Here is a 45,995-nt window from a genome sequence, read left to right on the forward strand (position 1 = left end):
AAGCAGCCCCGAAGAGCCACCGGCACATCTAGTTGCGACAACCGCCACCGAAGTGATGAGCTGCCACGAGTTTGTCTGACTGAAGTTCGAATATCTACTGACATTCGTTTCAATCCAAAGGAATCTCAACCGGCCGACAAACGTCGACCGACGAGGATAATTTGGCATTGACTTAGTGCACGCTGTTGAGTTCTCAAGGATCGGGCGCACCTGACCGCACGCCTCTCGGCGCTTGTTTCAGGGCAACTGTCCTAACTTATCCGGCTCGGTGTCTCGACGCAAGTCGGCGTCCGCGGTGAACCGCGGGCGACGGCGTCGGATCTTGCCTGGGCCGGATTCGCCATCCTACGCCTCCGATCGGCTCGCGACAAGTCACGACGTTCGGAAGGGGATGTGGTCTCCACGTGAGGCGGGAGGCTCTTCGGCTCTCCTGCGCCTTTGGGGCGACGAGTTGAAATGTACGCGGCGCCGGCGGTCCGGGCCAATCAGCGAGGCATCCCGGGCGTGTCGCGCGATACTGGCCCGGTGCCGACGTCGCTGCCCGAGCCCGACCTTCCGCTGCGCGACCGACTCGCGCGGCTGGAGCGCGACGTGCCGCTCACTGTGCTGCGGGCAGGGGGGGCGGGACTCGCGACTGGCGACGTGAGCGAGGACTCCCCCGAGCATCCGGCCATCGAATGGCTCGGTGCACCCGTGGGTGGCGGCCCTACTGGGCGCGGGTATGGGGCCTGCGACTGCTGATGCACGTCGGCGTCGACGCGGGATCCGGTGCCGCGGTCGCCAGCGCGCTCGGCGATGAGGCCTGGCGCGTGCGCGAGATGGCGCTCAAGGTCGTCGCTCGGCACGAGCTCGTCGTCGACGAGGCCGCCCTGGTGGAGCTGCTGGGCGACCCCGTGCTGCGCGTGCGCGCGCAGGCAGCTCGCGCGCTCGGCCTGCGCGCTCCGTGAGGCGCGATGCGCCGCTCGCGATCAGTGCGCGAGGCGCAGGCCCGCGAGGGTCTTCTTGCCGCGCCGTAGCACCGCCACTCCCCCGGCGAGCGAGCGCCCCTCGAGGGTCTCCTCGTCGGAGTCGACCTTCTCGTTGTTGACCGTGACCCCGCCCTGCGCGATCGCGCGGCGGGCATCGCTGAGGCTCGCGCACAGCCCCGTGGCGACGAGCGCGTGCGCGACGGTCTGCGCGGGGTCGACCTCCGCGTGCGGGAGCTCGTGGAGCACCGCGGCCAGAGTGGGTGCGTCGAGCGCGTGGAGGTCGCCGCCGCCGAACAGGGCGGACGTGGCATCCATCGCCGCAGCGACGGCATCGGCACCGTGGACGAGGCCCGTCACCTCGAGCGCGAGGCGGCGCTGCGCCTCCCGCCGGAACGGCTCGTTCTCGACCTTCTCGACGTACTCCTCGATCTCGGACCGCGAGAGGAACGTGAAGACCTTGAGCCGGTCGATCACGTCGGCGTCGTCGGTGTTGAGCCAGAACTGGTACATCGCGTACGGGCTCGTGAGCTCGGGGTCGAGCCACACCGCGTTGCCCTCGCTCTTGCCGAACTTGCGGCCATCGGCGTTCGTGACGAGCGGCGTCCCGATCGCGTGCACGGCCGTGCCCTCGGCGCGGCGCACGAGATCGACGCCGCTCGTGAGGTTGCCCCACTGGTCGCTGCCGCCGGTCTGCAGCACGCAGCCGTAGTCGAGATGCAGGCGCCGGAAGTCGAGGCCCTGCAGGATCTGGTAGCTGAACTCGGTGTAGCTGATGCCCTCATCGCTGTTGAGGCGCGCGCTCACGGCATCCTTCTTGAGCATCGTGCCGACGCGGTAGTGCTTGCCGATGTCGCGCAGGAACTCGATCGCGCTCATCGGCGCCGTCCAGTCGAGGTTGTTCACGAGGCGCGCCGCGTTGTCGCCCTCGAACGAGAGGAAGCGCGAGACCTGCGCCTGCAGGTAGCCCACCCACTCGGCGACGACGGCCTCGTCGTTGAGGGTGCGCTCGGCGGTGGGCTTCGGGTCGCCGATGAGACCGGTCGAACCGCCGACGAGCCCGAGCGGGCGGTGGCCGGCGAGCTGCAGGCGGCGCATGAGCAGCAGCTGCACGAGGTTGCCGAGGTGCAGGCTCGGCGCCGTGGGGTCGAAGCCGCAGTAGTACGTGATCGGCGGGCCGTCGAGCAGCGCGGTGAGCGCCGCCTCATCGGTCGAGACGTGGACGAGGCCGCGCCAGACGATCTCGTCCCACAGCGTCTCGAAGGAGTCGTCGTTGCGCGGCTCGGTCAGGGTCACGGATGCGGCGGGCACCGCGCCAGCGTATCAACGGGCGGGCGGAGCGGCTGTCGTCGCGCTTCGCCGGAGCGCCGCGGAGAGTCCACCCTGTGCGGTTGAGCGGACAGTGATCAACCCTGCGCGGTTGCTACTGATGGAATCAGCCCGGTAGACTTGATGGGTCTCATCATCGCGAGAGGAGAATCCCGTGTTCGTCATCATCGCCGACCAGATCGACAGCCGACACGACGACGACCGTGTCGCCGGAGCGCTCGCCGACATCGAGCGCGAGCACGGAGGGAGCCTCGCCCTTCCTCCCGAGCGCACGGCCGGCGACGAGCTGCAGCTCATGACCGCGAGCGCCGAGACCGCCCTCGAGATCGCCCTGCACCTGCTGCGCGACGAGCACTGGCGCGTCGGGATCGGGCTCGGCTCGGTGCGGACTCCCCTGCCCGACAGCGTTCGCGAGGCGCGCGGGCCCGCCTTCCTCGCCGCGCGCGCCGCCGTCGAGGCCGCCGACAAACGACCCACGCACTGCGCGGTGCGCGGGTCGTCGGGAGACGAGGACCGCGTCGCCGACCTGGGGGCGCTCGTCGACCTGCTCCTGACCCAGCGGGCACGATGGAGCGAGCAGGGCTGGGAGATGCACGACCTGCTCGAGGGCGGCGACACGCAGGCCGACGCCGCCGAGCGCATCGGCATCACGCCCCAGGCCGCGAGCAAGCGCGCTCGCGCCGCGGGGCTGAGGCTCGATGCGGAGGCGCGCGCCTCTCTCAGCCGCCTGCTCGCCGACGCCGATCGCACGCAGAGCGCGATCGGCCCGACCTCGGAGGACTCCGCCGCATGATCCTGGACCCCGTCGAGCTCTCGCTCGCGCTCGCCTGGTCGGGACTCGTCGGGATCGTCTGGCTCGCCGTCGTCCTCGCCGTTCTCGCGACGACGGAAGCGCAGCCGCGGCTCGTCATCGTCGGCGTCGGCGTCGTGCTCGTGGGCGGCCTCGCCGTCGCCTCGGGTGCGAGCGACGCCCTGCCGTCGTCCTCGACGCTGCTCGCCCAGCTCGGCATGGCGGCGCTCGGCGTCGCGGGCGGCGGGCCCGTCGCCACCCTCGTCCTCGCCGCGGCCTCCCGCGGCAGCGCGGCCCCGCAAGGCACGCACGGCGGCATCCTCGTCGGGGACGGCGTCGGGCGCGAGGTGCTGCGCGGCGGCACCACGATCGGCTTCCTCGAGCGCACGATCATCGTCGCGGCGGTGCTCATCGGCCGGTGGGAGCTCCTCGCCGCGCTCATCGCCATCAAGGGACTCGGGCGCTTCCGCGACCTCGATGCGGGCGCCGCGACCGAGCGCTTCATCATCGGCACGCTCGTGAGCCTGCTGTGGGCGGGCGCGTGCGCAGGCCTCATCGTCCTCGCCTGAGCTGCCGACGCGGCGGTGGCCGCTGCCGTCGGGGGCGGGTCAGGCCGGCGGTCGACGCCGACGGGCGACCGCGGGGCGGTAGAGCGAGACCGTCGCGTCGCCGGCGATCCAGAACCGCCAGGGGTGGGCAGCGGCATCCCCGCCCGGGCCCGCGACGCCCACGCGCGGGCCGCTCGCGATGCGCTCGGTCGGCAGTGCGGGCCGCGGTTCGAGCCGCAGCCCGTCGAGATCGGGGCGGTCGAGCGGGAGGAGCGGCGAGCCCGAGTCGGCGAGCACGACGCCGAGCGCACGGGCCAGTCGAGCGGGGCCCCGGGCGAGATCGCGGTGCGGGATGGCGCGGCGCTGGTGGTCCGCTCTCCGGCGGGCGAGCGCGAGCTCGGCGCCCTCGACGACCTCCCCCGCCCGGATGAGCAGGCCCGAGGCGACCCCGGGCTCGCCCGCGACGAGGTTGACGCACGTGTGCATGCCGTAGGTGAAGTAGGCGTAGACGTGACCGGCGCCGAGGAACATCGGGCGCGTGCGCGGGGTCTCGCCGCGGAAGGCGTGCGATCCGGGGTCGTCGGCGCCGCGGTACGCCTCGACCTCGGTCAGCCGCACCGTGACCCCGCGGCCGTGCAGGAGCGAGCCGAGCAGGCGCGGCGCGACCTCGAGCGGATCGCCCGCGAGCAGCGCGACCGCCGCGGGGTCGGGCGCGCTCTGGTCGGGCGCACGCGGATCGGACGGGCGCAGATCGGGCGCGGGCCGACCGCCGCCGCCGGAATCGCTCGTGGAGCTCACGTCGCTCAGAGCGCGGCGACCCGCTCGTCGAGGTGGGCGCGCTGCGCCGCGACAGCGACCGCGGCCGTGCCGCCCGCGCCGGAGCGCGAGCCGATCGAGCCCTCGACCGTGAGAACGGCGCGCACCTCGCCCGTCAGCCGCGGGTCGATCGCGGCGTAGTCGGCGTCGCTCGGCTCGTGGAGCTCGAGGCCCGCGCGCTCGCAGTGCGCGACGAGCGCGCCCGAGATCTCGTGCGCCTCACGGAACGGCACGCCCTGCCGCACGAGCCAGTCGGCGACGTCGGTCGCGAGCGAGAAGCCCTGCGGAGCGAGCTCGGCCATGCGCGCGGTGTCGAACCGCAGGGTCGCGACCATGCCCGTGAATGCGGGCAGGAGCACCTCGAGCGTCTCGACGGCGTCGAAGACGGGCTCCTTGTCCTCCTGCAGGTCGCGGTTGTACGCGAGCGGAAGGCCCTTGAGCGTCGTCAGCAGGCCGGTCAGGTCGCCGATGAGGCGGCCGGCCTTGCCGCGCGCGAGCTCGGCGATGTCGGGGTTCTTCTTCTGCGGCATGATCGACGACCCCGTCGAGTAGCCGTCGTGCAGGGTCACGAAGGCGACCTCGCGCGTGTTCCAGAAGATGATCTCCTCGGCCAGGCGCGAGAGGTCGATGCCGATCTGCGCGGCGATGTACGCGAACTCCGCGACGAGGTCGCGGCTCGCGGTCGCGTCGATAGAGTTCTCGGTCGGGCCCGAGAACCCGAGCTCGGCGGCGACGATCCCCGGGTCGAGGCCGAGGCTCGAGCCCGCGAGCGCACCGGAGCCGTACGGCGAGCGGTCGGCGCGCGCCCACCAGTCGCGCAGGCGCTCGAGGTCGCGCACGAGGGGCCACGCGTGGGCGAGAAGGTGATGCGCGAGCAGCACGGGCTGTGCGTGCTGCAGGTGCGTGCGTCCGGGCATGACGGCGTCCGGATGCGCGTCGGCCTGCTGCGCGAGCGCCTCGACGAGGCGGCGCACCTCCGTCGCGATCGCGCGGCCGTGGTCGCGCAGGTACATGCGGATGAGCGTGGCGATCTGGTCGTTGCGACTGCGGCCCGCGCGCAGCTTGCCGCCGAGCTCGGTGCCGACCTCGGCCAGGAGGGCGGTCTCGAGGGCGCCGTGCACGTCCTCGTCCTCGGGGCGGGGCTGCAGGTCGCCCGCCCGCCAGCGGGACTCGAGCGCGTCGAGCGCGTCGCGCATCCGGCGCAGCTCGTCGGCGTCGAGATAGCCCGCCGCCGCGAGGGCGCTCGCGTGGGCGCGGCTGCCGGCGAGGTCGTAGGGGGCGAGCTGCCAGTCGAAGTGCGTCGAGCGGCTCAGTCGGACGAGCTCGGGGCTCGGGCCGTCGGCGAAGCGGCCGCCCCAGAGCGAGCCCTCGTTCGTCGCGCCGCTCATCGGGCGCCCTCCGTCGAGGCCGCGGTCAGGCCGGCGCCGCGGGACTGCCTCAGCAGCCACACCAGAAGGGCCTTCTGCGCGTGCAGGCGGTTCTCCGCCTCGTCCCAGATGACCGACTGCGGGCCGTCGAGCACGTCGGCGGTGACCTCGTACCCGCGGTAGGCCGGCAGGCAGTGGAGGAAGAGGGCGTCGTCGGCCGCGAGGGCCATGAGCCGGGCATCCACCCGGTAGGCGTCGAAAAGGGCGACGCGCGCCTCCTTCTCGTCCTCCTTGCCCATCGACACCCACGTGTCGGTCACGACGACGTCGGCGCCCGCGGCGGCCGCGTCGGCGTCGGTCGTGACGAGGACGGAGCCGCCCGTCTCGGCGGCGCGGCGCTCGGCGTCGGCGACGATGCGCGACTCGGGCGACGCCTCGGCCGGTGCCGCGATGCGCACATGCATGCCCGCGGTCGCGCACGCGAGCAGGTACGAGTGGGCCATGTTGCTCGCGCCGTCGCCGAGGAAGGCGACCGTCAGGCCGGCGAGCGCGCCGCGGTGCTCGCGGATCGTCTGCAGGTCGGCGAGCAGCTGGCACGGGTGGAAGTCGTCGCTCAGCGCGTTGACGACGGGGACGCTCGCGTTCGCGGCCATCTCCTCGAGCCCGGCGTGCGCGAAGGTGCGCCAGACGATCGCGGCGACCATGCGCTCGAGCACGCGGGCGGTGTCGGCGATCGACTCCTTCGCGCCGAGCTGGCTCTCGCCCGACTGGATCACGAGCGGCTGCCCGCCGAGGTCGGCGATGCCGACGGTGAAGCTCACGCGCGTGCGCGTCGAGGTCTTGTCGAAGTAGACCGCGACCGTCTCGGGGCCCGCGAGGGGTCGTTCGACGTAGCGGTCGGCCTTGAGGCGGTCGGCGAGGTCGAGGATCTCGGCCTGCTCGGCGGGGCTCAGGTCGTCGTCGCGCAGGAAGTGGCGGACGGCGGCCGAATCGGGCGGCGTAGCGGTCGATGATGCGGCGGCGTGCGTCATGCGGCGGCCTCCAGGCTGGCGGCGAAGATGGTCAGGAAGCGCTCGATCTCGGCGTCGCCGATGATGAGCGGCGGGGCGAGGCGGATGCTCGACCCATTGGCGGCGTTGACGATGAGCCCGCGATCCATCGCGGCGGCGACGACCGCGCCCGCGACCGGGCGGTCGAGCCCGACGCCGATCAGCAGGCCGCGACCGCGCACCTCCGCGACGAGGGGCGACCCGAGAGAGAGGATGCCCGCCCGCAGCTGCTCGCCGCGGCGAGCCGCGTTGCTCACGAGGTCGGCGCGCTCGATCTCGTCGAGCACGGCGCTCGCGACGCCCGTCGCGAGGGGATTCCCGCCGAAGGTCGAGCCGTGCTGGCCGAGCGAGAAGAGCTCGCTCGCGGCGCCGATCGTGACGAGCGCCCCGATCGGGATGCCGCCGCCGATGCCCTTCGCGAGCGCGATCGCGTCGGGCACGACGCCCTCGTGCTGAAAGGCGAACCAGTCGCCCGTGCGGCCGGCGCCCGTCTGGATCTCGTCGACGATGAGCAGCGTGCCGTGGCGCGCCGTGAGCTCGCGCGCCGCGGTGAGGAACCCGTCGGGCAGAGGCACGACGCCCGCCTCGCCCTTGATGGGCTCGAGCACGAGGGCGGCGACGTCGTCGCCGAGCGCCGCCTCGAGCGCGTCGAGATCGGTCGGCAGGTGCTCGACCCCCGGGAGCATGGGCTCGAAGGGCGCGCGCAGCGCGGGCTTGCCCGTGAGCGCGAGCGAGCCCATCGTGCGGCCGTGGAAGGCCTGCTCGAAGGCGAGGATGCGCGGCCGGCCGGTGCGGCGGGCGAGCTTGACGGCGGCCTCGATCGCCTCCGCGCCCGAGTTCGCCGGGTAGACGCGCCCCGACTCCCCCGCGCCCGTGAGGCGCACGAGCCGCTCGGCGAAGCCGACGGCCTGCTCGGTCGTGAAGTAGTTGCTCACGTGCACGAGTCGCGCGGCCTGCTCGCTCACCGCCGCGACGAGCGCGGGGTGCGCGTGGCCGAGCGCGTTGACGGCGATGCCGGCGAGGAAGTCGAGGTACTCGCGCCCGTCGACATCCCACACCGTCGCGCCCGCGCCATGGCTCAGGACGGCCATGGGGGCCGGGGCGGAGCGCATCGCGACGTGCGCGAATCGCGCGCGCACGGCATCCGTCTGCGGGCCCGCGGCGAAGCCCGCGGGGAGGGCGGTCGGGGCGGGCGTCGCGCTCACGGGGCGACCACCTCGGTGCCGATGCCCGAGCGCGTGAAGATCTCGAGCAGGATCGAGTGCGGCACGCGGCCGTCGATGATCGCGGCCTTCGGGACTCCCGCGTCGACCGCGTCGAGGCACGCCGACATCTTCGGGATCATGCCCGACTCGAGCCTCGGCAGCAGCGCGCGCAGCTCGTCGGTGTCGATCGACGACACGAGCGAGTCGCGGTCGGGCCAGTCGCGGTAGAGGCCCGCGACGTCGGTCAGGATCACGAGCTTCTGGGCACCGAGGGCCGCGGCGAGCGCCGCCGCCGCCGAGTCGGCGTTGACGTTGAGCGACTGCCCGGGCGCGTCGATGTCGGGGGCGATCGACGAGACCACGGGGATGCGCCCCGCGTCGATCAGCTGCAGCACCGCCGCGGGGTCGACCCCCACGACATCGCCCACGAGCCCGAGGTCGACCTCGACCCCGTCGACCACGGTGCCGCGCCGCTGGCCGCGGAAGAGACCCGCATCCTCGCCGGAGACGGCGGCCGCGAGCGGGCCGTGCTGGTTGATGAGGCTCACGAGCGAGCGGCTGATCTGGCCGGTCAGGACCATGCGGACGACGTCCATCGCCTCGGGGCTCGTCACGCGGTACCCGCCGCGGAACTCGCTCTCGATGCCGAAGCGTTCGAGCATCGCCGAGATCTGGGGGCCGCCGCCGTGCACGACGACGGGGCGGAGGCCGACGGTGCGGAGGTAGACCATGTCCTCCGCGAAGGCGCGCTGCAGCTCGTCGCTCACCATCGCGTTGCCGCCGAACTTCACGACGACGATCGCGTCGCGGAAGGTCTGCAGCCACGGCAGCGACTCGATGAGCGTCTCGGCCTTCGCGGCGGCGCGCGCGTGCTCGCTCGCGACCTCGTCGGGGGTTCTCAGTTCGCTCATGCCGGCCCTGTCAGCTCGAGTAGGCGCTGTTCTCGTGCACGTAGTCGTGCGTGAGGTCGTTCGTGTAGATCGTCGCGGCGGCGTCGCCCGCGGCGAGCTCGATCTCGACGACGACGGTGCGAGGCGTCAGATCGACCTCGTCGCTCGGGCGGTCGGGCGCGCCGGCGTGGCAGACGCGCACGCCGTTCATGCTCACGTCGACCGCGTACGGGTCGAAGGCGGCGCTCGTCGTGCCGATCGCCGCGAGCACGCGGCCCCAGTTGGGGTCGTTGCCGAAGACGGCGGCCTTGAAGAGGTTGTTGCGCGCGACCGAGCGGCCGACCTCGACGGCGTCGTCCTCGCTCGCGGCGCCGCGGACGTGGATCTGGATGTCGTGGCTCGCGCCCTCGGCGTCGGCCTGCAGCTGCAGGACGAGCGACATGCAGGCATCGACGAGCAGGAGCGTGAAGGCGTCGGTGTCGGGCGTGACGCCGGATGCTCCGCTCGCCATGAGCGTCACCTGGTCGTTGGTCGACATGCAGCCGTCGGAGTCGAGGCGGTCGAAGCTCAGCCGCGTGACGGCCCGCAGCGCCCGATCGAGCTCGGCCGCGGGCAGGTCGGCGTCGGTGGTCAGGACGACGAGCATCGTCGCGAGACCCGGGGCGAGCATCCCCGCCCCCTTCGCCATGCCGCCGATCGAGTAGCCGGGGCCCTCGATGACGACCGTCTTCGGAACCGAGTCGGTCGTCATGATGGCGCGTGCGGCATCCGCCCCGCCGTCGGCGGAGAGCGCGCCCGCGGCGGCCGCGACGCCCGCGAGGAGCTTCGACCGATCGAGCTGCTGGCCGATGAGCCCCGTCGAGCACACGAGAACATCGCCCGCGCCCACCTGCAGCGCCTCGGCGACGGTCTCGGCGGTCGCGTGCGTCGTCTGGAAGCCCTCCGCGCCGGTGAAGCAGTTCGCGCCGCCCGAGTTGAGCACGATCGCGCTCACCTCGCCGTCGGCGATGACCTGCTGCGACCACAGGATGGGGTTGGCCTTCGCGCGATTGCTCGTGAAGACGGCGGCGGCGGCGCGGCGCGGGCCGCGATTGACGACGAGCGCGAGATCGGCGTCCCCGCTCGACTTCAGCCCGCAGGCGACGCCCGCGGCCTCGAAGCCGGCGGGGGCGGTGACGGTCACGGGGCGAGCCCGTCGAGCGGGAGGCCGAGCGTCTCGTCGAGGCCGAGCGCGATGTTGAGCGACTGGATGGCCGCGCCCGCGGTGCCCTTCACGAGGTTGTCGATCGCGACGACGACGACCACGCGGCCGGCGTCGACGTCGACCGCGACGCCCATGAGCGTGGTGTTGGCGCCGAGCGCGTCGGCGGTCTTCGGGAACCGGCCCTCGGGCAGCACGTGGACGAAGTGCTCGGTCGCGTAGGCGTCGACCCACGCGTCGCGCACGGCCGCGGCGCTCGTGCCGGGCACGAGGCGGGCGGTGACGGTCGCGAGGATGCCGCGGCTCATCGGCACGAGCACGGGCGTGAAGGAGATCGTCGGCGTCTCGGCGCCCGCGACTCCGAGGTTCTGGAGGATCTCGGGGATGTGCCGGTGGACTCCCCCGACGGCGTACGGCGAGGCCGAGCCCATCAGCTCGCTCGCGAGGAGCTCGGTCTTGAGCGACCGGCCCGCTCCGCTCGGACCGACGGCGAGCGCGGCCGTCAGGTCGCCCGCCTCGATGACGCCGGCGCGGATGCCCGGGGCGAGCCCCAGCGTGACCGCGGTCACGTTGCAGCCGGGCACGGCGATGCGGCGCGCGCCTGCGAGGGCGTCGCGCTGGCGGCCGCTGCCGGCGTGGACGAGCTCGGGGAGGCCGTACGCCCAGGAGCCGTGCCACTCGCCGCCGTAGTAGCGGTTCCATTCGGCCTCGTTCGTGAGCCGGTGGTCGGCACCGAGATCGAGCACGAGGACGTCGCCGGGCAGCTCGGCCGCGATCGCGCCGGAGGCGCCGTGCGGCAGGGCGAGGACGACGATGTCGTGGCCGCGGAGCGCCTCGGGGGTCGTCTCGGCGAAACTCAGGTGGGCGAGCGATCGCAGGTGCGGGTGCACGTCGATGAGTCGCTGACCGGCGTTGGAGTGCGCGGTCGCGGTGCGCACCTCGAGCTCGGGGTGCGCGGAGAGGAGTCGCAGGGCCTCGCCGCCGGCGTACCCGCTCGCGCCGGCGACCGTAACGGAATACGGCATTGCTCTAGCTTAGGAGCCCGCCGGGCGCGCCGCTGACCGCGCGCGCCGCTCGGCGGTGCCGCCGCGTCGCCGCCCGCCGCGCATCCTCACCCGCGGAGCGTCGCCCCGAACAGCTCGGCCGCGCGCGCGATCCCGGCGCTCTTCGCCTCGGTCGCCTCGGCGGCCGTGAGCGTGCGGTCGGGCGCCCGGAAGCGGAGCGCGAGCGTGAGCGACTTCGTGCCGGGCTCGAGACCCGCGCCGCGGTAGTCGTCGACGAGCTCGGCGTGCTCGAGCAGGTCGCCCGCGCCCTCGACGACGGCGTCGCGCACGGCGCCCGCGGGCACCTCGACGGGGACGACGAGCGAGAGGTCCTGCGTCGCGGCCGGGAAGGTCGCGAGCGACGTCGCAGCGACCTCGCCCGAGCCGAGCGCGATGAGGCGATCGAGGTCGAGCTCGAGCACGCCGACGCGGCGCGGCAGATCGCGGTCGAGCGCTACCTGCGGCAGCAGTTCGCCCGCGTACCCGACGGTCTCGTCGCCGACGAGCAGCGCGGCGGTGCGACCCGGGTGCAGCGCGGGGTGCGACCCGGACTCGACGCGGAGAGTCGCGCCCGCGACGCTCGCGATGAGGCGAGCGGCGTCGAGCGCGTCGGCGATGCCCGACTCCTCGGCCGACTGCCCGATGCCGCGGGCGCGCCGGTCGCCGACGAAGAGCGCGGCGATGCTCCAGGGCTGGTGCGGGATGCTCTGCTCGAGCTCGGCGACGGCCTGGTCGCTCGGCCGCGCCGTGCCGAAGGGCACCGCGTCGACCCCGTACGTGCGCCCCGCCTCGGGGCGGAACACGTGCCCGAGCTCGAAGACGGCGACGTCGGTGAGGCCGCGCGAGAGGTTGCGGTGGGCGATCGCGGCGAGGCCGGGGACGAGGCTCACGCGGAGCATGCCCTGCTCGGCGTCGAGCGCGTTCGCGACGCGCACCTGCGCGACGTCGTCGCCGCCCATGAGCCGGTTGTCGGCGCTGCGGACGAACGGGTAGGCGAGCACCTCGGTGAGGCCCGCGGCGGCGAGCGCGCGGCCGACGCCGCGGCGCACCTGCTGCGAGCGCGTGAGGCCGCGCCCGGGAGGCGCGACCGGCAGCTCGGAGGGGATGCGGTCGTAGCCGACGATGCGCGCGACCTCCTCGGCGAGCGAGGGGGCGTCGACGAGGTCGGGGCGCCAGCTCGGCGGCTCGACGAGCCAGCCGTCGCCCTCGGGCTTGAGCTTGCAGCCGACGGCGCCGAGCGAGTCGGTGACCTCGTCGAGCGAGTAGTCGACGCCGATGAGCCGGTCGACGAAGCCCTCGGCGAGCGCGATCGACTCGGGGCGCTTGGCCTCGATCCACGCCGAGCCGAGCTCGTCGATCGTGCCGCCCGCGTGCTCGACGAGGAGGTCGGCGACGCGCTGGGCGGCGGGCTCGGCGACGAGCGGGTCGACGCCGCGGGCGAAGCGCTTCGACGCCTCGCTCGGGAGCTTGTGCCGGCGGGCCGAGCGCGCGATCGACACGGGGTCGAAGTTCGCGGCCTCGATGAGCACGTCGGTCGTCGAGTCGCTCACCTCGGTGCTCGCGCCGCCCATGACGCCCGCGATGCCGATCGGGCCCGACTCGTCGGTGATGAGCAGGTCCTCCGCATCGAGCGCGCGGGTCTGGTCGTCGAGCGTGACGAGCGACTCGCCCGGCAGCGCGCGGCGCACCGTGATGCCCCCTGAGAGCTTCGCCAGATCGTAGGCGTGGATCGGCTGGCCGAGCTCGAGCATCACGTAGTTGGTGATGTCGACGGCGATCGAGATCGAGCGGATGCCCGCGAGCTGAAGGCGCGAGACCATCCACCGCGGCGTCGGCCGGGTCGCGTCGACACCGCGCACGACGCGCGTGACGAACACGTCGCACCCGCGACGCCCGCGGACGGGAGCCTGATCGTCGACGACGACGGAGTAGCCGAGCCCCTCCCCCACCTCGAGCGCCTTCGCGGGGTCGCGGAAGGACGCACCGGTCGAGTGGGAGTACTCGCGGGCGATGCCGCGGATGGAGAGCGTGTACCCGCGATCGGGAGTGACGTTGACCTCGACGGCCACGTCATCCAGGCCCAGGAGGGCGATCGCATCGGTGCCGGGCTCGGCGGCGATGTCGAGCTCGGCGAGGCGGAGGATGCCGTCGTGCTCGTCGCCGAGTCCGAGCTCGCGCGCCGAGGCGATCATGCCGTCGGAGACGTGCCCGTACGTCTTGCGCGCCGAGATCGGGAAGGGGCCCGGGAGGACGGCCCCGGGCAGCGACACGACGACGAGGTCGCCGATCATGAAGTTGCGCGCGCCGCACACGATGCCGCGAACCTCGGGCTCGCCGTCGGCCGTCGTGCCCGTGCGCACCTGGCACCAGCGGATGGTCTTGCCGTTCGACTGCGGCTCCTCGACGAAGTCGAGCACCTCGCCGACGACGATCGGGCCCGTGAGAGCGCCGCCGTGGACGCCCTCCTCCTCGAGGCCGACCCTGACAAGCGCGGCGTGGACGTGATCGGCATCCGTCGCGGAGTCGCCCGACGCGGGGACGTCGACCCACTCGCGGAGCCAGCTGAGAGGGACGCGCATCAGACCACCATTCCGAACTGCTGCGAGAAGCGCACATCGCCCTCGACCATGTCGCGCATGTCGCTCACTCCGTTGCGGAACATGAGCGTGCGCTCGATCCCCATGCCGAACGCGAAGCCCTGGTAGACGTCGGGGTCGATGCCCGCGGCGCGGAGCACGTTCGGGTTGACCATGCCGCAGCCGCCCCACTCGATCCAGCGCGCACCGCCCGTGAAGGTCGGGTGCCACACGTCGAGCTCGGCGCTCGGCTCGGTGAAGGGGAAGTAGCTGGGACGCAGGCGGATGCGGGCGCCCTCGCCGAACATCGACCGGGCGATGTGCTCGAGCGTGCCGCGCAGGTGGGCCATCGTGAGGCCCTTGTCGATCGCGATGCCCTCCATCTGGTGGAAGACGGGCGTGTGCGTCGCATCGAGCTCGTCGGTGCGGAACACGCGACCGGGCGCGACGACGTAGACGGGCAGCTCGCGCTCGAGCAGCGAGCGGATCTGCACGGGGCTCGTGTGCGTGCGCAGGACGAGGTGGCGCTCGACGGGGTCGATGAAGAAGGTGTCCTGCATCGCGCGCGCCGGGTGATCGGGGTCGAAGTTGAGGGCGTCGAAGTTGAACCACTCGTTCTCGAGCTCGGGGCCCTCCGCGACCTCCCACCCCATGGCGAGGAAGATGTCGCTCATCTGCTCCATCATCGTCGTGAGCGGGTGACGGGCGCCCTGGGCCCGGCGGGCGGGGATGCCCGTCACATCGATCGTCTCGGCGTCGAGTCTGGCCTGCTCCTCCGCGACGGCGAGCTCGCCCTCGCGTGCGGCGACGGCCTGCTGCACGCGGCCCCGCGCCTGACCGACGAGCTTGCCGAGGGCGGCCTTCTGGTCGTTCGGCACGTCGCGCAGGGTCGCGTTGAGCTGCGCGAGCGTCGAGGCCTCGCCCGCGTGGGCGGAGCGCGCGGCCTTGAGGGCGGCGGTGTCGGGTGCGGCGGCGATCGCGGCGAGAGCCGCCTCGACCGCCGACTCGACCGCCGACTCGGAGATCTGGGGGGTGTCAGGCACGAGACGAGAGTCTAGCCGCGGGGCGCGACGACCCCGTGCCCCTTAAGCGCCCCCGGCGCCCGCCGTGCGGATGACCGTGGTGTCGGCGCTCTCGCCGATCGCGGCACGCGCCGCTCGTCGCGGACCGCGCCCGCCCGGCGTGCGGGAAGCGAGGCGGCGGGCGAACCACGACAGCGTGAGATTCACGATGAGGAACGCGAGCAGGGTGATCACGAAGAATGAGAAGCCGTACTGCGAGAACCCGTAGAACTCGGCGAGGGTGCGCTGGCGCCGGACGAGCTCCTCGAGGCCGACGATGTAGCCGAGCGAGCTGTCCTTGAGCAGGACGACGAGCTGGGCGACGATGATCGGCGTCATCGCGCGAAACGCCTGCGGGAACTCGATGAGCAGCCGTGCCTTGAGCGGGGAGAGCCCGAGCGCGAGGCCCGCCTCGCGCTGCCCCTTCGGCAGCGCCACGATGCCGGAGCGGAGCGCCTCGCCGATGATCGCGCCGTTGTACAGCGCGAGACCCATCACGACCGCCCAGTACTGGCTCGTCGCGAAGAGGATGAGGATGAAGAACATCATCAGCAGCACGGGCATGCCGCGGAAGAACTCGAGGACGACCGTGACGGGGACGCGCACGATCTTCAGGGAGGACAGCCGGAGCACCGCGAACACGCTGCCGACGAGCACGGCGAGCACGCTCGCGAGCACGGCGACCTGCAGCGTCACGAGGAGCGCGTTGCCGAGGGCCGCCCAGACCAGAGGGTCCTGGAAGATGTCCCACCGCTCGGCGTCGAACAGGCCTTCGCCCGCGAGGGTCGCGATGACCCACGCCAGCGCGCCCGCGAGGAGGAGTCCGGTCGCGATCGAGGCGATGAGGGACCGGCGGCGGGCCTTCGGGCCCGGGACGTCGTAGAGGACGGAGGTCATCGCATCACCGCGACCTTCTTCTCGAGCCGGTCGGCGATCCGGCCGAGCGGGATCGTCACGAGCAGGTAGCACGCCGCGACCGCGAGGAAGATCGCGATCGTCTCATCGGCGTAGGAGTTGGCCAGGCGGCGGCTCGAGGCGAAGAGCTCGAACACGAGGAACCCGCCGGCGACGGAGGTGTTCTTGGTCAGGGCGATCGTGACGTTGATGAGCGGCGGCACGACGGAGCGCAGCGCCTGCGGGATGATCACGAAGCGCGCGGTCTGACTGAACGTGAGGCCGACCGACCGGGCCGCCTCGGCCTGACCGACCGGTACCGAGTTGACGCCCGAGCGGATCGCCTCGGCGTAGAACGGGGCGGTGTAGAGCGTCAGCGCGATGACGGCGCTGATCTGGAAGTCGACGACGACGCCGAGGCGCGGGACGACGAAGACGAGCAGGAAGAACACGAGCGTGAGCGGCGTGTTGCGCAGGAGCTCGGTGAAGCCCGTCGCGACCCACCGCAGGCTCGGCACGGGCGAGATGCGCATGGCCGCGAGCACGACGCCGAGCGGCAGCGCGAGCAGCACCGTGAGCGCGAGCATGCGCAGCGTCGCGAGGAAGCCCTCGAGCAGCACGTCGCCGCTCTCGATGAGGAACTGCACGCGGTCCTCCAGTCGTCAGGTGAACGGGATGGTGCGGGGCGGCCCTGCGGCCGCCCCGCACTCCGGGTGGTGCGGCGAGCGCCTAGTAGCGGTCGACCGACGGCGGCTCGGGGACCTCGAGCACGGTGCCCGCGGTCTCCTCGTAGAGGCGCGCCCACGTGCCGTCCTCGAAGGCCTCCTCGAGCACGTCGTTGATGAACGTGCGGAAGGCGTCGTCGCCCTTGGGCAGGCCGATGCCGTAGGGCTCCTCGGTGAAGGTCTCGCCGAGCAGCTCGAACTCGCCCGGGTTCTGGTCGACGAAGCCCGAGAGGATCACGTTGTCCGTCGTGACCGCGACGACCTGGCCGTTGCGGAGCGGGTCGAGGCAGTCGCTGTAGGCGCCGGCGGCGAGCAGCTCGGCGCCGTACTCCTCGGAGATCGTCGCGGCGGGCGTCGAGCCCTCCGCGGAGCAGACCGGGAGTCCCTCGAGGTCCTCGGGGCCGGTGATGCCCTCGGGGTTCCCCGCGGCGACGATGATGTCCTGGCCGGCGACGAAGTACGGGCCGGCGAAGTCGATGCGCTCCTTGCGGGCGTCATTGATCGTGTACGTCGCGACGACGATGTCGACCTGGTCGGACTCGAGGAACGACTCGCGGACGGCCGACTGGGCCTCGGTCCACTCGATGTCCTCGAACGCGATGCCGAGCTCGGCGGCGACGAGCGCGGCGATCGCGACGTCGAACCCGACCGGCACGCCGTCGGGGCCCTGGAGGCCGAAGAGCGGCTGGTCGAACTTGGTGCCGACGCGGATGGTGCCCGCCTCGGCGAGCTCGGCCATCGTCGTGCCCTCCTCGAACTCCGGGTTCTCGGCGATCTCGAGGCTGTACGGGCCGTTGCCGGTCGCGGTCTCGCCGCCCTCGTCGGGCTCGTCCACGCCGCCGGGGCCGGCGCTGCCGGCCGGGCCGCAGGCCGTGAGGCCCAGGAGGAGCGCGGCGCCCGCCGCGCTGAGGATGGTGCTCTTCCGTGTGATGCGCATGTGCTGTACCCCTTGGTGTCGGATCGAGTGGTGCGTTTCGGAATGGGCCTGTGGAACGTGAGCTCAGTGGCTGAGGATCTTGGAGAGGAAGTCCTTGGCGCGGTCGGTCTTCGGGCTGTCGAAGAACGACGCGGGAGGAGCATCCTCGAGGATGCGGCCGTCGGCCATGAAGAGGACGCGATCGGCCGCCTTGCGCGCGAAGCCCATCTCGTGCGTGACGACGATCATCGTCATGCCGTCCTTCGCGAGCTGGACCATGACGTCGAGGACCTCATTGATCATCTCGGGGTCGAGCGCGCTCGTGGGCTCGTCGAGGAGCATGAGCTTCGGGTCCATCGCGAGGGCGCGGGCGATCGCGACGCGCTGCTGCTGACCGCCGGAGAGCTGCGCGGGCATCTTCTGCGCCTGATTGGCGACGCCCACGCGGTCGAGGAGCTCCATCGCGCGCTTCTCGGCCTCGGCCTTCGAGGTGCCGCGCACGCGCATGGGGGCGAGCGTCACGTTCTCGAGGACGGTCTTGTGGGCGAAGAGGTTGAACGACTGGAAGACCATGCCGACGTCGGCGCGGAGCGCGGCGAGCTGGGTGCCCTCCTCCGGCAGCGGCGTGCCGTCGATGCGGATCTGACCGCTATCGATCGTCTCGAGCCGGTTGATCGCCCGGCAGAAGGTCGACTTGCCGGAGCCGGAGGGCCCGATGACGACGACGACCTCGCCCTTCTGGACGGTCGTGGAGATGTCCTTGAGGACGTGCACCTCGCCAAACGACTTGTTGATCTTCTCGATCGCGACCAGCGGTTCAGCCATCAGTGCCATCCCTTCGTCCTCGGTGCGTGACCAACAGCGGATTGCGGGAGCCTAGCCCGTTGCCGATGTCGTCGGGGTAACACATCCCGAGGACGACGACGGGTGAGCGCATCGACATTGGTGACACGGCTTCACGCTAAGACCCCGAGGTCCGACCGCCGCAGGCCTTGAGCGATTCTTGAGCGAACGGCCCGGTGTGCGCTCAGCGCCTCGACTCGCTGTAGTAGGCGACGGCCCCCGGATGCAGATCGACCGGATCGGTGAAGATGGCCTGCCGTCGGTCGAGGAGCGCCGCCGCCGGCACCTCGGCCGCGATCGCGGACCGCGACTCGAAGAGCACCGCGAGCACCGCGCGCACGAGCTCGTCCGGGGCCTCCTCCGCGACCATGAGATAGTTCGGCACCGTCATCGTCGCCGTCGCCTGCGTGCGGCCGTACGCGCCGATCGGGAACTCCGCGAGCCGGTACGCGCCGCCGTGCTCGGCGTTCACGCTCTCGACCGTCTCCGCCTCGATCGGGAGGAGTCGAGCGGGCGCCTCGGAGAAGAGCTCCGCGAGCCCCGGCGTCGGGACCCCTCCCACCCAGAAGAAGCCCTCGATCTCGCCGGCCCGGAATGCGGCGATCGAGTCGGTCAGCCCGAGCGCCTCGTCCGCGACGTCCATCGGAGCGAGTCCCTCGGCTTCGAGGACGCGCGTCGCGACGATGTTGACGCCCGAGCCGGGCGCTCCGAGCGACACAGCCCGCCCCGCGAGATCCGCGATCCGCCGGATGTCGGAGTCGGAGCGGACGACCACGTGCACGTACTCGTCGTAGAGGCGCGCGACCGCCTGCACGTCGAGCGGCGCGGGGAACGCCCCGACGCCCGCGACCGCATCCGCGGCGGCGTCGCTCTGCGCGAAGCCGAAGACGGCGCGCCCGTCGGCCACGCGCTGCAGGTTGTCGACCGAGCCGTTCGTCTCGTCGACCGTCACGACCGACCCGAGACGGCTCGAGAGCGCCTCGGCGAGCTCGCCGCCGAAGGCGTAGTAGACGCCTGTGACGCCGCCGCCCGCGAGGGAGAAGCGATCGGGCGCCGACGTGGGGGCGCATCCGCTCATCGCCGCGAGCGCGATGATCGCGGTCAGGGCCGCCGCGAGCGCCCGGCGAGACGCGCGTCTCACGACGCCTCCCCGCCGGTCAGCCGCAGATGGACCGCGAGCCCGCCGCCCTCGGGCGACTCCACGCGGAGCCGACCGCCGATCGAGTGCAGGAGGTCGGTCGCGATCGCGAGGCCGAGCCCCGAGCCCGGCGTGCTGCGGTTGCGCGGGCTGCGCCAGAATCGCTCCGCGAGGTGGGCGAGCTCGTCGTCCTCCACGCCGGGACCGTGGTCGCGCACGATGATCTCGCAGCCCTCGCCGGTGTCGCTCACGGAGACCTCGACGCGGGTCGACGCCGGGGAGAACTTGACGGCGTTGTCGATCACGGCGTCCAGCGCGCTCTCCAGGATCGTGCGGTCGGTGATCGCCAGGACGGGCTCCGCCGAGCAGGCGACGAGATCGACGCCCTCCCGCGCCGCCGCCTGCGTCCACGCGTCGACCCGTCCGCGGACGATCTCGACGACGTCGACCTCGCCGGCGGCCGCTCCGCGCTCGCCGCTGCGGGCCAGGTTGAGGAGCGTGTCGAGGATGCGCGTCATGCGCCGCCCCTCCTCACGCGTCTCCTCGACGTCGCGCTCCCACTCCTCATCGAGCCCGGTCGCGAGGTACTCGACGCGAACCAGGAGCGCGTTGAGGGGATTCCGGAGCTCGTGCGAGGCATTGAGCGCGAACTCCTGCTGACGCGACATCACCCGCTCGATCTCGCCCGCCATGCGGTTGAAGATCCGGATCATGCTGCGCAGCTCGGGCGGGCCGGTCTCGTCCGCGATGCGCGCCTCGACCTCTCCGCGCTCGATCGCCTCCATCGCGCGGTCGACGCGCCGGACGGGTCGGAGCACCCAGTTGGCGAGCCGGAAGACGACGAGGATGCCGATGGTGGTCGCCAGGATCGCGCCGCCGAGCAGGAGACCCCACTGCCGGAGGATCGTCTCGCGCGCGACGTCGCCGCTCGCGGTGATGACGACGGCTCCGATCGCCTCCCCCGTGTCGATCACGGGCTCGACCATGATCGTGTCGCTGAGCGCCCACGGCGGGGCGGGCTCCGGGACCTCGCCCCGGCGGCCGGCGAGCGCGAGCTGGATCTGCGCCGTCGTCGCCTCATCGAGCACGCCCTGATCATCGGCGCCGTCGACCCAGGGGGCGCCCGACCGGTCGATGACCTGAACGCGCGTGCCGTAGAGCTCGTAGTAGCGCTCCGCCTCGCTCGCGACGACGTCGGGGCTCCCCGAGCGCAGGGCCTGCCGCGCGCTCGTCACGAAGTAGGCGACGTCGCCCAGCAGCTGCGAGATCTGCTCCTGCTGCACGCTGCGGGCGGCGCTCCACGCGTAGGCGCCGCCGAGCACGAGCAGCACCCCGACGAGCGGGACGAGGAACACGACGATGAGACGCCTGCGCACCGCTACCGCCCCGCGAACCGGTAGCCGACGCCCCGGACGGTCTCGATCAGCTCGCCCCGCCCGGTCTTGCGCCGGATCGACCCGACGTGCACTTCGAGCGAGCGGCTGAACGCGTGCCAGTCGGTCTGCCAGACCTCGCGGATGATGCGCTCGCGCGGCACGACGACGCCGGGGTACCGGGCGAGGACGGCCACGATGTCGAACTCCGTCCGCGTCAGCTCGACCGGCGCACCGCCGACGAGAAGCTGCCGGCCCGAGAGGTCGATGCGCACGTCGAGGACGTCGATCACCTGCTCCGGAGCGGGCTCCGCCGCGAGCGCGCGCGAGCGACGCGTGACCGCCTCGATGCGCGCCACGAGCTCGAGCACGTTGTAGGGCTTCACGAGGAAGTCGTCCGCGCCGGCGCGGAGGCCGCGGATGCGCTCCTGGACATGGCTGCGGGCCGTCGCGATGATGATCGGCACGCCCGAGCGCTCGCGGATGCGGCGGCACAGCTCGATGCCGTCCACGTCGGGCAGGCCGAGATCCAGCAGGACGACCTCCGTGTCGGAGCTCAGCGCCTCGAGCGCCTGCGCGCCGTCGGCGGCGCTCACCGTGTCGTAGCCGGCCTTGCGCAGGAACGCGCGGAGGGCATCCATCAATCGATCGTCGTCCTCGACGATCAGCACCGTCACGGCCGAGCCCGGTCGGTCACTCGGCCGCCGTACGACGGTGCGCGTCGTGCGATCGCTGCGCGAAGGCGCTCTCGTACAGGCACACGGCCGCGGCCGTCGCGAGGTTCAGGGACTCGGCGGCGCCGTAGATCGGCACGATGACCGCGCGGTCGGCGAGCTCGAGCTGCTCCGCGGTCAGGCCGCGCGCCTCGTTGCCGAAGAGCCATGCCGTCGGACCGTCGAGCTCGCCCGCCGCACGGACGCCGAGCAGGTCCTCCCCCGACACGTCGGCGGCGAGCACGCGGACGCCGCTCGCCCGCAGCCGGTCGAGGGCCGAGTCGAGCGAGACGCCGACCACGACGGGGATGTGGAAGATCGAGCCGGTCGTGGCGCGGACGGCCTTCGGGTTGAAGGGGTCGACGCTCGTGCCCGTGAGGATCACGGCGTCGGCGCCCGCGGCATCGGCGACGCGGATGATCGTCCCCGCGTTGCCCGGATCCCGGACCTCCTCCAGCACCGCGACGAGGCGTGGCTCGCGCGCGATGACCTCGTCCAGCCCCGTCGGGAAGAGCGCGCACACCGCGACCATGCCCTGCGGAGTGACGGTGTCGGCGATGACGGCGAGCACGGGATCGCTCACCTGCTCGATGCGGATGCCGGCGGCGCGCGCCACGTCCAGGAGCGCACGATGGCGGTCATCGGCGGCGGGCGTCACGAAGATCTCGCGCACGAGCTCGGGCCGCCTGCGCACCGCCTCGTCGACGGCCTGCGGCCCTTCGACGAGGAACAGCCCGGTCTCGGCGCGCTGGGAGCGCTTCGCGAGCTTCGCTGCCGCCCGCACGCGCGGCGAGCGCGGGTTGTCGATCATGGCGTCATGATACGGATCGCCGGGAAACGATCCGCGGCCCCGCGCCGACGGGCGGCGGATGCCCGGCCTCGCGGCGCCGGGACGCCGCGGACGACGAAGGCGCGCCCCCCGAAGAGGGAGCGCGCCTTCGTGCGAGGAGTGCTGCGTTACGCGGCGGTCTTCGGCGCCGAGGTGTCGGCCGGGAGGGCCTCCTTGGCGACCTTGACGAGCGCGGTGAACGCGGCGGGCTCGTTCACGGCGAGCTCGGCGAGCATGCGACGGTCGACCTCGACACCCGCGAGGCCGAGGCCCTGGATGAGGCGGTTGTACGTCATGCCGTTCGCGCGGGCGGCCGCGTTGATGCGCTGGATCCAGAGGCGGCGGAACTCGCCCTTCTTGGCGCGACGATCGCGGTACGCGTAGACGAGGGAGTGGGTGACCTGCTCCTTGGCCTTGCGGTAGAGGCGCGACCGCTGACCGCGGTAGCCCTCGGCGCGCTCGAGGATGACGCGACGCTTCTTGTGGGCGTTGACGGCCCGCTTGACTCTTGCCATTTTCGGTGTCCTTCAGTCTTTCCGTGCCGGCTACTTCTTGCCGATGAGCTTCTTGATGACCTTGGCGTCGGCCGGAGCCAGCACCTGCTCCCGGTTGAGACGGCGAGTGACCTCGCTCGACTTCTTCTCCAGGTTGTGACGCATACCCGCGCCCTGCTTCATGACCTTGCCGGAGCCGGTCAGCTTGAAGCGCTTCTTCGCTCCCGAGTGGGTCTTCTGCTTAGGCATTCGTTTCTCTCTTTCGTGGGCTGGAACTACTCCGCCGCGGGGGCGGGCGTCGTGGGAGCCGCGGGCTTGCCCGACGGCTTCGGTGCGTTGGCCGGCGTCGGCTTGACCGCGGCGGGCTTCGCCGTGGTCGTCTTCGCCGTGCCGGTGCGGGTCGAGGGCTTCGCGGCCGGCTTGGTCGCGGGCTTCGCCGCCTTGGCGGGCTCGGCCTTCGCCGGCTCCGCCTTCGCGGGCTCGGCCGCAGCGGACTCCTCCGCGACGGGCTCGGCCGTCACGGGCTCCGCCTTCGGCGGTGCAGCCTTCTTCGGCGCGACCTTCGCGAGCTCGGCCTCGGCCTCGTCCCGCTCGGGGGTCGGCTTCTCGGCGACGGGCGTCGTGTCCGCCTGCTTCTCCGCGGCGGGGGCCGCCGCGGCATCCGTGCTCTTCGCCGAGGCCTCCGCGCTCTTGCGCTCGGCCTTCGACTGCGCGCGAGCGGCGTTCTGCTCGGCCTTCGCGTCGGCCTTGTTCTTGAGCGGGCCGATGATCATGACCATGTTGCGGCCATCGATCGTCGGCGTCGACTCGACGGTGCCGAAGTCGGCGACGTCCTCCGCGAAGCGCTGCAGCAGGCGCACGCCCTGCTCGGGGCGCGACTGCTCGCGGCCGCGGAACAGGATCATGGCCTTCACCTTGTCGCCGGCCTGCAGGAAGCTCTCGGCGCGCTTGCGCTTGGTCTCGTAGTCGTGCTTGTCGATCTTCAGGCGGAAGCGCACCTCCTTGAGGATGGTGTTCGCCTGATTGCGTCGGGCCTCCTTGGCCTTCTGCGCCGCCTCGTACTTGAACTTGCCGTAGTCCATGATCTTGACCACGGGCGGCTTCGAGTTCGGGGCGACCTCGACGAGGTCGAGGTCGGCCTCCTGCGCCAGGCGCAGAGCCACCTCGATCTTGACGACGCCGACCTGCTCGCCTCTGGGACCGACGAGTCGGACCTCGGGGACGCGGATGCGGTCGTTCGTTCTCGGTTCGCTGATGCGAGTCTCCTCTGTCGTGATGATGTCGAGAGAGAGCGACTCCGCACGGCGCAACGCCGTGCCCACCCACGGCCCTCGCACGGCACTGCTGCCGACGAGCGGGGTGATCTGACCCGGTAACCTAGTGATGCGGTCAAGCGCGGGTGGGAGGAGTCCTCCACTTTCGTACCGGGGATCTGGCCCCGGAGCCCGCATAACGATAGCAGTACTGCGCCGCTGCGAGAAGTCGCGGCCCCTCCTCCACCCGGAAGGCCTCATGACCGAGCCCCTGAACGACGCGCCCGACACGGGTCTGGACGCCTCTCGCGACATCGCCGACGTCCCCGCCGTCGAGATCATCAATACCGTCGCCGTCCACCTGCTGAGCGCCGCCGCGGTGAAGTGCGGGCTCTCCGAGCAGGGCGAGGACGAGATCGACCTCGCCGAGGCGCGCAAGCTCATCACCGCTCTCGCCGGTCTCATCACGGCCTCGGCGCCCGAGCTCGGCGACCACCACGCGCGCGTGCTGCGCGACGGACTCCGCTCGGTCCAGCTCGCGTTCCGCGAGGCCTCGGCCTTCCCCGACGCCCCCGGCCAGGGCCCGGGCGAGAAGTGGACCGGTCCGGTCTCGTAGGGCTCTATCCGCCGTCGACCGGCAGCATGACCGGCTGGACGGAGAGCGCGTCGACGCGCTCCGCCACGATCGGGTCGGATGCCCATCGAGCGCTCATCGCGCCGATGACCTCCCGCAGGCGGTCGGCCCCGACGCCCGGCGCGACGGCGAGACGCACGACGATCTCCGGCCCGCTCCCGCGCAGCTCCGGGTCGCCGCCCACGGGCGCCACCGCCACGATCTCGGTGTGCTCCTCGGCCGGACGCGCGATCGCCTCGACGACCTCGGGGTCGTCGATCGCGGGCACCCAGGCCGTGCCGCGCGCGATCGCCCAGACGGCGGGTCGCGGCAGCACGAGCTCGTCGCCGCGCGCGTCGATCACGACGCGATCGGTCTGCTCGCTCGCGGCGGCGAGGGCCACCCGCTGCGCGGTCGCGGGCACGGGACGGGCATCCGGTCGCCAGGTCGACATGGCCGCGACCGAGGAGAAGACGGGCAGGATCGGACGGCCGTCGGGGCCGGCGACGGTGATGATCGAGAGCTCCTGCGTCTTGTCGATGCGGACGCCGTGCTCGTTCTCGCCCTCCTCGCCGGCGACGGCGACGAGCGGGATGAGGAATCGGCAGTCGGCGATCGCGGCGACGAGGCCGCTCGCGCTCAGCTCGCCTGCGCGGAAGGCGCGCATCCCCTCGACGTAGGCGTCGGGCGCCGAGCCGTCGTCACCGGCGGCGGGGTTCGGGGTGAAGCCGCGGCCGGCCCAGGGCTGGCCGGCGGAGTCGGTCGCGGACATCGTGAGCGGCGACCGTCGACGTCAGTTGCCGGCGACGTCGAGGGCTTCGGGCAGCGTGAACGCCCCGGCGTAGAGCGCCTTGCCGACGATCGCGCCCTCGAGGCCGAGCGGCACGAGCTCGCGGAGCGCCGCGATGTCGTCGAGGCTCGAGACGCCGCCGGAGGCGATGACGGGGCGGTGGGTGCGCTCCATGACGTCGCGGAGCAGCTCGAGGTTGGGGCCGTTGAGCGTGCCGTCCTTCGTGACGTCGGTCACGACGTAGCGGGCGCAGCCGGCCTCCTCGAGGCGCTCGAGGACGTGCCAGAGGTCGCCGCCCTCCTCCGTCCAGCCGCGCGCCGCGAGGGTCGTGCCGCGGACGTCGAGGCCGACCGCGATGGCCTCGCCGTACTCGGCGATGACGTGGGCGGCCCACTCCGGGTTCTCGAGGGCGGCGGTTCCGAGGTTGATGCGCTTGGCGCCCGTCGCGAGCGCGGCCTCGAGACTCTTGTCGTCGCGGATGCCGCCCGAGAGCTCGATGTTGACGTGGCGCGGGACAGCCTTGACGACCTTCTGGATCATCTTGCGGTTGTTGCCGCGCCCGAAGGCAGCATCGAGGTCGACGAGGTGGATCCACTCGGCGCCGTCGTTCGCCCACTCGAGGGCGGCGTCGACGGGGTCGCCGTAGCTCGTCTCGGTCCCGGCCTCGCCCTGGGTGAGTCGGACGGCCTTGCCGCTCGCGACGTCCACCGCCGGGAGCAGCGTGAGGGCGGGGATTCGAGAGAACTCGCTCATAACAGTCTTCCTGTGGGTGCGTGTGCGGTGGTGGAGGGCATCAGGGTCGGCCCGGGCACAAGCACAGAATCGTACTCTCCTTCGCACGGACATCCGTGCTCAGAGAGTGCTCAGCCAGTTCCCGAGGAGTCGGAGACCGGCCTCCCCCGATTTCTCGGGGTGGAACTGCGTCGCGCTCAGCGGGCCGTTCTCGACCGCAGCGACGAAGCGCCCGCCGTGATCGGCCCACGTGATCGCGGGCGCCGGGATCTTCGGGTTCGTGATCTCGAGCGTCCAGTCGCGGGCGGCGTAGGAGTGCACGAAGTAGAAGCGCTCGTCGTGGAGGCTCTCGAACAGTCGCGAGTCGGCCGGGGCGTCGACGGTGTTCCAGCCCATGTGCGGGAGGACGGGGGCGTCGAGCTCGGAGACCGTGCCCGGCCACTGCCCGAGGCCCTCGCTCACGACGCCGCGCTCGTCTCCGCGCTCGAACAGCACCTGCATGCCGACGCAGATGCCGAGCACGGGTCGCCCACCGGCGAGCCGCCGGTCGATCATCTCGTCGCCCCGCACGGCGCGCAGCGCGCCCATGACCGCACCGAACGCGCCGACGCCGGGGACGAGCAGGCCGTCCGCGTCGCGGACGCGCCCGCGGTCGGCGGAGAGGGAGACGCGCGCGCCGGCGGCCTCGAGCGCCTTCGCGGCCGAGTGGATGTTGCCGGAGCCGTAGTCGAGGACGACGACGCTGGGACGCTCGCTCACGATCAGAGCGCGCCCTTGGTGGACGGCACGCCCTGCACGCGCGCATCGGGCGCCACGGCCTGTCGGAACGCGCGCGCGAACGCCTTGAACTCGGCCTCGGCGATGTGGTGCGGGTCGCGGCCGGCGAGCACGGTCAGGTGCACGGTGAGACCGGCGTGCATCGTGATCGCCTCGAAGACGTGGCGCACCATCGAGCCCGTGAAGTGGCCGCCGATGAGGTGGAGCTCGAAGCCGGCGGGCTCGCCGGAGTGCACGAGGTACGGGCGTCCGGAGACGTCGACGACCGCCTGCGCGAGGGCGTCGTCGAGCGGCACGAGGGCGTCACCGAAGCGCGCTATGCCGGTCTTGTCGCCGAGCGCTGTGCGGATCGCCTGGCCGAGGACGATGCCCGTGTCCTCCACCGTGTGGTGCACGTCGATCGCGGTGTCGCCGTGCGCCTCGACCGTCAGGTCGACGAGCGCGTGCTTCGCGAACGCCGTCAGCATGTGGTCGAAGAACGGCACGGTCGTCGAGATCGACGACTGGCCGCTCCCGTCGAGATCGATCGAGAGGCGGATGCTCGACTCGCTCGTCTCGCGACGGAGCTCGGCAGTGCGGGGGGAGGTCACCGCTCGATCCTACCGAGCACGTCGAGGAACTCGGTCGTCTCGGCCTCGGTGCCCGCGGTGACGCGGAGGTGGTGCGGGATCCCCAGATCGCGGATGAGGATGTCGTGCTCGAGGAGCCGCTCGAAGGTCGCGTGCGGATCGGTCACCCCGCCGAAGAGGACGAAGTTCGCCCAGCTCTCGTGCGGCGCGTAGCCGAGGCGCGCGAGCTCGGAGTCGAGGCGGTCGCGCTGCTCGCGGATCGCGCCGACGGTCGCGAGCATCGCCGGGGCGTGCTCGAGCGCCGCCACTGCCGCCGCCTGCGTGAGAGCGGAGAGGTGGTACGGCAGGCGCACGAGCCGCAGGGCGTCGATCACCGCAGGGTCGGCGACGAGGTACCCGAGCCGGCCCCCGGCGAAGGCGAAGGCCTTGCTCATCGTGCGCGACACGACGAGGCGCGGGCGCCCCTCGAGCAGGCTCAGGGCGGAGGGCTCCCCCTCCGGCATGAACTCGGCGTAGGCCTCGTCGACCAGGACGATCCCGCGGCTCGCCTCGTACACCGCGGCGATCGCCTCGAGATCGAGCGGAGTGCCCGTCGGGTTGTTCGGCGCGCACAGGAAGACGAGATCAGGGTCGGTGCGCTCGACGGCCGCGGCGGCCGTCTCAGGGCTCAGCCGGTAGTCGTCGTCGCGGGCGCCCTCGACCCACTGCGTGCCGGTGCCGGCCGCGATGATCGCGTGCATCGAGTACGTCGGGGGGAAGCCCAGGACGCGTCGCCCCGGGCCGCCGAACGCCTGCAGGATGTGCTGGATGACCTCGTTCGAGCCGTTCGCCGCCCAGATCTGCTCGGGCGCGACTCCGCCTCCGAGGTAGCCGGCGAGGTGCTCGCGGAGGAGAGTGAACTCGCGGTCGGGGTAGCGATTGATGCTGCGCATCTCGCGCTCGATCGCCGCCGTCACGTGCGCGATGACCTCCGGGGGCACCGGGTGGGTGTTCTCGTTGACGTTGAGAGCGATGCGGACGGGCTTCTGCGGGGCGCCGTACGGCGTCAGACCGCGCAGGTCGTCGCGGATGGGGAGGTCGGCGAGGGACGTCACTCCGTCAATGCTAGGCGCTCGCGGCGGCCCGCCTGTCGGGTGCCCGCTCAGTCGGCGTAGGCCGCGGGGAGCACGAGCGCCTGGCCCGGCTCGACCGAGCCGCCGGCGAGGTCGTTGACCGCGATGATGTCGGCGACGACGTCGGCGGGGTTCGCCTCGGGGGCCACGATCGCGGCGATCTGCCAGAGCGACTGGCCGGCCTCGACCGTGATGCTCGCGGGCGCGGAGGTCGCGGCGTTCGACGAGGTGGCGGTGGCCGCCGCCCCGCTGAGGGCCGCGGCGAAGATGCCGACGACGAGCGGGGCGGCGACGAGGCCCGTGAGGACCATGCGGCCGCGGCGCGTGATGCGGAGGCGCGTGCGGGGGGCTGCGGTCTCGGCGAGTGCGATGGCGGTCATGGAGTCCTCCTGGGTTCCTCGAGGTGAGGATGTCGACAGGCCCCCGGCGGCGGGGACCGCCGGGGATGCAGCGCCCCTCGGCCGGGAGGAGCTCTGCGAACCTGTGTTCCGAACATACATTCGATCGAACAGAGATTCAAGACTTCGAGGCCCTTTTCGCCCAGTTCGTGCGCGACACGTTCGAACGGGTGTTTGAATGCGCCGCCTCGGGCGGATAGAGTTTCGAAGACTCACCGATCACTCCACCAGTGACCACCGACATTCCTCCCCGACCGCTTCGGAACGGAGCCCCTCATGGCCGATGACCTCGCCGACGCGGCGTCCGCCCCCTCCACTCGCCGCCGGACCACGCTGAGCGACAAGCAGCGCGCGATCCTCGGGGTCATCCAGGCGTCCGTCGCTCAGCGCGGCTATCCGCCGTCGATGCGCGAGATCGGCGACGCCGTGGGGCTGTCGTCGATGTCGAGCGTGTCGCACCAGCTGGGGCAGCTCGAGCTCAGCGGCTACCTGCGCCGCGACCCGAACCGGCCGCGCGCCCTCGAGGTCCTCATCGATCTCGAGAGCACGGCATCCCCCTCATCGGACGCGCCCACGGGGCCGTCCGTCGGCGACGCGGCCATGGTGCCGCTCGTCGGCCGGATCGCCGCGGGAATCCCGATCACGGCCGACCAGCAGGTCGAGGAGGTCTTCCCCCTCCCCCGCCAGCTCGTCGGCAAGGGCGAGCTGTTCATGCTCAAGGTCGTCGGCGACTCGATGATCGACGCCGCCATCTGCGACGGCGACTGGGTCGTCGTGCGCCAGCAGAGCACGGCGGAGAACGGCGAGATCGTCGCCGCCATGCTCGACGACGAGGCGACCGTCAAGGTCTTCAAGCAGCGCGACGGCCACACGTGGCTGCTGCCGCGGAACTCGGCGTTCGAGCCGATCGTCGGCGACTACGCGACGATCCTCGGCAAGATCGTGGCGGTCCTGCGCTCGGTCTGAGCCTGCGCCGCAGCTCGCGCCGTGGCCGGACGAGCGACCGTCGCGGTCGCCGTCAGGCCTCGACGACGACGAACGGCTCGAACGGCCCCGTGAACTGCGGGTCGATGAGCGCGTGGACGCGCGTGCCGCGCTCGTCGTACTCGGTCGAGATCACGCGCCCGCGCTCGTGCAGCAGCGCCACGAGCTCGCCGCGCTCGAACGGGATCAGCAGCGCGAGCTCGACCTCGGGGTTCGGCAGCAGCTCGGCGATGCGCGCGCGCAGCTCGTCGATGCCCTCGCCCGTCTTCGCCGAGACGAACACGGCCGTGGGCTCGAGTCCGCGGAGCACGAGCCGTGCGTCGTCGTCGAGGAGGTCGGCCTTGTTGAACACGATGATCTCGGGCAGATGGCGGGCCTCGACCTCGCCGATGACGTTGCGGACCGTCGCGATCTGCGCCGCCGGGTCGGGGTGGGCGCCGTCGACGACGTGCACGATGACGTCCGACTCGGCGATCTCCTCGAGCGTCGAGCGGAACGCCTCCACGAGCTGGTGCGGCAGGTTCCGCACGAAGCCGACGGTGTCGGCGAGGGTGAACGGCCGACCGTCGGGGGTCGACGACTTGCGCACCGTCGCATCGAGGGTCGCGAACAGGGCGTTCTCGACCAGCACGCCCGCGCGCGTGATGCGGTTGAGCAGGCTCGACTTGCCCGCGTTCGTGTAGCCCGCGATCGCGACGCTCGGCACGGTGAACCGGTCTCGATTGGCGCGCTTGGCGGCGCGAGCCGGCGCGAAGCCCTTGATCTGCTTGCGCAGCTTCGCCATGCGGGTGTGGATGCGGCGGCGGTCGAGCTCCATCTTCGTCTCACCCGGACCGCGGCTGCCCATGCCCGCGCCGGCCGAGCCGACCTGGCCGCCGGCCTGGCGCGACATCGACTCGCCCCAGCCGCGCAGGCGCGGCAGGAGGTACTCGAGCTGCGCGAGCTCGACCTGCGCCTTGCCTTCGCGGCTCTTGGCGTGCTGGCTGAAGATGTCGAGGATGACGGCCGTGCGGTCGATGACCTTGACCTTCACGACGTCCTCGAGCGCGCGCCGCTGGCTCGGGGCGAGCTCGGTGTCGGCGATCACGGTGTCGGCGCCGAGCTCGGCGACGATGAGCGCGAGCTCGGCCGCCTTGCCCTTGCCGAGGTAGGTGCTCGGGTCGGGGTGCGGGCGGCGCTGCAGCAGACCGTCGAGCACGACAGCGCCCGCGGTCTCGGCGAGGGCCGCGAGCTCGCGCAGCGAGTTCTCGGCGTCGGCGATCGAGCCGCCCGAGTAGACGCCGATGAGGACGACGTTCTCGAGGCGCAGCTGCCGGTACTCGACCTCGGTGACGTCGTCGAGCTCGGTGGAGAGTCCGCGGACGCGGCGCAGCGCGGCGCGGTCCTCGCGGTCGAACTGGTCGCCGTCGCGATCGCTCAGGTACGAGTCGTCGTCCTGCAGGGCCGATGCGCGGCCGCCGTGGAGCGAGACCGATCGCGCGCGGAAATCGGCGTTCGCGAGGACGCGCGCCACGGCATCCCCCTCGGCGTCATCGCCGATCGGGAGCTCGCGGGGGTCGTCAGCGCCGGGGGCGGTGCTCTGGTCGCTCATCCGCTTCACCATACTCTCTTGCCATTCGGTAGATTCTGCCCATGTCCTCCGACCACTACTTCAGCGCGCAGCCGAGCAGTGACATGGTCGTCAAGACGCTCCCCGTGACTCTCGCGGGGCGGGCGCTCGAGGTGCAGACGGCCGGAGGAGTCTTCAGCCCGGGCGGCCTCGACGTCGGCACGCGCGTGCTGCTCGGGTCCGTTCCGCCGCCTCCGCCGGGCGGGAATCTGCTCGACCTCGGGTGCGGGTGGGGGCCGATCGCCCTGTCGCTCGCGCTCGAATCGCCGCGCGCGACGGTGTGGGCGGTCGACGTGAACGAGCGCGCGCTCGACCTCACGCGACGCAACGCCGAGAGCCTCGGCCTCACGAACATCAACGCCGTGCGGCCGGAGGATGTTCCCGCTGAGCTGACGTTCCGCACGATCTGGTCGAACCCGCCGATCCGGGTCGGCAAGAACGAGCTGCACGGCATGCTGAGCGCGTGGCTGCCGCGCATCGCCGACGCATCGGACGCGTGGCTCGTCGTCGCCCGCAACCTCGGCTCGGACTCGCTCCAGCGCTGGATCGAGGCCGAGCACGGCGACCTGCTGCGGGTCCAGCGCGCCGCGACGAGCAAGGGCTTCCGCGTCCTGCGCGTGCGGCGCAGGGGCGCAGCGACCGGGGCGATCCCGGTCATCGGCGAATCGGTGTCGCCGGTCGCCTGACCGGCGCGAACCGGTCTCAGACGCGCAGCTCGCCCTCGAAGACGAGCTCGGCCGGGCCGCTCAGCGCGACGTGCTCGCCGTCCTCGGCCGCGAATATCCGCACCCCCAGCACGCCGCCCGGGACCTCGACGCGCCACTCGTCGGGCGCGTGCGGCCCCGCCCAGTGCCGCACCGCGAGCGCGGCCGCGACGGCCCCCGTGCCGCACGAGAGCGTCTCGCCGCTCCCCCGCTCGTGCACGCGCATCCGGATGCGCCCGATGCCGTCGACGACGAGCGGATCGCGCGGGACGACGAACTCAACGTTGGCCCCCGCGGGCGGCGCGGGCTCGAGCTCGGGGGCGCGAGTCAGGTCGATCTCGGCGAGCTCGTCATCACTCGCGACCGCGACGACGATGTGCGGGTTGCCGACGTTGATGCCGAGACCCGGTCGCGCCACGGGCAGCTCGCGGGCGCGCACGAGCGGCTCGCCGCCGTCGAGTCGCCAGCGGCCGAGGTCGGCGGCGAAGCCGTCGGTGAGGCGCTGCACGTCGCGCACGCCGGCGCGCGTGCCGATCGCGATCGACTGACCGGACTCGAGCTCGGCGAGCCCCGTCTCGAGGAGGTACTTCACGAAGACCCGGATGCCGTTGCCGCACATCTCGCTGATGCTGCCGTCGCTGTTGACGTAGTCCATGAACCACTCGGCGTCCGGATCCTCCGCGAGAGCTGCGGCGCCGTCGGGCAGGTGGGCGGAGCGCACCGCGCGGATCACGCCGTCGGCGCCCACCCCGAAGCGTCGGTCGGCGATCGCGGCGAGCTGCTCGGAGCTCAGCCCGTGCTCGCCCTCCGGGTCGGCGTAGAGCACGAAGTCGTTGCCCGTGCCGTGCCCTTTGGTGAAACGGATGCTCGCGGCCATTCCCCGAGTCTACGGCGCGGTCAGGCGGCGTCCCCGGCCCCGCCGCCCGGCTCGAGGGCGGCGAGCACGCGATCCTCGGCCCGCTGCGCGAGCGCGGGATCGAGCGCGTCGAACCACTCGATCGTCCCGTCCCGGCGGAACCAGCTCATCTGACGCCGGGCGTACCGCCGGGTCAGCGCGGCGGTCTCGGCGATCGCTGCGGCCTCATCGCAGTCGCCCCGCAGCTGCGCGAGAGCCTGCGCGTACCCGATCGCGCGACTCGCGGTCGCGCCGCGCTCGAGCCCGCGGTCGCGCAGCCCCCGCACCTCGTCGAGCAGGCCGAGCCGCCACATGCGGGCGACTCGCTCGTCGAGCCGCGCGGTCAGGAGCGAGCGCTCGAGGGAGAGCCCGAGCTGCACGTGGGGCCGCCAGGGGGTGTCGCGGGCGGCGAGGCCGACGCTGAAGGGCTCACCGGTGAGCTCGATGACCTCGAGGGCCCGGATGATGCGCCGCGCGTTGTGCGGCCCGATCGCCTCCGCGGCGTCGGGGTCTCGGCGGGCGAGCTCGAGGTAGAGCTCGGTCGTGCCGCGCTCCGCGTGCGTCGTCTCCCACCTCGCGCGGATCTCCGGGTCGGTGCCGGGGAAGCGGAAGTCGGTGAGCACGGCGGCGAGGTAGAGCATGGAGCCGCCGACGAGGATGGGCACGGCTCCTCGCGCGAGGATCCCCTCGATCGCGCTCCGGGCATCCTGCTGATAGCGCGCGACGGAGGCCTCGTCGGTGACCTCGAGGACGTCGAGCAGGTGGTGCGGGATGCCGCGGCGCTCGACGGGGAGGAGCTTCGCGGTGCCGATGTCCATGCCGCGGTAGAGCTGCATCGCGTCGCCGTTGACGATCTCGGCGGGGCGGCCGCGCCCGGCGAGGCGCTCGGCGATCGCGAGACCCAGTTCGCTCTTGCCGGTGCCGGTCGCGCCGACGACCGCGATGATCACAGCAGCGGGCCGCGCTCTCCGTCGCCGGCATCGTAGATCGGGCTCGTCGCGACCCGGAGGGTCGGGAGGCCGAGCGCGACGCGCGGAGCGGAGCCGGCCGCGCCGTTCGCCCCGGCACCGGTGGAGGCTGCGCTCGGGACGCCGCAGCTCTCGGCCTGCTGGCGATCCCACGCGTCGCCGGCGCGCGTGCGCCGGACGCGCAGCGGCGCGGTCTCGTCGGCGATGAGGTGGAAGGGCGCCGCGTGCGTGATCGTCGCCGTGACGATGTCGCCCGGTCGGGGCCGCTCGCGCCCTGCGGGGACGGCCACGTGGACGAGCCGGCTGTCCTCCGCGCGACCGGAGAGCCGCTCGGTCGCGGAGTCCTTCCTGCCCTCGCCCGAGGCGACGAGCACGTGGACCTCGCGGCCGACCTGGCGCTGGTTCTCCTCGAGGCTGACGCGCTCCTGAAGGGCGACGAGGCGCTCGTAGCGCTCCTGCACGACGGCCTTCGGCACCTGGTCGGGCATGGTCGCGGCGGGAGTGCCCTCGCGGATGGAGTACTGGAAGGTGAACGCGCTCGCGAATCGCGCCTGCTCGACGACGCGGAGGGTGTCGGCGAAGTCCTCCTCCGTCTCGCCGGGGAAGCCGACGATGATGTCGGTGCTGATCGCGGCGTCCGGGATGCGCGCGCGCACCCGATCGAGGATGCCCAGGAACTTCTCGCTCCGGTACGAGCGCCGCATCGCTTTGAGCACGCGGTCGGAGCCGGACTGCAGCGGCATGTGGAGCTGCGGCATAACCGCCGGGGTCTCGGCCATCGCATCGATGACGTCGTCGGTGAAGGCGGCCGGGTGCGGGCTCGTGAAGCGGATGCGCTCGAGCCCCTCGATGCCGCCGGCTGCACGCAGGAGCTTGCCGAAGGCCAGGCGGTCGCCGAACTCGACGCCGTAGGAGTTCACGTTCTGGCCGAGGAGCGTGACCTCGATCGCGCCGTCGTCGACGAGCGCCTGGATCTCGGCGAGGATGTCGCCGGGGCGGCGGTCCTTCTCCTTGCCGCGGAGGGCGGGGACGATGCAGAAGGTGCACGTGTTGTTGCAGCCGACCGAGATGCTCACCCAGCCGCTGTGGCTCGACTCACGACGCGTCGGGAGCGTGGAGGGGAACACCTCGAGGGACTCGAGGATCTCGAGCTGCGCCTCGCCGTTGTGGCGGGCCCGCTCGAGCAGCGCCGGGAGCGAGCCCATGTTGTGGGTGCCGAAGACGACGTCGACGTAGGGCGCCTTCTCGAGGATGACGGCCTTGTCCTTCTGCGCGAGGCAGCCGCCGACGGCGATCTGGAGGTCGCCGCCGCGCTCGCGCTTGACGCTCGCGAGGTGGCCGAGGTTGCCGTAGAGCTTGTTGTCCGCGTTCTCGCGCACGGCGCACGTGTTGATCACGACGACGTCGGCCGGGGCGCCGGACTCCGCCCGCCGGTAGCCGGCCTCCTCGAGCGAGCCGCTCAGCCGCTCGGAGTCGTGGACGTTCATCTGGCAGCCGTACGTGCGCACCTCGTAGGTGCGGACGCGGCCGGACTGGGATGCCCGGGCTGTGCCGAGCTCGTCGACGGAGCCGAGTTCAGGACGCGGAAGGGTCGTGCTCATGGTGTCTCGAGTGTACGGCGGGGGCTCACTCGAACTCGACGCGACGGGGACCGTCTCCCGCGGCCGCTCGGCCGGAGCCGGACCCCCGCGAACCGAAGCCGCCGCTGCCCCCGTTGCGGGAGCCGAAGCCTCCGCTTCCCCCACGGGATCCGAAGCCTCCGCGCGACCCGAACCCGCTCGCGCGAGGAGCTCGCTCGAAACCCGCCTCGTCGAGCGCGGCCCGGACGGCGTCGCGCGCGGCGGAGCCGCCGTGGCCCTTGCGGGCGAGGTAGGAGAGAAGCCGTCGCTCGGCCGTCTCGCGGTCGAGGACGCCGATGCGGCGCATGCGATCATCGACGAGCGCCGTGATGAGCGCGCCCTCGTCATCGGGCTCCTGCTGAGCGAGCGCGGACTCGATCGCGCGGGGGTCGATGCGACGCCGTACGAGCTCGGCGCGCAGCGCCGTCGGGCCGAGCTTCTTGCGGTCGACGAGACGGTCGACGAGCGTCGCAGCGAGGGCCTCGTCGTCGATGAGTCCGACGCCCTCGAGGCGCTCGACCTCGGCCTGGACGACGATCGGGTCGATCTCGCGCCGCGTCAGCAGGTCGACGACCTCCGCGCGCGACATGCCGCGTCGGCCGAGCGCGTGGAGGCTGACGTTCTCCGCCCGCTTCTCATCGGCCTCCCGGACGCCGGGCAGGAACGCGACGTTGTCGGCGTCCTGCCCGGTCCCGGAGGTCGGGGCTGGCATGATCAGGCGCCCGCCGCCTTGCGCTGCGCGATCTTCTGCTGGATCGAGTCGACCGGCGCCGCCTCGACCGCGGCAGGAGCCGCACCGATGCCGAGCTTCGCGAGGATCTTCTTCTCGATCTCCTCCGCCACCGTCGGGTTCTCGAGGAGGTAGCGACGTGCGTTCTCCTTGCCCTGGCCGAGCTGGTCGCCGTCGTAGGTGTACCAGGCGCCCGACTTGCGGACGATCTCGTGCTCGACGCCGAAGTCGATCAGGCTGCCCTCGCGGGAGATGCCGATGCCGTAGAGGATATCGAACTCGGCCTGCTTGAAGGGCGGGGCCATCTTGTTCTTCACGACCTTGACGCGCGTGCGGTTTCCGACAGCCTCGGTGCCATCCTTCAGCGTCTCGATGCGGCGGATGTCGAGGCGGACCGAGGCGTAGAACTTGAGCGCCTTGCCGCCCGCCGTCGTCTCGGGGCTGCCGAAGAACACGCCGATCTTCTCGCGGAGCTGGTTGATGAAGATCATCGACGTCTGGGTCTGGCTGAGCCCACCGGTGAGCTTGCGCAGGGCCTGCGACATGAGGCGGGCCTGGAGGCCGACGTGGGAGTCGCCCATCTCGCCCTCGATCTCGGCCCGGGGCACGAGCGCCGCGACCGAGTCGATCACGACGAGGTCGATCGAGCCCGACCGCACGAGCATGTCGGCGATCTCGAGCGCCTGCTCGCCCGTGTCGGGCTGCGAGACCAGGAGTTGGTCGATGTCGACGCCGAGCTTCTTGGCGTAGTCGGGGTCGAGGGCGTGCTCCGCGTCGATGAAGGCCGCGATGCCGCCGGCGCGCTGCACATTGGCGATCGCGTGGAGAGTGAGCGTCGTCTTTCCCGAGGACTCGGGGCCGTAGATCTCGATGATGCGGCCCTTGGGGAGGCCGCCGATGCCGAGGGCGACGTCGAGGGCGATCGACCCGGTCGGGATGACCGCGACAGGAGCGCGCTCATCCGAGCCGAGGCGCATGACGCTGCCCTTGCCGAACTGTCGATCGATCTGGGCGAGAGCGGTCTCGAGGGCCTTCTCGCGGTCTGCGGGTGAGGGCATTGCGGTCTCCTTCGCGTAGTGAGCTGCTGCCTGTCGGCTGCCGCGCGACGACGAGCCGATGGAGCCGGGCTGATCGCTCTGCGACAAGGCGGTGACGACGATCGCCGACGAGGACGACGGTACGCACGACCCCCGACATCGGGGGCTTTCGTACGGGATCCGTGCACCACTCGTGTTCGAGAGCCGCTGTGGAGGAGTCTACGCGCGAACCGAACGGATGTTCGAATGAATGACGGGTCGGCGTGTCACGCCGAAGCGCGCACCCGTCGCCCCTCGGGCACGAGCGCGGGTACGAGCGCGGAGTCGCTCAGCGGCGAGGCTCGGGCCGTCCCGCGCCGTACCAGCGCTCGCGCGGGACATCCATCTCGGCGCACAGCGCGAACCAGATGTCGCGCGGCGCGACGCCCGCGGAGAGCGCCTGCTCGGCGGTGCGCTCGCCGAGCGGCGTGAGGACCAGATCGCGCACGAGCGTGCGCCCGTAGGCCTCGCCGAACTCGTCGACGACGGCGCGGGAGAACTCGCTGCGGGTCACCCGACCACCCTAGTCAGGGCCGTCGAGGCGCTGCGGACGCGGAACAGCCCCGCCGGCGAGCCGGCGGGGCTGAGGACCCGAGCAGGACGACTAGCGGACCGCGAGGTCGGCGTCGAACTCCGCGACGAGCTCGTCGGGGAGGGTGTCGGGAACGGTCGTGAGGCCTTCGATGACGGCGAGGCGGTCGCCCACCTCGCGCATGATGACCGAGATCGGGGTGTCGAGGGCGTCGGCGACCGAGGCGAGGATCTCGCTGCTGGCCTCCTTCTGCCCGCGCTCGACCTCGCTGAGGTAGCCGAGAGCGACGCTCGCGCGACTGGCGACCTGGCGGAGGGTGCGGCCCTTCTGCAGGCGGACATCGCGGAGGACCTCACCGATTTCCTGTCGGACGAGAACCATGGGTGCCTCCTTCTTCTGCCTGAACTCGCGGTCGGTGCGGGCACCGGGTGGATCACTGTATCCCACCGCCGAGTGCCTCGACTCTAACCGGCTGCGCCTGGATGACGCGTGTCAGTCTGCTGTCTGTAACACGACCGTCACCACAGCTATTCCCGCGAGTCGACGAAGTTGAGCCTCCCCGACTCAGCCCTGCGAGTGGGCAGCCAGACGCTCCCGCAGGAGGGCGAGCACCGCCGCGACGGAGGCCTCGCGGATCGTCGCGCGATCGCCCTCGAGCCGCAGCTCCCGCACCTCCGTGCCCGCGTCATCCGCGATCGCGACGAACACGAGCCCGACCGGGGCGTCCCCCTGGGCATCCGGCCCGGCGACCCCGGTCGTCGCGAGACCGACATCGGCCGGGACGCCCTCGACGGCGGCCGCGCGGCGCACGCCCTCGGCCATCGCCCCGGCGACGGCCGGATCGACCGGACCGCGCGCGGCAAGAAGGCCCGCGTCGACGCCGAGCAGGGACGACTTGAGCGGCGTCGCATAGGCGACGACGCCGCCGCGGACGACCGCGGAGGCTCCGGGGACGTCGACGAGGGCGGCCAGGACGCGGCCGCCCGTGAGCGACTCGGCGACCGCGACCGTGCGATGCGCGGCCGTCAGCCGACGCACGACCTCGGCAGCGGCATCCGCCCCGCCCGATCGCGGCGTCGGGATCACTCGGCCCGGCGGTTCTGCACGCGGGCCTGACGGAGGTAGTCAAGACCCGTGACGACCGTCAGGACCACGGCGGCCGTCATGAGGGCGCCGTTGAGCCAGTGCACCCACTCGCCGAGGAGGTTCCACAGCGGGAGGAGGGCGAACGAGATCGCGACCGACTGCACGACCGTCTTGAGCTTGCCGCCGCGCGAGGCGGGGATGACGCGGTCGCGGAGCATGAGGAAGCGGAAGAGCGTGATGCCCCACTCGCGCACGAGGATCACCGCCACGACCCACCAGGGAAGCTCGGCGAGGACGGCGAGCATGACCAGGGCGGCGCCCGTGAGCACCTTGTCGGCGATCGGATCGAGCAGCACGCCGAGATCGGTCACGAGATTGCGGCTGCGCGCGAGGTGCCCGTCGAGACTGTCGGTCGCGATCGCGACGATGAACAGGATCGCGGCAGCGACGCGGAAGGCGCCGTCGGTGCCGCCGTCGAGGAGGAGCAGGACGACGAAGAGCGGGGCGAGGAGGATGCGCACGACCGTGATGATGTTCGCCACGTTGCCGGTCGAGGCCGGCGTCTCACCCGCGCTCACGACGCGGCCGCGCATCGCGAACGAGCGGCTCGCGGCCGAAGCGGCGGCGTCGGGGCCGCCCGTCGTCTCGTCGTCCGAGGCGTCGGAGCGCGGCATGGTGTCCTCTCGTCGAGCCCGGCCGCGGCTCAGTCGCGACCGGTGAGCCCCCAGGCGTCCTCATCGGGTTCGCCCTCGACCTCAGGATACCCCCGGGTCATCTCGTCGACCGGATCGCTCCCGAGGGCGACGGATGCGCCCGCGGCCGCGCCGCTCGAGCCGCCGGCGGCCGAGGAGCCGCTCGGCGCGTCGTCGCCCCGCAGCCGCGCGAGGACCTCCGGCAGCTGCTCGGGGGTGACGAGGACGTCGCGCGCCTTAGACCCCTCCGAGGGGCCGACGATGTCGCGCGACTCCAGGAGGTCCATGAGCCGCCCCGCCTTCGCGAACCCGACGCGGAGCTTGCGCTGCAGCATCGAGGTCGAGCCGAACTGCGTGCCGACGATGAGCTCGGTCGCCGCGAGCAGCAGCTCGAGGTCATCGCCGATGTCGGCGTCGATCTGCTTCTTCTCGGCCTCGACGGCGACGTCGTTCCGGTACTCGGGGCGGGCCTGCTTCTTGACGTGGTCGACGACCGCGGCGATCTCTGGCTCGGTGACCCACGCGCCCTGGACGCGCACGGCCTTGCTCGCGCCCATCGGCAGGAAGAGGCCGTCGCCCTGGCCGATGAGCTTGTCGGCGCCGGGCTGGTCGAGGATGACGCGGCTGTCGGTCATGCTCGAGACCGCGAAGGCGAGACGGCTAGGGACGTTCGCCTTGATGAGGCCCGTCACGACGTCGACGCTCGGTCGCTGCGTCGCGAGGACGAGGTGGATGCCGCTCGCGCGGGCGAGCTGCGTGATGCGGACGATCGAGTCCTCGACGTCGCGCGGGGCGACCATCATGAGGTCGGCGAGCTCGTCGACGACGACGAGCAGGTAGGGGTACGGCTGCAGCTGGCGCTTGCTGCCCTCCGGCAGGACGATCTCGTCGGCGAGCACGGCGCGGTTGAAGTCGTCGATGTGGCGGAACCCGAACGACGCGAGGTCGTCGTACCGCATGTCCATCTCCTTCACGACCCACTGCAGCGCCTCGGCCGCCTTCTTCGGGCTCGTGATGATGGGCGTGATGAGGTGCGGGACGCCCTGGTACGCCGCGAGCTCGACGCGCTTCGGGTCGATGAGCACCATGCGCACCTCGGCGGGCTTGGCGCGCATGAGGAGGCTCGTGATCATCGAGTTGATGAAGCTCGACTTGCCGGAGCCGGTCGAGCCGGCGACGAGGAGGTGCGGCATCTTGGCGAGGTTCGCGACGACGTAGCCGCCCTCGACGTCCTTGCCGACGCCGATCGTCATCGGGTGCAGCGCCTTGCCGGCCGCGCTCGAGCGCAGCACGTCGCCGAGCGAGACGACCTCGCGGTCGACGTTCGGGATCTCGACGCCGATCGCGCTCTTGCCCGGGATCGGCGAGAGGATGTTGACCTCGTTGCTCGCGACCGCGTATGAGATGTTCCTCGTGAGCGCCGTGAAGCGCTCGACCTTCACTCCCGGGCCGAGCTCGATCTCGTAGCGCGTGACCGAGGGGCCGCGGCTGAAGCCCGTGACGCGCGCGTCGACCTGGAACTGCGTCAGCACCTCCGTGATCGCCGCGACGACCGCGTCGTTCGCCGCGCTGCGCGCCTTCGGCGGCGTGCCGGGGGCGAGAACGGATGCGGCGGGCAGCCGGTAGGGCGGGCTCGCCTTCGCGATCGGCGGGGGTGCGAACTCGCCCGCCTCGCCCTTCTCGCTCGCCGTCGTCGGGAGGCCCGGGAGGATCGCCGGCTCCGCATCCTCGCGGACGCCGGAGGGGTGCGCGGGCTGCTCGCCCGTGACGCGCTGGATCGCCTGCTCGGCCTGGTCGAAAACGGCCGCGAGGTCGCCCGTCGCCTTGGCCACGGCATCCGCCCCGATGACGTCGGTGGGCTGGTCGCGCTCGACGGGCGTGTCGAAGGCGGGGACCTCGGCGCGCGGGCGGCCCTTGCGCCACCACGGCATCGAGGAGGTGTCCTCCATGTCGAGACCGAGCTCGCTGAAGCTGCCGAACTCGGGGGCGATCGCGTCGTCGGCGGCTTTGGTCTTGCGATCGCGCGTGCGCTCGGGAAGCTCGGCGCCGAAGAGGTAGGCGTACAGCTCGCCGAGGCGCTCTCGGATGCGGTTCGGCGGCGTCTTCGTCATGATCAGCACCGACAGGAACGCGATCACGACGAGCGCAGGGATCGCGACCCAGATCGTCGCGAGCAGGAGCGCGCCGCCGAGGAGCCAGCCGATCACGCCGCCCGCCTGGGCGAGGACGAGCGCGCCCTCCGTCGGCTGCGGGGCGCCGAGTGCGATGTGGCACAGACCGCTCACGCTCGCGATCAGGAGGCCGAGGCCGATGCCGATGCGCGTGTTGTCGTGGACGCTCGCCGGGTGGCGGAAGAGCCATGCCGCGAACAGCACCATGATGACGGGCAGGGCGAAGGCGACGCGGCCGACGAGCCCGCCGAAGGTGTAGGCGTCGAGCGCGAGAGCGACCGGATCGGTCGGCGTGAACCACTCGACGATCGCGCCGATGACGGCGAGCACCACGATGAGGAAGGGCACGCCGTCACGACGCTCCTCCTTCGCGAGGGTCTCCTTCCCGAGCACGCGGAAGGCCCCGCCGGTCAGGTGCGCGAGGCCCATCCAGGCGCTCGAGAGGATGCCCGGCTGCTCGCTCGGCGGAGCGGGCAGCCTCTTCGTGGGCTGCGTGCGCGCGCTCGGCTTCTTCGCCGCCGCAGAACCGCGCGGCGTCGAGGTGCGCGGGCGCGACGATGTGCGACTGGACGAAGCCATGGGGTCACGGTACCCGCGACCACCGACGCGGCCCGGCCCGACACGCTCGCGCGGACGGGAGCGCGAGCGCGAGGCGCGGCGTCAGGCGCCGCTGGGTCAGGCGCCGCAGACGCCGACGAGGTTGCCGCTCGCCGCCACCGAGAACACGCCGAGGTCGGGGGTCACCGCGTGGATGTAGACGACGGTGCCCGCTCGTCCCTCCCAGTAGTCCCCCTCGATGTCCGGCGCGTTCTTCGCGACCTCGATCTGCAGGATCCCGAGTGCTCCCTCGACGACGTGGATGTCGGTGAGGTACTCGGGGACGACCGTCGCGCCGGGGTGCGCCGCCGCGATGCTCGCGCCCGGGTCGCCGATGCGGACTCCCCCGTCGGTCGGGATGTCGGCTGAGTAGAGGTCGATCCGGTTCACGACACCGGTGTCGCGATCGACGTCGACGCCGAAGGCCGCCCCGGGGCCGTAGGCGGGCGAGCTCGCGGCGTAGGCGGGGTCGGTGCGCCACAGCTCGGCCCCCGGATCACCCGGCGCGATGCCGAAGTCCTCGCCCGTGACGGCGTCGGTGCAGCCCTCGGGCTCGAAAGAGACGAGGGATGTCGCGGGGTCGTCGTCGGGCGGCGAGCTCAGCCCCAGCGGGCCGAGGCCGTCTGCGCTCAGGACGAGCTCCGCGAGGGCGGGGCGCGTCGGATCCGGCGACGGAGTCGGGGACGCCGAGGGCTCGGCGCTCGGCGAGACGTCGACGCTCGCGCTCGGCGAGGCGACGGGCTCGACGGTCGGGCCGCACGCCGCGAGGGCGAGGAGGAGCGCTCCTGCGAGCGCCCCGTCCATCGCCCGACGTCGGACCTGCGGACGGATCATGCGCAGACCGTACTCCCGCTCCTCGCGCCGCGGGAAGGGGGCGTTGGTCCCGAACCGGTCTCGATCAGGCGACGATGACGACCGGCACGATCATGGGCCGGCGGCGGTGCTGCGTGTTGACCCAGCGACCCACGACGCGGCGCACGACCTGGCTGAACACGTGGCTGTCGCGCGTGCCGTTCTCGGCCGCCTCCGTGAGCGCCTTCTCGATCTGCGGGATGACCGCGTCGAACACGCTGTCGTCGGGGGCGAACCCGCGGGCGTGCAGCTCGGGGCCGACGACGACACGGCCGGTCTGAGCATCCACCGCCACGAAGATGGAGATGAAGCCCTCCTCGGCGAGGATGCGGCGGTCCTTGAGATCGGCGTCGGTGATCTGGCCGACCGTCGAGCCGTCGACGTACACCTCGCCCAGATCGAGCTGGCCGACGATGCGGGCGACGCCGTCGCGCAGGTCGACGATCGTGCCGTTCTCGGCGAGGATCGTGCGCTCCTCGGCGATGCCGGTCTCGATCGCGAGCTGCTGGTTCGCGTAGAGGTGGCGCGCCTCGCCGTGAACGGGCATGACGTTCTTCGGGCGGACGATGTTGTAGCAGTAGAGCAGCTCGCCCGCGGCCGCGTGTCCCGAGACGTGCACCTTGGCGTTGCCCTTGTGCACCACGGTCGCGCCGAGCGAGATGAGGCCGTTGATGACGCGGTAGACGGCGTTCTCATTGCCCGGGATGAGACTCGACGCGAGGATGACCGTGTCGCCCTTGCCGACCTCCACCTGGTGGTCGAGATTCGCCATGCGCGCGAGCACCGCCATCGGCTCGCCCTGCGACCCGGTCGACATGTAGACGATCTGGTCGTCGGGCAGGTTGGCTGCCTTCTTGTAATCGATGAGGATGCCCTCCGGCACCTTCAGATAGCCGAGCTCGGCCGCGATGCCCATGTTGCGGACCATGCTCCGACCCATGAGGGCGACCTTGCGGCCGTTCGCGGCCGCGGCGTCGAGCACCTGCTGGACGCGGTGCACGTGGCTGGAGAAGCTCGCGACGATGACGCGACGAGGGGCCTTGGCGATGACGGTCTCGAGCACCGCGCCGATGTCGCGCTCCCTCGGGGTGAAGCCGGGGACATCCGCATTCGTGGAGTCGGTCATGAACAGGTCGATGCCGGCCTCGCCGAGGCGGGCGAACGCGCGCAGGTCGGTGATGCGGCCGTCCATCGGCAGCTGGTCCATCTTGAAGTCGCCCGTGTGCAGCACGGTGCCCGCGACGGTGCGGATCGCGACGGCGAGCGCGTCGGGGATCGAGTGGTTGACAGCGACGAACTCGAGGTCGAAGGGGCCGAGCTTCTCCTGCTGGCCCTCCTTGACGGTGAGCGTGTACGGCTGGATGCGGTGCTCCTTGAGCTTCGCCTCGATGAGGGCGAGCGTGAGCGTCGAGCCGATGAGGGGGATGTCGTTGCGCAGCCGCAGGAGGTACGGAACGGCGCCGATGTGGTCCTCGTGGCCGTGCGTCAGGACGACGCCGAGGACGTCGTCGAGGCGCTCGCGGATGGGCGAGAAGTCGGGGAGGATCAGGTCGACGCCCGGCTGGTGCTCCTCGGGGAAGAGCACGCCGCAGTCGACGATGAGCAGCTTTCCGTCGATCTCGAAGACGGCCATGTTGCGGCCGACCTCGCCGAGCCCGCCGAGCGGCGTGACGCGGAGGGTTCCGGGTTCGAGGGCGGGGGCATCTTCGATGGCATGGGGCACGGGTGGACCTCGTATCTGTTGGCGAGGCCCGGGCGGGCCTCTTCGTGGCGGGGCCTCGCGCCCCGGGATGACGCTGTTATCGGGTGGTGCCGGCCACCTTGGGCAGGGCACCGCCGGCCGCCGCATTGCGGTCGGGTCGGAAGGTTCGCAGGTCGACGCCGTCGATGTCGCGCACGAGCGCCATCTCGTCCTCGATGATCGCCGCCTCGTGATCCTCGGGGCCGACGAGCGGCAGGCGCACGCGGGGCGACCCGATGCGGCCGAGCCCGTGGAGCACGTACTTCGTCGCGACCGTGCCGGGCACGTGCGTCATGAGCGCGCGCACGAGGGGCTCGAGCCGCTGGTGCTCGGCCGTCGCCGTCGCGAGGTCGTTCGCGTTGACGGCGTTGACGATCGCGCGGTAGCTCGCCGGGGCGACGTTCGCGGTGACGCCGATGAGCCCCGTGCCTCCGATCGCGAGCGTGGGCAGTACGTTGGCGTCGTCGCCGGCGAAGTACATCAGGTCGGTCTGGTTCATGACCCGGCTGACCTCGCTCAGGTCGCCCTTCGCGTCCTTGACGGCGAGGATGTTCGGGTGCTTCGCGGCGCGGAGGATCGTCTCGTACTTAATCTCGATGCCCGCACGACCGGGGATGTCGTAGAGGATCACCGGGAGGTCGGTCGCGTCGGCGATCATGCGGAAGTGCGTGAGCACGCCCGCCTGGGTCGGCTTGTTGTAGTAGGGCGTGACGATCATGACGCCGTCGGC

General features: G+C 72.1%; 47 protein-coding genes. 6 read left to right on the forward strand and 41 right to left on the reverse strand.

Going from position 1 to position 45,995, the window contains the following annotated elements; genetic code table 11:
• The first annotated feature begins 740 nt into the window (after positions 1-740).
• Positions 741-947, forward strand: a complete 207-nt coding sequence (locus tag Q7T15_RS09480) for a hypothetical protein (protein ID WP_304695637.1) — start codon at positions 741-743, stop codon at positions 945-947.
• A 21-nt stretch (positions 948-968) separates the two neighbouring features.
• On the opposite strand, the gene tyrS is transcribed toward Q7T15_RS09480, so the two are convergent.
• Positions 969-2,276: a tyrosine--tRNA ligase gene (tyrS, locus tag Q7T15_RS09485; protein WP_304695639.1), complete on the reverse strand. Its 1,308-nt coding sequence runs from the start codon at positions 2,274-2,276 to the stop codon at positions 969-971.
• A 172-nt stretch (positions 2,277-2,448) separates the two neighbouring features.
• On the opposite strand from tyrS, the gene Q7T15_RS09490 reads away from it, so the two are divergent.
• Together Q7T15_RS09490 and Q7T15_RS09495 are read left to right on the forward strand one after the other, a co-directional pair.
• A complete protein-coding gene (locus Q7T15_RS09490) occupies positions 2,449-3,087 on the forward strand; it encodes a SatD family protein (RefSeq protein WP_304695641.1) in 639 nt (212 codons plus the stop codon).
• Entirely contained in the window at positions 3,084-3,653 is a 570-nt protein-coding gene (locus Q7T15_RS09495) for a hypothetical protein (protein WP_304695643.1), read from the forward strand. Before Q7T15_RS09490 ends, Q7T15_RS09495 begins: the two co-directional genes overlap by 4 nt.
• Positions 3,654-3,692: 39 nt before the next feature.
• On the opposite strand, the gene Q7T15_RS09500 is transcribed toward Q7T15_RS09495, so the two are convergent.
• From Q7T15_RS09500 to infC, 20 genes are all read right to left on the reverse strand, one after another.
• The gene (locus tag Q7T15_RS09500; RefSeq protein WP_304695722.1) at positions 3,693-4,322 is read right to left on the reverse strand and encodes a DNA-3-methyladenine glycosylase; all 630 of its coding nucleotides are present in this window, start codon (positions 4,320-4,322) and stop codon (positions 3,693-3,695) included.
• Positions 4,323-4,435: 113 nt separating this feature from the next.
• Positions 4,436-5,836 (reverse strand): argininosuccinate lyase, encoded by a 1,401-nt coding sequence (gene argH / locus Q7T15_RS09505; protein WP_304695645.1) that lies wholly within the window; start codon positions 5,834-5,836, stop codon positions 4,436-4,438.
• Positions 5,833-6,846, reverse strand: a complete 1,014-nt coding sequence (gene argF / locus Q7T15_RS09510; RefSeq protein ID WP_304695647.1) for an ornithine carbamoyltransferase — start codon at positions 6,844-6,846, stop codon at positions 5,833-5,835. Before argF ends, argH begins: the two co-directional genes overlap by 4 nt.
• The gene (locus Q7T15_RS09515; protein WP_304695724.1) at positions 6,843-8,003 is read right to left on the reverse strand and encodes an acetylornithine transaminase; all 1,161 of its coding nucleotides are present in this window, start codon (positions 8,001-8,003) and stop codon (positions 6,843-6,845) included. Before Q7T15_RS09515 ends, argF begins: the two co-directional genes overlap by 4 nt.
• Positions 8,004-8,065: 62 nt before the next feature.
• Positions 8,066-8,980, reverse strand: a complete 915-nt coding sequence (gene argB / locus Q7T15_RS09520; protein ID WP_304695650.1) for an acetylglutamate kinase — start codon at positions 8,978-8,980, stop codon at positions 8,066-8,068.
• Positions 8,981-8,990: 10 nt separating this feature from the next.
• A complete protein-coding gene (gene argJ, locus Q7T15_RS09525) occupies positions 8,991-10,142 on the reverse strand; it encodes a bifunctional glutamate N-acetyltransferase/amino-acid acetyltransferase ArgJ (RefSeq protein WP_304695652.1) in 1,152 nt (383 codons plus the stop codon).
• Positions 10,139-11,185 carry an N-acetyl-gamma-glutamyl-phosphate reductase gene (argC, locus tag Q7T15_RS09530; RefSeq protein WP_304695654.1) on the reverse strand — a complete coding sequence of 349 codons (1,047 nt, stop codon included), beginning with the start codon at positions 11,183-11,185 and terminating at the stop codon, positions 10,139-10,141. Before argC ends, argJ begins: the two co-directional genes overlap by 4 nt.
• 86 nt (positions 11,186-11,271) lie before the next feature.
• Complete coding sequence (gene pheT, locus Q7T15_RS09535; RefSeq protein ID WP_304695656.1) at positions 11,272-13,782, reverse strand: phenylalanine--tRNA ligase subunit beta; 2,511 nt, start codon at positions 13,780-13,782, stop codon at positions 11,272-11,274.
• Positions 13,782-14,822, reverse strand: coding sequence for a phenylalanine--tRNA ligase subunit alpha (gene pheS, locus Q7T15_RS09540; RefSeq protein WP_304695658.1), 1,041 nt, complete (start codon positions 14,820-14,822; stop codon positions 13,782-13,784). Before pheS ends, pheT begins: the two co-directional genes overlap by 1 nt.
• A gap of 42 nt (positions 14,823-14,864) precedes the next feature.
• Positions 14,865-15,737, reverse strand: a complete 873-nt coding sequence (locus tag Q7T15_RS09545; RefSeq protein WP_304695661.1) for an amino acid ABC transporter permease — start codon at positions 15,735-15,737, stop codon at positions 14,865-14,867.
• Entirely contained in the window at positions 15,734-16,381 is a 648-nt protein-coding gene (locus Q7T15_RS09550) for an amino acid ABC transporter permease (protein WP_182490468.1), read from the reverse strand. The genes Q7T15_RS09545 and Q7T15_RS09550 overlap by 4 nt, the downstream gene beginning before the upstream one ends.
• An 82-nt stretch (positions 16,382-16,463) precedes the next feature.
• Positions 16,464-17,396 (reverse strand): glutamate ABC transporter substrate-binding protein, encoded by a 933-nt coding sequence (locus Q7T15_RS09555; RefSeq protein WP_304695664.1) that lies wholly within the window; start codon positions 17,394-17,396, stop codon positions 16,464-16,466.
• A 63-nt stretch (positions 17,397-17,459) separates the two neighbouring features.
• The gene (locus Q7T15_RS09560; protein ID WP_370689134.1) at positions 17,460-18,200 is read right to left on the reverse strand and encodes an amino acid ABC transporter ATP-binding protein; all 741 of its coding nucleotides are present in this window, start codon (positions 18,198-18,200) and stop codon (positions 17,460-17,462) included.
• A 202-nt stretch (positions 18,201-18,402) separates the two neighbouring features.
• Positions 18,403-19,359, reverse strand: coding sequence for a TAXI family TRAP transporter solute-binding subunit (locus tag Q7T15_RS09565; protein ID WP_304695666.1), 957 nt, complete (start codon positions 19,357-19,359; stop codon positions 18,403-18,405).
• Entirely contained in the window at positions 19,356-20,732 is a 1,377-nt protein-coding gene (locus Q7T15_RS09570; protein WP_304695668.1) for a HAMP domain-containing sensor histidine kinase, read from the reverse strand. The genes Q7T15_RS09565 and Q7T15_RS09570 overlap by 4 nt, the downstream gene beginning before the upstream one ends.
• A 2-nt stretch (positions 20,733-20,734) precedes the next feature.
• Positions 20,735-21,406 carry a response regulator transcription factor gene (locus Q7T15_RS09575; protein WP_304695670.1) on the reverse strand — a complete coding sequence of 224 codons (672 nt, stop codon included), beginning with the start codon at positions 21,404-21,406 and terminating at the stop codon, positions 20,735-20,737.
• 16 nt (positions 21,407-21,422) lie between these two features.
• Positions 21,423-22,253: an RNA methyltransferase gene (locus Q7T15_RS09580; protein WP_304695672.1), complete on the reverse strand. Its 831-nt coding sequence runs from the start codon at positions 22,251-22,253 to the stop codon at positions 21,423-21,425.
• A gap of 146 nt (positions 22,254-22,399) precedes the next feature.
• Positions 22,400-22,786, reverse strand: coding sequence for a 50S ribosomal protein L20 (rplT, locus tag Q7T15_RS09585; protein WP_055855609.1), 387 nt, complete (start codon positions 22,784-22,786; stop codon positions 22,400-22,402).
• A gap of 30 nt (positions 22,787-22,816) precedes the next feature.
• A complete protein-coding gene (gene rpmI, locus Q7T15_RS09590) occupies positions 22,817-23,014 on the reverse strand; it encodes a 50S ribosomal protein L35 (RefSeq protein ID WP_304695676.1) in 198 nt (65 codons plus the stop codon).
• Between the two features lie 26 nt (positions 23,015-23,040).
• Positions 23,041-24,087 carry a translation initiation factor IF-3 gene (infC, locus tag Q7T15_RS09595; RefSeq protein WP_304695678.1) on the reverse strand — a complete coding sequence of 349 codons (1,047 nt, stop codon included), beginning with the start codon at positions 24,085-24,087 and terminating at the stop codon, positions 23,041-23,043.
• Between the two features lie 190 nt (positions 24,088-24,277).
• Here infC and Q7T15_RS09600 point away from each other — a divergent pair, with 190 nt between their 5' ends.
• Entirely contained in the window at positions 24,278-24,634 is a 357-nt protein-coding gene (locus tag Q7T15_RS09600; RefSeq protein WP_304695680.1) for a DUF1844 domain-containing protein, read from the forward strand.
• A 4-nt stretch (positions 24,635-24,638) separates the two neighbouring features.
• Here Q7T15_RS09600 and Q7T15_RS09605 read toward each other — a convergent pair whose 3' ends face one another.
• The 6 genes from Q7T15_RS09605 to Q7T15_RS09630 all read right to left on the reverse strand — a co-directional run bounded on the left by Q7T15_RS09605 (position 24,639) and on the right by Q7T15_RS09630 (position 28,991).
• Positions 24,639-25,403, reverse strand: a complete 765-nt coding sequence (locus Q7T15_RS09605) for an SseB family protein (protein WP_304695681.1) — start codon at positions 25,401-25,403, stop codon at positions 24,639-24,641.
• A gap of 21 nt (positions 25,404-25,424) precedes the next feature.
• Positions 25,425-26,174: a bifunctional 1-(5-phosphoribosyl)-5-((5-phosphoribosylamino)methylideneamino)imidazole-4-carboxamide isomerase/phosphoribosylanthranilate isomerase PriA gene (gene priA, locus Q7T15_RS09610; protein ID WP_055855622.1), complete on the reverse strand. Its 750-nt coding sequence runs from the start codon at positions 26,172-26,174 to the stop codon at positions 25,425-25,427.
• Positions 26,175-26,273: 99 nt separating this feature from the next.
• Entirely contained in the window at positions 26,274-26,912 is a 639-nt protein-coding gene (hisH, locus tag Q7T15_RS09615; RefSeq protein ID WP_304695684.1) for an imidazole glycerol phosphate synthase subunit HisH, read from the reverse strand.
• 2 nt (positions 26,913-26,914) lie between these two features.
• On the reverse strand, positions 26,915-27,520 hold the full coding sequence (gene hisB / locus Q7T15_RS09620; RefSeq protein ID WP_304695686.1) for an imidazoleglycerol-phosphate dehydratase HisB: 606 nt from the start codon (positions 27,518-27,520) through the stop codon (positions 26,915-26,917).
• On the reverse strand, positions 27,517-28,593 hold the full coding sequence (locus Q7T15_RS09625) for a histidinol-phosphate transaminase (protein WP_304695688.1): 1,077 nt from the start codon (positions 28,591-28,593) through the stop codon (positions 27,517-27,519). Before Q7T15_RS09625 ends, hisB begins: the two co-directional genes overlap by 4 nt.
• Positions 28,594-28,640: 47 nt before the next feature.
• Complete coding sequence (locus Q7T15_RS09630; RefSeq protein WP_304695690.1) at positions 28,641-28,991, reverse strand: LysM peptidoglycan-binding domain-containing protein; 351 nt, start codon at positions 28,989-28,991, stop codon at positions 28,641-28,643.
• 294 nt (positions 28,992-29,285) lie between these two features.
• On the opposite strand from Q7T15_RS09630, the gene lexA reads away from it, so the two are divergent.
• On the forward strand, positions 29,286-29,975 hold the full coding sequence (gene lexA, locus Q7T15_RS09635) for a transcriptional repressor LexA (protein ID WP_304695692.1): 690 nt from the start codon (positions 29,286-29,288) through the stop codon (positions 29,973-29,975).
• 52 nt (positions 29,976-30,027) lie between these two features.
• Here the strand turns inward: lexA and hflX are convergent, their stop codons facing one another.
• Entirely contained in the window at positions 30,028-31,584 is a 1,557-nt protein-coding gene (hflX, locus tag Q7T15_RS09640; protein WP_304695694.1) for a GTPase HflX, read from the reverse strand.
• A 41-nt stretch (positions 31,585-31,625) separates the two neighbouring features.
• Between hflX and Q7T15_RS09645 the strand changes: the two genes are divergently transcribed.
• Positions 31,626-32,288, forward strand: coding sequence for a class I SAM-dependent methyltransferase (locus tag Q7T15_RS09645; RefSeq protein WP_304695696.1), 663 nt, complete (start codon positions 31,626-31,628; stop codon positions 32,286-32,288).
• 16 nt (positions 32,289-32,304) lie between these two features.
• Here the strand turns inward: Q7T15_RS09645 and dapF are convergent, their stop codons facing one another.
• The 13 genes from dapF to Q7T15_RS09710 all read right to left on the reverse strand — a co-directional run.
• Entirely contained in the window at positions 32,305-33,183 is an 879-nt protein-coding gene (gene dapF, locus Q7T15_RS09650) for a diaminopimelate epimerase (RefSeq protein WP_304695698.1), read from the reverse strand.
• A 20-nt stretch (positions 33,184-33,203) separates the two neighbouring features.
• Complete coding sequence (gene miaA / locus Q7T15_RS09655) at positions 33,204-34,151, reverse strand: tRNA (adenosine(37)-N6)-dimethylallyltransferase MiaA (RefSeq protein ID WP_304695700.1); 948 nt, start codon at positions 34,149-34,151, stop codon at positions 33,204-33,206.
• Positions 34,148-35,770, reverse strand: coding sequence for a tRNA (N6-isopentenyl adenosine(37)-C2)-methylthiotransferase MiaB (miaB, locus tag Q7T15_RS09660; protein WP_304695702.1), 1,623 nt, complete (start codon positions 35,768-35,770; stop codon positions 34,148-34,150). Before miaB ends, miaA begins: the two co-directional genes overlap by 4 nt.
• Positions 35,771-35,795: 25 nt before the next feature.
• Positions 35,796-36,500 (reverse strand): regulatory protein RecX, encoded by a 705-nt coding sequence (locus Q7T15_RS09665; RefSeq protein ID WP_304695704.1) that lies wholly within the window; start codon positions 36,498-36,500, stop codon positions 35,796-35,798.
• Positions 36,501-36,502: 2 nt separating this feature from the next.
• A complete protein-coding gene (recA, locus tag Q7T15_RS09670) occupies positions 36,503-37,576 on the reverse strand; it encodes a recombinase RecA (RefSeq protein WP_304695706.1) in 1,074 nt (357 codons plus the stop codon).
• Positions 37,577-37,883: 307 nt separating this feature from the next.
• Positions 37,884-38,108 carry a DUF3046 domain-containing protein gene (locus Q7T15_RS09675; protein WP_304695708.1) on the reverse strand — a complete coding sequence of 75 codons (225 nt, stop codon included), beginning with the start codon at positions 38,106-38,108 and terminating at the stop codon, positions 37,884-37,886.
• A 90-nt stretch (positions 38,109-38,198) separates the two neighbouring features.
• Positions 38,199-38,507, reverse strand: coding sequence for a helix-turn-helix domain-containing protein (locus Q7T15_RS09680; protein ID WP_304695710.1), 309 nt, complete (start codon positions 38,505-38,507; stop codon positions 38,199-38,201).
• Between the two features lie 183 nt (positions 38,508-38,690).
• Entirely contained in the window at positions 38,691-39,209 is a 519-nt protein-coding gene (locus Q7T15_RS09685) for a CinA family protein (protein ID WP_370689136.1), read from the reverse strand.
• Positions 39,209-39,805 carry a CDP-diacylglycerol--glycerol-3-phosphate 3-phosphatidyltransferase gene (gene pgsA / locus Q7T15_RS09690; protein WP_304695728.1) on the reverse strand — a complete coding sequence of 199 codons (597 nt, stop codon included), beginning with the start codon at positions 39,803-39,805 and terminating at the stop codon, positions 39,209-39,211. Before pgsA ends, Q7T15_RS09685 begins: the two co-directional genes overlap by 1 nt.
• Before the next feature lie 110 nt (positions 39,806-39,915).
• On the reverse strand, positions 39,916-42,654 hold the full coding sequence (locus Q7T15_RS09695; RefSeq protein ID WP_304695714.1) for a DNA translocase FtsK: 2,739 nt from the start codon (positions 42,652-42,654) through the stop codon (positions 39,916-39,918).
• 96 nt (positions 42,655-42,750) lie between these two features.
• Positions 42,751-43,506 (reverse strand): hypothetical protein, encoded by a 756-nt coding sequence (locus tag Q7T15_RS09700; RefSeq protein ID WP_304695716.1) that lies wholly within the window; start codon positions 43,504-43,506, stop codon positions 42,751-42,753.
• A 64-nt stretch (positions 43,507-43,570) separates the two neighbouring features.
• Positions 43,571-45,247, reverse strand: coding sequence for a ribonuclease J (locus tag Q7T15_RS09705; RefSeq protein WP_304695718.1), 1,677 nt, complete (start codon positions 45,245-45,247; stop codon positions 43,571-43,573).
• Positions 45,248-45,323: 76 nt separating this feature from the next.
• Positions 45,324-45,995, reverse strand: a 672-nt coding sequence (locus Q7T15_RS09710) for a dihydrodipicolinate synthase family protein (protein ID WP_304695720.1), incomplete at its 5' end; no start/stop codon positions are given.

The organism is Microcella sp., from assembly GCF_030645145.1.
In the GTDB taxonomy this organism is placed as follows: domain Bacteria; phylum Actinomycetota; class Actinomycetes; order Actinomycetales; family Microbacteriaceae; genus Microcella.

Excerpts from the sequence above, each read along its gene's own strand:
- Q7T15_RS09495 (WP_304695643.1), top strand. The coding sequence starts at position 3,084 with ATGATCCTGGACCCCGTCGAGCTCTCGCTCGCGCTCGCCTGGTCGGGA.
- miaB (WP_304695702.1), bottom strand. The coding sequence starts at position 35,770 with ATGAGCACGACCCTTCCGCGTCCTGAACTCGGCTCCGTCGACGAGCTC.
- lexA (WP_304695692.1), top strand. The coding sequence starts at position 29,286 with ATGGCCGATGACCTCGCCGACGCGGCGTCCGCCCCCTCCACTCGCCGC.
- Q7T15_RS09560 (WP_370689134.1), bottom strand. The coding sequence starts at position 18,200 with ATGGCTGAACCGCTGGTCGCGATCGAGAAGATCAACAAGTCGTTTGGC.
- Q7T15_RS09580 (WP_304695672.1), bottom strand. The coding sequence starts at position 22,253 with ATGATCGACAACCCGCGCTCGCCGCGCGTGCGGGCGGCAGCGAAGCTC.
- Q7T15_RS09545 (WP_304695661.1), bottom strand. The coding sequence starts at position 15,737 with ATGACCTCCGTCCTCTACGACGTCCCGGGCCCGAAGGCCCGCCGCCGG.
- Q7T15_RS09630 (WP_304695690.1), bottom strand. The coding sequence starts at position 28,991 with ATGACCGCCATCGCACTCGCCGAGACCGCAGCCCCCCGCACGCGCCTC.
- Q7T15_RS09700 (WP_304695716.1), bottom strand. The coding sequence starts at position 43,506 with ATGATCCGTCCGCAGGTCCGACGTCGGGCGATGGACGGGGCGCTCGCA.
- rplT (WP_055855609.1), bottom strand. The coding sequence starts at position 22,786 with ATGGCAAGAGTCAAGCGGGCCGTCAACGCCCACAAGAAGCGTCGCGTC.
- argB (WP_304695650.1), bottom strand. The coding sequence starts at position 8,980 with ATGAGCGAACTGAGAACCCCCGACGAGGTCGCGAGCGAGCACGCGCGC.
- Q7T15_RS09480 (WP_304695637.1), top strand. The coding sequence starts at position 741 with ATGCACGTCGGCGTCGACGCGGGATCCGGTGCCGCGGTCGCCAGCGCG.
- hflX (WP_304695694.1), bottom strand. The coding sequence starts at position 31,584 with ATGAGCGACCAGAGCACCGCCCCCGGCGCTGACGACCCCCGCGAGCTC.
- argC (WP_304695654.1), bottom strand. The coding sequence starts at position 11,185 with ATGCCGTATTCCGTTACGGTCGCCGGCGCGAGCGGGTACGCCGGCGGC.
- Q7T15_RS09695 (WP_304695714.1), bottom strand. The coding sequence starts at position 42,654 with ATGGCTTCGTCCAGTCGCACATCGTCGCGCCCGCGCACCTCGACGCCG.
- Q7T15_RS09680 (WP_304695710.1), bottom strand. The coding sequence starts at position 38,507 with ATGGTTCTCGTCCGACAGGAAATCGGTGAGGTCCTCCGCGATGTCCGC.
- argH (WP_304695645.1), bottom strand. The coding sequence starts at position 5,836 with ATGAGCGGCGCGACGAACGAGGGCTCGCTCTGGGGCGGCCGCTTCGCC.
- Q7T15_RS09665 (WP_304695704.1), bottom strand. The coding sequence starts at position 36,500 with ATGCCAGCCCCGACCTCCGGGACCGGGCAGGACGCCGACAACGTCGCG.
- Q7T15_RS09555 (WP_304695664.1), bottom strand. The coding sequence starts at position 17,396 with ATGCGCATCACACGGAAGAGCACCATCCTCAGCGCGGCGGGCGCCGCG.
- dapF (WP_304695698.1), bottom strand. The coding sequence starts at position 33,183 with ATGGCCGCGAGCATCCGTTTCACCAAAGGGCACGGCACGGGCAACGAC.
- pgsA (WP_304695728.1), bottom strand. The coding sequence starts at position 39,805 with ATGCGCGGCCGCGTCGTGAGCGCGGGTGAGACGCCGGCCTCGACCGGC.
- argF (WP_304695647.1), bottom strand. The coding sequence starts at position 6,846 with ATGACGCACGCCGCCGCATCATCGACCGCTACGCCGCCCGATTCGGCC.
- priA (WP_055855622.1), bottom strand. The coding sequence starts at position 26,174 with ATGAGCGAGTTCTCTCGAATCCCCGCCCTCACGCTGCTCCCGGCGGTG.
- Q7T15_RS09600 (WP_304695680.1), top strand. The coding sequence starts at position 24,278 with ATGACCGAGCCCCTGAACGACGCGCCCGACACGGGTCTGGACGCCTCT.
- pheT (WP_304695656.1), bottom strand. The coding sequence starts at position 13,782 with ATGCGCGTCCCTCTCAGCTGGCTCCGCGAGTGGGTCGACGTCCCCGCG.
- Q7T15_RS09645 (WP_304695696.1), top strand. The coding sequence starts at position 31,626 with ATGTCCTCCGACCACTACTTCAGCGCGCAGCCGAGCAGTGACATGGTC.
- rpmI (WP_304695676.1), bottom strand. The coding sequence starts at position 23,014 with ATGCCTAAGCAGAAGACCCACTCGGGAGCGAAGAAGCGCTTCAAGCTG.
- recA (WP_304695706.1), bottom strand. The coding sequence starts at position 37,576 with ATGCCCTCACCCGCAGACCGCGAGAAGGCCCTCGAGACCGCTCTCGCC.
- Q7T15_RS09605 (WP_304695681.1), bottom strand. The coding sequence starts at position 25,403 with ATGTCCGCGACCGACTCCGCCGGCCAGCCCTGGGCCGGCCGCGGCTTC.